A 57,671-nucleotide genomic window follows, 5' to 3' on the forward strand; every position below is an offset into this window, starting at 1 on the left:
TAAACCCGTTACTTGTAATGAGGCACCGCAGTTTTTCCGGGTTTGATGAAACGGCTGCTGCCTCCTGAAGGCATTCTTATACGGAGCATAGGAACGAGAGGATGAGCGGAAGCAAAAAACTGCAATAGACCTCTCCAAAAATGGCTATGAAACCTTTACCGCGCTTGCACTAAAAATCATTTTTGGAGAGGTCTAATCAACGTTTTGGAGATGGACTGGTTACAGGTTTCGCAGTATCAGATGATGGTTTGGAACCCGGTTGCTGATAATAGCCTGCAACTTTTTTTACATAGTCAGCAGTGAAGCCACTGTTGCAACCTGTGTAGTTACCAGTCATCCACCAACAAGCAACGCCACGCACAGCAGCCATTTCATTATTACCAGTAGCAGTCAACTGCTTACTTAACTCCCGGCGTGTAATACATGAGACAACTTGGCGTGCTAACCCAGCATCATTTTCAAACTGTGTTGGTGTGACTTCCTTCTTAAGACAATTTTTTGACCAGCCTTTAAGGGTGTCTGGTTTGACTTGCCATTCACTATAATATCCATCATCTGCACGACCAGTTTTCGGTGCTGCTAGCCGCAGTGCTTCTACCATTGCGTTTATTTGAGTTTCAGACGCCGATGACTGTGCTTGAGCTAAAGAAGATTCTGGCAAAACGAGTGAAGACAATCCAAGACTCAAAAGAACTCCACTTACTAGTAATCGCACTGGTTTTCTCCTCACGAACTTAAACTTCTCTGTTATAGCAAAATTTGTAAAACGGAAAGCTTCGAGAATTACATAAGTCTTTTTTAAACTTTGTTTCAACTTAGGAATCATTGCAGAAAATTTCGATATCTTGAAGAGAACCCTTTCTTGAAATTAAGAAGGTGGAGATAGCAAAGCGGAAATATACAGCAGTTTGTTCGTGCGTGAGGTACAGAACCTAGACTTAAAAGCTAGCTATGAAGGCTGTTTTACTCCTGACTTCTGACTCCTGACTCAGGAATTGCTGCTGTCATAACCTTTGCTCTTATTGAGCTTGCATTTAAACTTGTTTTTTTGCAAGAAGTCAAAGTCTTGATTGGAGGTGAGCACAATGACAGGAATGTTCTTGTTTATGGGTTGCTGCTTTCTTTGGCTTATTGGTATAAGTCTCATAGCAGAAATTTGGTTTTTTGAGGAAGAGCAGCAGTTTTGACGACAATTTGTGATGTTTTTTTACCGGGGTTCCGACTGGAGAAATGGGCGGTCCACTTGGGACAAGAAATTGGGAGCGCCTTTGTAATGTTTATCTGTGAGACAAGACGCGTACCCGAAGTAATAAGGCGCTCCCAATTTCCCAGATAGAACCCCGTTTCACCCTCTTTGGTTGATCTGAAAGCCCCTCGATTGATTGCTGAGTCGCTTTGCGACACGCGCAAGGGACGCATCCGCTCGCAACGGGGTTATTAGGGTTTCGCCCATTTCTTTGTCCCAATGCGTTACCAAAAAAAATCATAAGTTGTTCCACATCTAGTTTACACATTGAGACAGCAGTGGGCAGGGGCAAGCGATCGCCCTCCAAAACCCAATACAGTTCAGTTAAGCATTTCTTTCTTCTCTTTGTGTCCTTTGCGTTCTTTGCGGTACCCTGCGGGAAGCCGCTGCGCGTCTACGTTCAAAAAATTGACTTTGACAAAGAGTTTTAGGCTTAACTGAACCGTATTGCTCCAAAACCTGTCAAGAATGTAAGCAAGTATTGGTTTTTTGTGGTGCAAAACAAAAGCCCTTCACAATGTTAAAAAGCACTGGGAAGGGTTTAAGAATTCATGGGATAGCTGGGAGTCTTTTTTATGACTGCTGCCTGTCCAGACTACAAATCCACACTAACCCATTAGTCATTTGTCAAGTAGTGAAATTCATGAGTTCTGCTCCGTTAAATTCAACTGTGAGTGAGCTTGCTTCTCTGCGGCTGATGGTTGCTTCAACCCAGTATAGATTTTTTACGAAGTCAAGAGTACCGCAATTTTGACTCGTAGTACTACTTACAGTACTACTCCAACTACCAAATTGGTCAGATTCTACTCTGCAAGTTTCAGATAAGGTTCCATCAGATTTAGAAAAACTCATTAAGCGACCAATAACCTGAAAGTCATCACCTGGTCCGTCGGGATCTTGATAGTAAATAACTAACTCGGTAAAATCTAAAGGAGTACTAGCATTAACATTAGTAACGGGACAAGTAAAACGAAGTGTATTGGTATGGTTGCCTCTATATTTAACGCGACCAGCAGCCGTAACTGCTTGATACCAGTTTCCTTGAACCGCTTCATCATCTGGAATACAACCACCACCAACAGTTTGCCATTCAACACTACCCACTATGTGATCAGCATGAGCTATTGACGGATTCAGCAAAACGAGGCTAAGTAAACAAAACAACAGAACTATTCCTCTGAGAATTTTCATGGCTATCTTTTCCTTATTAAGACGAACACACTAATCTACAGAGTGAAATTCCAGGTTTACTAACAATTTTGCTTTGAAAACACTGATTCCAGTCTTTTTCTAACTTTTTCTCACTTTTTCTGACTGAAAGCGATTGGGAATAATCGCTTTCAATATAACGGTTCTTGGTTCAGGGTAAGCGCGTCTTAAATGCTTCTGAACTGCTATTGACAAGAAGGCTAGGAACTGTAACTTAATTCCTACCCACTTCTACATCTTGAATGAGATTGACTTAGTGAAATAAATAGTTGGACTTTCTTTGTGTTAGACTGTACTAATTTATTGGGAATATATCCCCAAATCATGGTATTACAAACAGAACAAAAATACAAAAGAGATTTTACTATTGACACTCTTCGGGGTATAGCTATCTTCACAATGGTGGCTGCTAATTTAGCAGCTTTAGCTTTGAAGGAACCTCACCCATTTTGGTTTCGCTTATATGGTACTTGGGCTGCACCAATGTTTATTCTGCTATCCGGTTTCATGGTTGCCTACACCTCTAAAAAGAAAAAGTACAACTTTAGGCATTTTTTAGTTAGAGGTTTAATGTTGCTACTAATTGCAGTTCTAATTGATACTTTTATATTTCGCATTTATCCTTTTACTGGTGTTGATATTCTTTACCTAATCGCTGTTTCTTCTCCACTAGCTTACTTTTTCCAGAATTTAAAAACCTTTCCCCAATGTGCAATACTAACTGGTATTTTTCTATTAACACCTCTTCTACAAAAAACTCTGGGTTACACAGACTATCCAACTCAGTTGTATCTGTTTACAGGAAGAAGCGAAACCATTTCTAATCAAACAAGTATCATAAATCATTGGCTGATCGATGGCTGGTTTCCTCTATTCCCGTGGGTTGGATTTTCTTTTCTAGGGGTCTTATTTGCTAAATTACGCAAGTTTTACCCTTCTTTTGCTCGGAGAAATATCTTGCTTGGAGGAGGTGCAATATTTTTCGTCGGAAGTATTGTGTGGTGGTTTTATCCAGGTAAGTTGCTGACACGCGGTGGTTACAGTGAACTATTCTATCCGCCAACTATTGGCTATATTATGGTCGCGATTGGTTTAATGACAATGCTATTTTACCTTGTTGATACCAATCCATCTCTCAATATTTATAAGCCACTACAAGTCTTGGGTCAGTCTAGTTTATTTATATACATACTGCACAATGCAATCATTGCTTATGTTATCCCTAACCTGGGACTAAAAAACGATATTTTTAAATTCTTTAGCATTTACATTGTACTGGCGAGTTTGTTAATACTAATTGCTTATGGCTTAAGGGCTGTAAAAAAAAGGTGGAGAAACAGCCCCTATGTCATTAGATTTATAATTGGTGGGTAATGTCCTTTGCTTAGCGAAGTATTTAAGTAAATGATTCTCCTACAGTTCGTACATCACCATTGCCGTTCGTCAAGTATGATTTGTATTTAGCAATCAATTTTTGTCATTCTAATGAGAGATTCCCTTATGTAAGTGCATTCAGATTTAATAAAATTAGCAATAGCCGTATAGGTATACGGGCAATACCTCAATGAAGCGTGACAGAACGGGAAAATTTATCCATAGTTGGGAAAAAGAACCGAAGCAGGCAGTCAACTTATCGGTAACTAAGACAGCTTGGCAGATTCTAAAGCAGCAGGCGCGGGAACGTGGTATTTCCCGTTCTGAGTTGGTGGAACGGTATGCTCGTAGCTTGCAATCTGATTTGTCTTTCAACAAGCTTAGCTCTAATAACGTCAAGCTTGACGCTTGTCATCAAGCAGAGGAAACACAACAAAGAGCTGATAACGACTTAGAAGTATTTGTGGCAGAACGAACCTCCCAACTGTGTCAAGCTAATGCACAACTGGAAGCGCAAATTGTTGAACTGCAACGAACGATTGAAGCTTTGCAGTCGCGCAAGTTTGATTTAACTCCACTTCAGCCAGCCCAAGCAGCACTACAAGGCGATCGCGAAGTCATTCACATTCTCGAAAGCATCAGTGATGCTTTCATTGCCTATGATCGCGACTGGCGCTACACTTACGTTAATGAGGCAGCCGTACGGCTACTCAGGAAGAGCAGAAACGAACTCATTGGTAAGCGCGTTTGGGATGTGTTTCCTCCTTTATGCGGCACCAACGTTGAACGCATGCTGCACAAAGCGGTAGATGAACAAACTACGCTCGTGTTTGAGGATTATTACGCTCCTTTGGACACCTGGGGGGAAGTTCATGCTTACCCGTCTGCTGAAGGACTTTCTCTGTTTGTTCGGGATATCACCGAACGCAAGCAATTGGAACAACTACTCCACGAGAACGCACAAGCCCAAGCCAATCAACGCCAATGGCTGGAGGCGGTACTCAATCTGCTGCCCATTCCACTGGTATTTATTGAACCCCAAACGGCTCGCTTTACCTTCTCGAATCAGGCGGCAAATGAGATGGCAGGAGGTCAAATTCCTGACGATCGCCCTGCTGGGACATATGACGCAGAGTTTTCTTGCACCGATGCCACAGGGCAACTCATCCCGCCAGATCAACTTCCAGCAGTCCGGGTAGCACGAGGCGAAAGGATTCATGGGGCGGAGTTGAACTGGCACACTCCAACTGGTGTTTACTCGCTGCTCGTTTATGCAGATACCTTACCGGCAATGCACGAGCAACCAGCAACTTGCGTGATGGTGTTTCAAGATATTCGCTCTCGTAAACAGGTAGAGTTGCAACTTCAGCAAAGCCAGCGATTCATCCAACAGGTTGCCGATGCCACGCCCGGTATATTGTACATCTATGATTTAATCGAGCAGCGCAATGTCTATGTCAATCGTCAGATTGGCGAACTCCTGGGTTATACCCCAGAAGAAATTCAGGCAATGGGAAGCCAACTGTTTGTGCAACTCATGCACCCGGACGATTTTGCCACTCTTCCTGACCACTTGGAACGCTTTGAGCATGCTCAAGATGGTGAAGTGATTGAACGAGAATATCAGATGCAACATGCCAATGGAGAATGGCGTTGGCTTTGGAGTCGGGATCTTATTTTCACCCGCACACACGATGGGTTACCCCAGCAAGTGATTGGCATCTCACATGATATTAGCGAACGGCAAGCCGCGCTGCGCGAACGCAAACAAGCAGAAGAAGCTTTACGGCAACAAGCCGAGGCATTAGAGAACCAGCAGAAATGGTTGGAAGCGGTGCTTGATTTAATGCCGACGCCTATGGTATTTATCGAACCAGGAACAGCAAAGGTAACTTTTGCCAATCGAATTGCCAATGAACTGGCAGGTGGTGACTTACCCAAAAACAAATCCCTTGAAGAATATGCCGAGGCATACTACTGCACAGATGCAGCAGGTCAGCGCATTCCAACTGAGCGAATGCCTGCGGTTCTCTTAGCAAGAGGAGAAAGATTAGAAAACTATCAGATGAACTGGCATACACCTGGTGGTATTCGCTCAACTCTGTGCTATGGAGAAACGTTACCACCCATGTACGGACATTCAGCCATTTGCATTATTAGTTTTGTGGATGTCACTAAGTTGAAGCAAATTGAGGAGAATCTGCGACAGACCGAGGAACGGCTACAGCTTGCCTTATCCGGAACAGGTACGGTTGCTTGGGATATGGATTTGAGGGCAAATCATGTCGTGTGTTCTCCTAATGCTCTTGAAGTTTGGGGAATTCAAGAAGGGACGAAAGAAGACTTTTTTGCTGTTGTCCACTCTGAAGATCGGCAAAGTGTCGTCTTTGCTTATGAGCGTGCGCTAACCCCAGAAGAAGAATACGCTCAAGAATACCGCGTTATTGGTCCGGACGGAACGGCAAGATGGCTTCGCAGCCAGGGACGAGTATATAAAGATGCTGATGGTCAAGCTGTACGCATCGTAGGAATATCGATTGATATTACCGAGCATAAACAAACAGAACAAGCGCTCGCAGCAAATGGTCAACGATTAAGTCTGGCGTTGGCAGCTGCGAAAATGGGAGATTGGAGTTGGGATGCGGTAACAGATGTTGTTACATTGTCTCAACGAGCATCCGAAATTTTTGGCATTCCGTCTGGTCCTTATATGACCTGGACACAGATGCGCGACCTGCTTCATCACGAAGACCGACAGCAGGCTCGTCTCGCGGTCGAGCAAGCAATCGACTACGAGCGTGATTATGATATTGAATACCGGGTACTCCATCCCGATGGAAGCGAACGATGGGTTGCAGCAAAAGGACGTGCTCAGTATAGTGTTTCAGGAGATGTCTTGGGGATGCTAGGAGTTGTGCTCGATGTGACCGAGCGCAAACAGATGGAAGCGGAACTTCGTCGTCGAGAGCAAAGGTTCAAAACTTTAGCTGAAAATTCCCCAGATATCATCAGTCGAATCGATTCAGAATTTCGCCATCTGTATGTTAGTCCTGCTATCGAACAGGTGACTGACATTCCAGCAGAAGAATTCATTGGCAAAACGAATACTGACTTAGGTATGCCACAAGAGAATTGTAGGCTCTGGCATGAGAACTGGCAACAGATATTCACAACTGGGCAAAGTCGTTCGATAGAGTTCAGCTTTAAGGCACCTGATGGTACTCATTGGTATCATTCGCGTTTTGTACCTGAGTTTGCAGCTGATGGGACGGTCGAATCAATCATTGGCTATGCCCGTGATGTCACTTGTTACAAGCGAATTGAGCAACAACAGCGTTTTCTCGCTCAAGCATCGCAAACGTTTGCAGCGGCGAGTTTGGATTTGCAAACGGTTTTGAATACTATCACCCAACTTGTCAGTGAATATACAGGTGATGTTTGTGTGCTCAGTCTGCTGTCTGTTGATAAGCAGTGGCTTGAGCCTGTCTCTGTTTACCATGTTGATCCAGAGGTAAGACAGTTTGTGAATGAATTGTTAAGCAGTTACCCTCGCCGTGCTGATGAGGGGATTGGGGGGCGAGTGATGCAGACTGGAGTGGCTCTTTTGATGCCAGTGACATCACAGGAGGAGTTTCGTGCGGTTATCAAACCAGAGTATCAGCGCTACTTGGAGCGCTTTACAGTTTACAGCACATTGCTTGTGCCACTTAAGGTACAAGGACAAGCGATTGGAGTGTTGAGCCTGACTCGCAATCATCCCGGAGAACCTCACAATATCGATGACCAGACTTTATTTCAAGATTTAGCAGATCGGGCGGCTATGGCGATCGCCAATGCTCAACTTTATCAACAAGCTGAACTCTCACGCCAGCAAGCAGAGCAAACTGCTGATCGTAATGCACGTCTTTTATCGGTCACAGCAGCACTCTCTGAGCCGGTTACTCCCGCCCAAGTTGCGAAAGTGATTGTTGAGCAAAGCACGGCTGTTTTGAATGCCTGCTCCGCTATGGTAGCAATTCTAGATAAAAATGGTACGGAACTTGAAATCGTGCATTGTGTTGGGTACTCACAAGATTTAGGGGAATGGCGTCGTTTTCCAATCACGACACAAGTACCACTGGCAGAGGCTGTAAGAACTGGAGAATCCATTTGGGAAGAATCGACCGAAGCACGAGTAAGTCGTTATCCTCACTTGGCAGAATACTACGCTCAGTGTAATTACGCTAGTTGGATTTCGTTACCTTTAATGGTAGAGGGTCGAGCAGTTGGAGGAATATCTCTCAATTTTACTCAATTCTCACCTTTAAGTGACGATGACCGGGCGTTCGTCCTTGCTTTGACTCAACAGTGTGCTCAGGCTATAGTCCGTGCTCAATTATATGAAGCCGAACAACAAGCACTAGCCGCAGCCGTTCGCGAAGCGGCGCGTAGCGCAGCAGCTAACCGGACAAAAGATGAGTTTCTTGCTGTCCTCTCACATGAGTTGAGAACACCTATGAACCCAATTTTAGGTTGGACGAAATTCCTGCGAGCAGGCAAACTCGATCCTAGCAAGACTGCACTCGCTTTAGAAACCATTGAGCGTAATGCCAAGCTACAAGTCCAACTGATTGAAGATTTACTCAATATTTCTCGGATTTTGCAAGGCAAACTCAGTTTAAATACTTGTCCTGTTAATTTAGAATCAACAATTGAAGCGGCGCTCAAAACCGTAGATTTGGCAGCCCAAGCTAAAGCGATTCAAATTCAAACTCATTTTGAACAGAATGCAGTCAACGTTTTAGGCGATGCAACTCGTTTGCAACAAGTCATTTGGAATTTGCTCTCCAACGCTATCAAGTTTACTCCTAATGATGGGCGTGTAGAAATCCATCTCAAGCGAGTTGGAAACCAAGCACAAATTACTGTTAGCGATACAGGCAAAGGTATCAAGCCTGATTTTTTGCCCTACGTCTTCGATTACTTTCGTCAAGCAGATAGCAGTATCACTCGAAATTTTGGCGGTTTGGGGTTGGGGCTTGCGATCGCACGGCACATTGTTGAGTTACATGGGGGAACCATCCAAGCTGACAGTCCAGGGGAAGGACAGGGTGCTACCTTCACAGTCAGACTTCCTCTTATACCGACACCAACTTTAGCAATTGGGGAGGAGACATTGATGCAAGACGCACTCACTTTGCAAGGAATTCAAATCCTGGCTGTGGATGATGATGCAGATAATTTGGAATTAGTCACTTTTGTTTTAGAGCAAGCTGGTGCTAGTGTGATCTCTGTGTCTTCTGCAACCGAAGCGCTGCAAAGACTCAAGCAAACCCAGTTCAATATTTTGCTGGCAGATATTGCAATGCCTCAAATGGACGGCTACACATTGTTGCACCAAGTGAGAGCTATGCCACCAGAACAAGGGGGGGCAACTCCAGCGATCGCTCTGACTGCTTATGCAGGAGAAATGAATCAGCAGGAGGCGATTGCCGCTGGATTTCAGTTACATATTCCCAAGCCAGTTGATCCAGAAGTTTTGATTGAGGCGATCGCCCAAATTGTGTCAACTCACCCTACAGTGCGCTTGTGGTTGCGAACTTCAGAGAGATACTAATGCAGCAATAAATATTCTGAATCTTGCAAAAGCGTGAGTGTTGGGCAATCCCGTCAGGTACGGCTACAGGAGTCGGAATCAATACGCTACTTGGTGAGACAGCGCTGCGGGAGGGCAACTCTGGTAGAGCAAATTCTGACATAGAATGTAGAATGCCCTGGCTTTTCGTTAAGATGAGCGGTTAAGATGAGCGGAGCGAAATCTTAACAGCCAGGGGAGTGTCAAAGTTCGATGAATATTCAACAACCAAAGATTTTAATTGTTGATGACCATCGCTTACTGCTGAATGGAACAATTAGCTTGGTAAGCGAACGCTATCCCGATGCACTTGTATTATCAGCCCAAACTGCACACTCAGCCCTTGCTGAGGTTGCCCAGCATTCTCCTGACTTGGTAATTGTGGATTTATCCATACCACAAACAGCAGAAACAACAGCGCAAATAGAAAATGGATTGGGGTTGCTGTCACAATTAATGAAGAATTATCCCCATCTTAACCTGATGGTGCAAAGTAGTAACATCAAAGCCTTAATTCGCTTGATGCCAGAAATTGATGCCCATCAAGGAGGATTTACAATTGTAGATAAAAGTTCGAGTGTAGAAACCTTTTTAACCCGGATGGATTGGTCAATCCAGGGACTGACCCATACTAAAGATATTCAAGGGGATTTGGAAGTCAAACCAGAGTGGTTGGAGGTACTGCGACTTGCGTTTGAAGAAGGATTGCAAGATAAAGCAATCGCGAGCACCATGTATAAATCCGAACGCATGATTCGCCATTACTGGTCAAAAATTCAAGATGCATTAGAAATTTATCCGGAAGAAGGAAAAAATATTCGGGCATTGACCCAAATTCGTGCGCGCGAAAAAGGGTTAATTGACTGATTAACTAATGATGAAGTTAAAGGTGCAACGTCTATGATTTTAGATTCTCATAGTACACTAAAGCGTCGAATTGCTTTGGGTATTTTGAGTTTGATGACTATCGGTGCAACTATTTCCACGATTATTCATCGACTGAACCCCCAACAAAAGCGAATTTACCTAATAGTACCTCCCCTGTTTGCAATTACATCCTTAATATTACTAATTCGTCTTTATACAAAACCGCAGGCTTTACAACAAGTAATATATCTAGGTTTATTTGAGGCTGTCATTTTTGTGGTGTTTCCCTCTTGGTTTGTAACTATAGAAGCGTTTACCTCAAAGACTACCCTTGTGGGAAGTTTGCCCCCCAGTACCTCAGGATTATTCTTGTTGACAACGTGTATGCTGATAACCCTGCGTCCCCAACAATTGCTGAGGGCAATTATACTCACCTGGATAGCGGTCGCATCTCCCATTTTAACTTACTTAATCCTCAACCCAGTAGAATTGCGTAGCCCACGAGGAATGGATTTACTCATCTCTCTGGGACCAGTTATGGGAGTACAAAGTATCATAATTCTATTACATACTCGTCTCCAGTCGATAGTAGAACGTTTGTATGCCGAGCGTCTCCAATATTATGCTCAAATCATCGAACGGCAAAGTATTCGCCAAAAAGCGATGGAACAAGCCTTTACCCAAATTCATAATGGTCCATTGCAAACCTTGGCACTCCTCCACAGAGATGTGCAACAACAGCAGATAGCTTCTCCAGAACTTTTACAGCGCTTACATGACCTCAACACAGAAATTCGGGCAGTAGGACGCAGCCTAATAGATGAAAATGATACTGATAACAAACCATTGGAGACGCCAACAGCCTTAGAATTAGTAATCTCTGAAAATACCCTCCGCTTAGGGGAAGGAACCAGTATCAACCTCAATCTTCCCCTGCATAATTTATTACACGAGGTCTATTCCCTGACTCTCAAGCGTAATCTACCTTACTTTCAAACGATTAAAGTTAAAGTACGGAATTTTGCACCCATTAATCAACCGGACCTCACCCTAGAAATAAAACGTGATTTGTGTTTGTGGTTAGAGGAAGCCCTGTGTAATGTGGGTAAACATGCCCAAGGTGTAACTCGGATTATAGCAACAGGAGAACAACAACAGAACAAATACATCCTTAAGGTACAGGATAATGGCTGTGGGTTAAAACCCGGACAGCAAGAGGGAACAAAGCACAGCTACTTATTAGCAAAAAGGTTGTCCGGGGAATTTCGTCGGGAGTCTTTACCCAAAGGAGGTGTATTGTGTGAACTTTCTTGGTTCGTGGGATGATTGCCGAAAAGTGTAATACCAAATGGTCAAAAATCACCATAAGTATTGTCTGCAACTATCAATAATTTTCCTTTCATATTCGACCATACTGAAATCATCGTTCCCCGAACAAATGATTTTACAAGGTGATTGAATTATGAATATTAAAGTTATCGCTTTAGCTGCTATTCTTGGTTTCTCCGCGCCTGCAATTACAGATATTGCTTTAAATACGCAAACTGCTGTAGCTATGCCTACAGATTTTGTTCGTCCGACAGGTGCTTTTGTAGATAACAATCAAGAATGGGTTGTAAAGCTTAATTTAGACCAGTTTGGTATTTATACTTATGAAGGTCAAAATATCAAAAAAGGAAGTGATCTAACTTTAAAAAACTCAGAAATGTCTGGCAATAGTCAAAGTTACACTTATACTTTCAAAAATGAAAATTACAAATATATTATTACTTATCAACCAGCAGACACAAAACATATTCGTCTTACAGTTGTTAATCCCCAGGGAAGTACAATCTTAAATAAACTGATGGCAAAGGTATGAACTGATAGAGATGTTTAGACTATTTCCTTGAGGGAAAACATCATATTTAAGTAGGTGCAGCCTATCTACATTGACTGCACCTGTTTCTCTTAGCAGTATAGGAATAAGGGATAGGGGTTATGGATAGAGCGTTGATGGTGCAATGGCTAATTGTATTAGTGATAGTGGGAATAATCCTGTACATTCTATATCTATGCTTGCATTTGTGGCACCAAAAATATCTTCTATCACAACAACTCCAGCTTCAAAAAGATTTAATGGAAAAGACATTTGCTTCAATTCACAATGGTCCATTGCAAACGTTGGGGTTTCTCATTAGAGAAGTGGAAATTCATCAAGTAAATAAACAAGAATTACTAGAGTATTTACGTAGTATTTACCAAGCTATTTCAGTGGATATTGAAAACCTAAATCTTTCGCATTCCACGAAAAACAGATAAATCTAAAATCCTTAGTAAATTTAATAGTACGCCATATTTCAGGTAAATTTGGTTAAAAATGACATGATACGGTACCCAGTCTCTAGTGAGCGAGTCTGGGTCTTTTATTTTACCAATAAGTAAGATAGGCAGGAAAGACTGTCCTATAGCTGCTCGGTATGCCAGTGTCCGACTATGCACGCTCTCTTATGCAGAGAGAGAAAAAAATTCAACCCAAATGCTTTGACAGCGACCTCCGTCTTCTTATGCCTGTCTTAAGGGAATCTAGCGTTTCCAAGCAGTATTGGGAGGGGGAGGGAAGAATTTGGAGCGATTTTTAACCCATTGCCGAAAAGTGTAATGGACTATGGACAAAAATCACAATTGCCTTTGTCTGCAATTATCAATGATTCCCCTGAGATATTCGACCATACTGAAAACATCAAACACAAACAAATTGATTTCAAAAGGAGAAAGTTATGCCAGTAGATAATCAAGACCGTACATTGAAACTTGGCGATCAAGGAGATGATGTCAAGCATTTGCAAGAAGATCTGAATCTTCTAAAATATGGACCATTGACAGTTGATGGTGACTTTGGCACAAAAACAGAAGCTGCGGTCAAACGTTTTCAAAGCAAGAACAACTTGGTTGTAGATGGAATTGTTGGACCACAAACTTGGCAAGTTTTACATGAACAAGCAGCAAGGGCAAGAAGAGCCAGTTAGTTGAAGAAGCGCAAAAATCACAGTCTAAAAAGCTTATTCAATAGTCAGGTGGCTGATGCCACCCAGCCCTGCAAATCGTTGGTGATTCCGGTCAGTAAATTAACAACAAACAAATAAGGAGAAAGTTATGCCAGTAGATAATCAAGACCGTACATTGAAACTTGGCGATCAAGGAGATGATGTCAAGCATTTGCAAGAAGATCTGAATCTTCTAAAATATGGACCATTGACAGTTGATGGTGACTTTGGCACAAAAACAGAAGCTGCGGTCAAACGTTTTCAAAGCAAGAACAACTTGGTTGTAGATGGAATTGTTGGACCACAAACTTGGCAAGTTTTACATGAACAAGCAGCAAGGGCAAGAAGAGCCAGTTAGTTGAAGAAGCGCAAAAATCACAGTCTAAAAAGCTTATTCAATAGTCAGGTGGCTGATGCCACCCTACCCTGCAAATCGTTGGTGTATTCCGGTCAGTAAATTAACATTTATCGAGTTTTACACAGGACTCTTCGGATTTCTTATGTTTCGTAAAATTAAATCAAGATGATGAAAAGACGGACATTTCTATCAGCAACTGGTTTGACAGGAGCTGCACTACTTGGGTCTCAACTTCTGATTCAATCCAACACTTCGGCAATTGCACAAACATCTGGATATAAAAAGCCCAATATCCTTGTGATTGTCGTAGACCAACTACGCACTCCACAATGGTTCCCAGCACAAGCTACTCTCGACAATTTTCTAAGCGCGATCGCTCAATTACGAAAGAGTTCTGTCAGCTTCACACGGTACTATACAGCAGCAACAGCCTGCACTGCGGCTCGCGGTACATTGGTAACAGGTTTATACTCCCACCAAACGTTTGTGATGGATACACATTTGAACGAGGGTGGTGATGGTGGTAGTGTACTCATTAAAGCGCCAGCGCCAAGCCTTAACCCTGGCTTTCCTACCTGGGGAAAACTGTTGCGAACTCACTTTGGTTACAGTACATGGTGGTTCGGTAAATGGCATTTATCCACCACAGATTCCCTGGAACCCTACGGATTTAGTGGAGGAACTTATCCTTCCCCCAATGGTAATCCCGGAGAAGGTTTAGCAGTAGACCCTTACATTGTCAACGGCGGTACACCTCCTCAAGGGATTCAAGCCACCCAACAGTTCGCCGAGTGGCTCAATTCCAACGGTGCCAAAAATACTCCTTGGTGTACAACCCTCAGCTTAATAAACCCCCATGACATTTCTTGGTATCCCCGTGGGACGGAGCAGATACCAGCAGAAAGCAACCCGCCAAGTGTCTTCAAAGGTAAGATTCCCAACTTTGAGACTCCCGTCGAGTTAGCGAAAAAGCCCCGGTTGCAAGAAGCATTTCGCCGAGCAACAAACATAGGGGCTGGCTTCGTACCACCAAAATTCGGAGAACCCTGGCTGAAACTGTTGGATTCATACCTACTATTCCAACAATTTGTGGACACTCAAATTGGGAAAGCACTTGATATCTTAGAAAACTCCCCCTATGCCCAAAATACCATCATCGTGTTTACCTCAGACCACGGCGAGTATGGCGGTTCTCACGGGTTGCGCGGTAAAAGTGGTGCTGTCTATGAAGAAGCAATTAATGTTCCTCTTTACATCAAAGACCCAACTAAACAGTGGGTCTCCACCCCAGGAACAGAACGGACACAACTGTGTTCTAGCGTAGATATTGTTCCCCTGTTGCTTACCTTCGCTAGTGGAGATAATAGATGGCGCACCCAACCAGCATTCGAGCATTTAAATACACGTTTGGATATCGCCCAAATCCTACGCAAACCAAATGCGTCAGGTCGCCCCTACGTTCTTCATACTACAGATGAACTGGTGTTAGAGTTGATAGGCAAACTGCTAGTTTTAGGCGATACCCCAAATCATGTTATTGGATATCGCACAGACAAAGCGAAACTAGGAGCTTATAACTTCTGGCGTTCTGGCACCATAGATATTGAAACCAAAGGTATGGAAGCAGAACTTTACAACTACAGTACAGCTTCTGGACAGCAGGAATTAGATAACGTCAGCACCAGTCAACCCAAATTGTACCAACAACTTGTTAGCAATCTGTTTAATGACGCTATTCCCAATGAGTTGCGTAAACCTCTACCGACACCAGAACTGCAAGCCATACAACAACAAGCATTAAAAGACTATTTGTCCTTCGCCGAGCAGACAACCAAGACAAAAAGCAGGCTGGATAAAACAGATGAACGTCTCGAGGCTTTAAGTGCTGCAATTGCTAATTTGTAGCTTCACACCTTGAGAGCGGAAAATTTTGGGGGCAAGTAACTGTAATCCAATTCTTGCTCACGCTAACGGTACTCGTTTTTCTAATTTCACCTCAAAACGTTCTCCCGGTTTCGGATCTATCACCCGTGCCAGCAAATTGTTCTTTACAAGTAATGAACGAAATTCCTCAATGCTTCCCTTCGTTTGAACAAAAGAGTTGAGTAATCCCTCAAAAACCACATCTCCTCCAGCTGCTGTAGATAGCATGACTTGGGGTTGCAACCACTGAGCAACTTCTAAGGCGCATTTATTCCCTTTGATAATTGAGCCAACCAAAGGTAAAGCCAAGTCAATCAAAGGAGTGATAACGACATCCACTGAAGCAATTTCTTTAAGTGTGGGGGAATGATTTCCATGAGGCTCGTAATAGAGAGTAAAATCGCTTTCCAATTCTTTAAGGAGATATCCATTTTCTACCAAAGTTACACCGACTTGTGAGCCAGGAGTTGCTTTAATTTCAACGCTTTGATTGAAAACGAAAGTTTCCCCATGAGCGAGTGCTGTGACTTGAGTGTAATTTAACTGCTGTACAACCTTGGCAGCATTGGGAGAAGCTACAACTGGAATATTGCGATCAAGCCGCTTGAGCGTTGGTGGATGAGCATGGTCTTCCAAACCTTGAGATAGTAAGATTAGATCAATATTCTCTGGTATTAGGCGATCATGCGATCGCGAGCCTTTAAAGAACCAATCCTGACCGCCAAAAGTTAACACATCAACTAGCCAAGGATCAAGAAGTATTCGTTGTCCTCCGATTTCAAGTAGCCAAGAATTGTTGTCTAACCAAGTTAAATACATAAAGTTTTGTAAAGATAACACCTAAATTTATTATGAACTAACCAATGTCCTGAAGCATTTGGACATGCTTGTGTAGTGGTGCGAGTGTATTTGCAGTCATCATCCCACTAGCGGCGACTGCGGGTAAACCAATACCAGGAAAAGTTGAGTCTCCACAACACAAAAGTCCTGGAATAGGTGTACTAGAACCAGGAAAAAAACCTTTTCCAGCCGGAATTGCTGGACCATATGAACCTCTGTGGCGTCGCAGAAAACGCTCGTGCGTCAGTGGTGTACCAACCAGTGTGACATCGCAACGCGAGCGAATATCTGGAATGATTCGTTCTAAAGCTTGCCACATAACTTCTGCACGCAACTGCTTTTGTTGCGCATACTCCTCACTTTTTCGGTTCATTCCTTTCCACAAGTCGTAAGGTTCGTTTCCAGGAGTGTAAACGTGAATGACGTGCTTTTCGGGTGGTGCTAATGAGGGATCTAAAACCGAGGGAATAGATACCAAGACGACATTTTGAGGAGCTGTTACACCGTTTTCCCAGTTATTAACAACTATATAATGACACGCAAGGTCGCAACACAATCCTTGTGCATCAATACCTAGATGGAGATGCATAAAACTATCGCACTCAGGTGTTGCTTGTCGCTGTTCCTGAAATTGTTTTGGTAAGACTCCTTGTGGAAGCAACTTGAGTGTATCCCATACCGATGCATTAGAAATGACTGCTTGACGCGCTTTTATTTGTTTCCCACCACGCAAACCCACACCTACCGCACGCTTTTCTTCTACAAAAATTTGCTCAACATGAGCGTTCAACATCAATTGACCCCCGTGGCGTTCCAGTCCCCGTACTAAAGCGTTAACTAAAGCACCACTCCCACCGATAGGATAGTCAAGCACAACGCCTGGTCGATACCAATCTGCAAACATAAATGCTACCTCTGCGGCGCTGGTTCCATCTGCTGGTAGTCCGGAGAGAAGAAAACACAGCAAGTCAAGCCAGTTACGTATGAAAGAGTCTTTGATGACACCGTTCATAATTCGGCTAAACGGTCCCGTAAGCTTGGGAATATCTGCAATATGTTGGAATAAAGACGGGGCAAATCTGCTTACAGTCATAATCGCGCCAATATCAAAACGCAAGGCTGCTGGTGGTAGTGCAGTTGCAGCACGCGCTAGTGGTTCCATCACACGCTGTAGTGTACGCCACTCAGCGACAGCTTCATCACCACGAAACCGTTTTAGCACTTCACAAAACTGGTCATCACCAACTGAGGTGTCAAAATCTCCTTCTGGTAAACAGCATCCCCATGTATTGTAAGTTTTGCAAGGTAACTCCTCACCTATTGCATCTAGCACTTGTCTGAGAGGATTGGCAGAAGGACTGTAAGATAATCCAGAATAGAGCGATGGACCTGAGTCGAATTGAAATCCATCACGCTCAAAAGCATGCGCCGCACCACCTGGGATTGAGTGACTTTCGCAAACTGTGACATCAAAACCATATCGCGCCAGAAGAGCTGCACAGCTTAAACCACCAATACCACTACCAATAACAATAATATCTGTATCTTTATTACCTAAGATAGATGCAGTTTCAGAAGAAGTCTGATTTTTCACTTATCCTATTCCGTGCTAGTCTTTACGCATAATTCAAGCGTATTGTAACCTACTGTAACAATTATTAAGAGGCGGCAACAGAATTGCACATTATGCCAAAAACCCGATTATGGTCACCGGGTTTTCAATACTAGAGTGGGGTTATATCCCCTTCAGCTCATATAGATGTTTAGTTATAAATAATTAGACTTTGGATAAAGAAGTAAACGTAGGATTTTTCTATGTTTTAAGTATTAATACTTGCTGGACTCGGAATAATAATTAATTTTGGCTTATTAACATAATATATTATCTGCTTGAAAGGAAACCCGCAGCTTACTATTGTAATTTTTTTTGAAAAAAGTATTATTTTATTCTTTTTGATTGAATGTAGTTCAATGATAACCGAGTGCTACACATTCGGGTGCGGAATGTGGGATCCAACATGACTTGTCACCTTTAGCATCCGATTGGAATGACTGTACCGTATAGGCTGTGCTTTCTCCTAAACCCTTTGTAATCAAGCTTTTTGAGACTTAACGGGAAAAGTCAGGTTGTGTTTTGTGTTGGCTTATATTAGGTGGAAAAATGTAACCTGGTAAAATTACTGCCTAAAATAATCGAAGGAAATTGTTGCAATTCAGAAAACAGTATAGTATATTTATCTTAGGTGATAATACGGAAAAAGCATTTCCTTGGACGATTGTCCGTCATTGGTGCAGTCTCTTGGAAGTAAGCTTATGGGTCTTGCTCTACCTTAGATTCTGTTGATTTTCAGTCAACTAGCTTGGTTTCTTGTGTTATTGATTTAATTACTGGGGTTGTTACCTTTACATTTATCTACCCAGGGTTTTTTACATTTACGTCTACCTACAGACTACTCTTAGTAGCCAGTGCAAACGAGCATTATAAATCATAAATAGATAATAGATACTGCCTGATCAATTCACTGGAAACAATTTTCTCAATACCTTTATATAAAAAGAAAAAATTAAGACATGACTCCTAGGCTTGTCAGGAGTCACTATCATTCAACAGCGCATTATTGATGCGCGGAGTTGGGCTTCGATGGTCTTTGTGATCTCAGTCCCTCCAACGTAACCTTTTTTGTCGTGCGTCCACTAATAAGAAGGTCGAATTGCGGAGATAGTGTAACTGAAATTAGAAATATTTAAGGGAGATCGAATTGCACAAAAGGTGTGACAGAAATCGCAAACGTTCAAAGCGACGAGCTATTTATTGTCCAACTCATCAATGCTATCTCAACAGCATGAGTCAAAAGTATCCATTGTTTGCTGATCGCGCCGAACAACTACACCAACGGGGAATCAGCAGACAAAAGGCCTTAATGTTAATGGCGAAAAAGACTGCAATTTCCTTAGACTGTGAATGGTTGGAAGCATTCTGGTGTGAGCAGTGTAATGAATCAAAGTGGTATCACGTCAAAAAGCAGGCTTGCATCTATCACGTATCAGTAGCATCACCAGAACTTTGGCGACAAGCAGTGGGCGTCATTCATCTCGAAGGAAATCCTTCGGTTGGTGAGTTTACTCGCCGACATGCACGGAAAGTTGGATATAACGGCAAGGATCTTTGATTCAGAGGTTGAGTCAGTTGCGATAAGCCGGAGGCTTGACGCTGCGCGTATCGCAATTGAATGTATCAGTAGGATTAATATCTGCTAGTATGGATGATCTATCAAAATTTGAAGAAATTGATTTTCAAAAATATTTGCAGGTTCTGCAACGACGCTGGGTATCTGGGGTAGGAGTTTTTGGAGCAGTTGTTACCCTTGCATCTTTATATGCACTCTCATTGAAACCTACATATAAGGCAGAGGCAAATCTCCTGATTAAGACGAATCAAACTTCCTCACTAACAGGGTTAGGGGAAGCTATAGGAGCTATAGGACGGCTTGAATCTTTGGCTTTGACAAACAATCCGTTAGATACTCAGGCAAAAATAGTTGCATCTGTTCCAGTTATTGAGGAAACAATTGATTCACTTGCTCTCAAAGATGACAAAGGCAAACGGCTTAAAATCCGAGATTTTACTAAAAGACTTAAAATAGAAAGTGTAAAAGGAACTGATATCCTGCAAATTTCCTATACAGATAAAAATCCTAAGCTAGCTGCAGAAGTCGTCAACAAAGTTATCGAGATTTATATCAGGAATAACATAGAGGCGAATCGGGCTGAGACTGCCTCAGCTGGCAAGTTTATTAGTCAGCAGCTTCCCGATACTGAAAACGCCGTAAGAAGAGCAGAGACAGCCTTGCGTAGATTCAAAGAGAAAAATAAAGTAATCGCTTTGCAAGAAGAAGCAACTGCATCAGTCAATCGGATTTCCAAGTTAGAAGAGGAAATTTCTCAAGCCCAAGCTAAACGAGCTGATGCTATTGCTCGCTCGCAAAAGTTACAGAATCAGGCGAAGGTTGATTCACAGCAAGCTGTAACCGTTGCACAGTTGAGTCAAATACCTGGAACTCAAAAACTACTGGAACAGCTTCAGGAAGCTCAAAGCCAGCTTGCGGTTCAGCAAACCCGTTTACAGCCAGAACACCCTACTATTATTAATTTGTCAGAAAAAATTGCTGCTCTTAAGAGCTTGCTACAACAGCGGACAGAGCAGGTTCTTGGCAGCAAACAGCAAGTTAGTATGGGTAATTTACAGATTGGAGAACTGCGACAACAGCTAATTCAGGATTTTGCTCGCTCTGAGGCAGAGCGTGTCGGTTTAGAAAGACAAATTACTACACTACATAATGAAAGATCTGCCTACAAAGAACGAGCAAACATTTTGCCTCAGCTAGAACAGACACAGCGACAGCTTGAGCGGAATCTGAAAGCAGCTCAAACGACTTACGAAACTCTTTTGACGAGACTGCAAGAGATCCGGGTAGCAGAGAACCAAAATATTGGAAATGCCCGTGTCATCTCCCCTGCCTTGGTACCCGATCTACCGTCTGGTTCTCGAAAGAAACTGATTATCGGCGGTGGGGCAGTTGCTGGTATCTTGCTTGGTGTAATTGCTGCCTTCAGTTTAGATTTGATCGACCGCTCGGTTAAGACGGTTAAAGAAGCCAGGGAATTATTCCAATACACCCTGCTGGGTGTCATTCCTTCAGTAAGTAGGAGTGGCAAAAAGAGTTATTCTCTTCCCAAAGTGATTGGTAGGGATATTCCCCACTTTCCTGTGGGTGATGCATACCAAATGTTGCAAGCGAACTTGAAGTTCTTGAGTTCGGATAAAAAGCCAAAAGCGATTGTGGTTACGAGTTCCGCCTTCAAAGAGGGAAAGTCTGAGGTGGCTGCAAATTTAGCTGTGGCAATGGCTCAAGTGGGGCGTCGGGTACTGTTGGTGGATGCGGATATGCGTCATCCAGTCCAGCATCATGTCTGGGACATGACGAATGCAGTGGGTCTGTCTAATATCATTGTTGATCAACTTCCCATAGATACAGCTGTGCAGGAAGTCATGCCCAACCTCTACGTTCTTCCCTCTGGAGTTTTGCCTCCTAACCCAGTAGCGCTGCTAGATTCCAAGCGGATGGCTGCATTAGTCGCTTCTTTTGCACAAGAATACGACTTCGTCATTTTTGATACCCCAACTTTAGCAGGAACAGCGGATGCTGCTGTTTTAAGCAAGCTATCTGACGGCATCTTATTAGTAGTTCGTCCTGGGGTAAGTGACTATAGCAGTGCCAATGCGGCTAAAGAGTTTCTGAATCAGTCCGGTCAAAATGTTTTGGGCATGGTGATTAACGGCGTGAACGTGAAACGTGAACCTGACAGCTATTTCTATTACACGAAAGATTCGACTGAGGCAGGTTTTGCACCTGGAAATTCTGTACTTACAGAAATAAATACATCAGGGTTTATACGAAAGGAGGATGTTTAATGCACAGGCTCACTGTGTATTTACGCTCAAAAAGCAACGATTTCGACAAACTACAACAAATTTGATGCTACGTAAGTTCAACATTCAGAAGTTATCAGTTCTCAAATCTAATTCTCGGCTACGTGCGATTATTGCAAATACAGGTTGGCTATTTACTGACCGCATTCTTCGCATGGGTGTGGGTCTTCTGATTGGAGTCTGGATTGCACGTTACTTAAGAGTGCAGCAGTATGGTCTTTTAAACTACGCAATTGCCTTTGTCTCCCTGTTCAGTCCATTTGCCACCTTAGGGTTAGACAACGTGGTAGTTCGCGATCTTGTGAGAGACTCATCGCACAGGAAGCAAATTTTAGGAACAACTTTCTGGCTGAAACTACTTGGTGGAGTTGGCTCTCTATTGTTATCAGTTAGTTTTATCTGTTTGATACGTCAGGATGAAAACTTGACTATCTGGTTAGTAGCAATTTTAGCAACCGCAGGAATTTTTCAGGCTTTGGACACAATTGATCTTTGGTTTCAGTCTCAAGTGCAATCAAAGTATACAGTAGTTGCTAAAAATACAGCATTTGTAATCATTACTCTAATCAAAGTCGCTTTGATTAAGATGCATGCATCATTGATTGCTTTCGCTTGGGCGAGTTTGGCAGAGATTGGATTGGGTGCTGTGGGTTTAGCGATCATTTACAAAGTCAAGGGTCACCCACTATTGGTGCGGGGTTGGAATTTTCCTCTTGCTAAGGCTCTCCTCAAGGAAAGCTGGCCTTACATTTTTTCCAGTTTAGCCATTCTCATTTACATGAAAATTGATTTAATTATGCTAGGGCAAATGGTTGGAGATAATGCTGTAGGTATTTACTCAGCTGCAACTCGTATTTCTGAGGTTTGGTATTTTATTCCAACAGCCATCACTTCTTCAGTCTCTCCCTCAATTTATGCAGCAAAGCAAATAAGTGAAGATTTGTATTATCGGCGCATAGGGCAATTACTTCGTTTGCTGGTATTGCTTTCTCTGGTAATTGCCTTACCAATGACATTCTTGTCAGGAACAATAACTTCTATGCTGTTTGGTAATGCTTATGCAGGAGCAGGACCTATTTTGGCAATTCATATCTGGGCTGCGTTGTTCGTCTTTATGGGACTTGCTATATCACCTTGGTTTAATGCTGAGAGTTTGGCTCACCTTTCTATGTACATAACTTTTATGGGAGCAATTATCAATGTGGTGTTAAATCTATTTCTTATTCCTTCTTACGCTGGACTTGGTGCAGCAATTGCTACCGTAATTTCTTACGGCTTTGCCTCATTTTTAAGCAATGTTATTCATCCCAAGACCCGTAAAATATTTAGGCTTCAGATTCAATCTCTTATTATGATGCGTTAATCCTGACTTTTCATGGCATGTAGAAAAGACTATTTTGAGGGTTTTCCAAGTGCTTATTTTTTCGTTATACATTCTCATTAATCTATAAAAGCTGTTTCAAATCAAGTGAAAGTAATGCATAATTTTCAGCTGAAAACGCCCGTTGCTTTTCTCATTTTCAAGCGGACTGAATCTACGGAGAGAGTATTTGAAGCAATTCGCCAAGCAAAACCTCCTAAGCTTTTGGTGATTGCAGACGGACCTCGCACAGATCGACCTGGTGAAGCAGACAAGTGCGCTGCCACCCGAGCAATTATTGATCGCGTTGATTGGGACTGTGAAGTTTTGAAAAACTATTCAGACGTAAATATGGGGATGAAGAAGCGCGAAGCCAGCGGATTTGATTGGATTTTTAAGACTGTTGAGGAAGCAATTATTCTCGAAGATGATACTTTGCCACATCCTACTTTTTTTAGATATTGTGAAGAGTTGCTAGATTATTATCGCGATGACGAACGGATAATGCTCATTTCTGGAAACAACTTCCAGTTTGGGCGTAAACGCACAGAGCATAGCTATTACTTTTCCCGCTATCCCCATACTTGGGGCTGGGCATCATGGAGACGAGCTTGGCAGCATTATGATATTGAAATGAAGCTTTGGCCAAAAATTCGGGATGGTGAATGGCTTAAATTTATATTAGGAGAACCTAAAACTGTGAAATTTTGGTTCAAACAGTTTCAAGAAACCTATCAAGAAAAAATTAGTACTTGGGACTACCAATGGATATTGGCTTGTTGGATTAATAATGGTTTGTCTATCGTTCCCAATGTTAATTTAATTACCAATCTTGGTTTTGGTTCAGAAGCTACTAACACAAAAGATAGCACCAGCCCTCTCTCTAATATTCCTACACAAGAAATGTGTTTTCCCTTACAGCATCCATCATTTATAATTCGCCATGCTCAAGCAGATGATTTTACCCAAAAGACTCATTATCAGTATCAGCCAAATATACTTTTGCGTGCTGTTAACAAAAGTATAAGAATTCTAAACAAGATGACGAAGTAATTCTTTAGTTTAGTAATTTGTTATTATTTGTTTATTGTGAGCAATTTATTATGAGTGGCATTATCCAACCGATAATCTTTGAACCATTAAAGCATATATACAAAATGCTAAACCAGCAGGAGTATTTTACCTATAACCTGCTCAAATCAAAACTAGGGAGATTACCGCGTTATAATGATTGTCAAGTGAATGTTCACGGCTGGAATTTGTTAATCCCTGATTCAGCATCTTTTATACATTCATATAAAGAAATTTTTTGGCAAAAAATCTATAATTTTAAGTCTGCTAATCTTGAACCTAAAATATTAGATATTGGAGCAAATATTGGTTTAAGTATTCTATTTTTTAAGTCTTTGTATCCGGAAGCTGAGATAACAGCATTTGAAGCCGATCCTAAGATATTTAATTATTTAGAAAAAAATGTATATGGCAATGGATACAAGGATGTTCAACTCGTTAATAAAGCTGTTTGGTATGAAAACACGACTCTGAATTTCGTTTCTGACGGAGCGGATGCAGGACATATTGATGCGAAAATTGAAAATAAGAACACTTTAAAAGTTAAGACTGTTGATATCGTACAGATTTTAACTGAAAAGAAGTTTGACTTTATCAAAATGGACATAGAAGGGGCAGAAGAATTTGTTTTGCCTAGATGTAAGGATTTCTTATCGGATATTAAATTTATATTTGTAGAATATCACTCAAAAGTGGGAACCAAGCAATGTCTTGATCAAATTATTAGCATACTATCAAATGCTGGATTCAGATTGCATATCCATAATGCCATGGAGAGTATTTCGCCATTTATTGACTTAAAAACATATGCAGGCTTTGATTTGCAACTGAACATTTTTGGTTGGAAAGAAACTTAATATCTATATGCAGTCATATCAAATCTGTTACATACTTACAATATAGTGTGGCTCCAATGAGTCTTTATACCTGGATGGATTGCTATTGCCCCGTATTTTTACATGGAAACACTGAAAACTTGTGCTCATCAATCCAAAAGACCTTGAAGAGCAGAGTGATGAAAACGGTATTTCTGATTTGTCAGACCTACGGCACGGGTGTGCTCGAGGGAAAAGTTCCCAAATCTGATTTCCAATTTATGGAAGTGATTAAACCATGAAGGCTCTGATACTCAGCAATTCTGATATTTCTGGTGGAGCTGCTCGTGCTACTTATCGACTGCATCAAGGTCTTCAGGACATTAATTTTAACTCTCAGATGCTAGTGCAAGTCAAAAACAGTGACAATCAAGCAGTCATTGGCTCACGAGCTGTATCTGGAATCGGACAAGTTGTCACTGGCTTGAGATTGGTTTTAGATCAAGTACCTTTAAAGTTTTACAACAATCGTGTCAGTACTACTTTTTCTCCTCAATGGCTTCCAGACACAATCCACTCTAAAATTGCTCAACTTGCTCCAGATATCATTAACTTACATTGGGTGAGTGCTGGTTACTTGCAGATTGAAACAATTGCCAAATTTAATAAACCCATAGTCTGGACATTTCACGATATGTGGGCATTTACTGGAGGATGCCACTACAATCAAGACTGCGATCGCTACACAGCTTCCTGTGGTGCTTGTCCTCAACTTGGTAGTAGTAAAAATTGGGATTTATCTCGTTGGGTATGGCAGCGCAAAGCCAAGGCATGGAAAAACTTAAATTTAACCATTGTCACTCCTAGCTCTTGGCTTGCTCAATGTGTCAAAGTAAGTTCTCTATTGAAAGAAAGGCGAGTTGAGGTGATTCCCTATGGTCTTGATACTCAAAAGTATAGACCAATAAACAAACAGGTTGCTCGATCGCTACTCAATTTGCCTCAAGATAAAGAGCTTCTTCTTTTTGGGGCACTGCAAGCAACCAGCGATAAAAGAAAGGGATTTCACCTATTGCAACCAGCACTTCACAAATTGAATGAATCTGGGTGGAAAGATAGACTGGAATTGGTTGTTTTTGGTTCTTCCAAGGCAGAAAGCTCCACTAACTTCGGTTTTAAGTCTCATTATTTGGGTGTGTTAAGCGATGATTTATCCTTAGCATTAGCCTATTCAGCCGCAGACGTTTTCATTGCACCGTCAGTTCAAGATAACTTGCCAAATACTGTGTTGGAGGCGATCGCTTGTGGCACACCCTGTGTTGCTTTTGACATTGGTGGTATGCCAGATATGATTGAACACCAGAAAAATGGCTACTTAGCTCAACCTTACAAAATAGAAGATTTGGCTGGTGGAATTGCTTGGGTGCTAGAGAACAAAGAGCGCCATCAGAAACTTTCGTACCGCGCCCGTGAGAAAGCAGAACAAGAATTTACCTTGGAAATTCAAGCGCGTCGCTACTTATCTCTTTTTAAATCTCTTGTGATGGAATTTGAGGTATCAAAACACTGAATATTAGTAATTTTTTCTTATTTTAATTACTAATAAATGCAAATGAACAATCAATTGATGAATCGCTGGGTGAGGAACTTAGAAGTTGGAGTCTCCGTAATCTGGCTTCTGTATTTCATGGGTGTTAAGCTACCATCACCTTTCACCACGTTGCTGAATGCTCTAAGCTATCCAATTATTGCTATTTTGGTTATTTTACGCTGGAAGCGTTTACCCTATGTTGCTACTAGAGACATACCTTTGTTGCTCTTTATTGGAACTGCTCTAGCTTCTATTTTGTGGTCTGGCGATCACACAATGACCTTAAAAGGTGTTGGCGGTTTGTTGCGTATGTTGATGTTTGGGGCATACTTTGCTACTCGCTATAGCCTTAAGGATCAGATGAAAATATTTGCTTGGGTGTTTGGCATAGCAGCAATTTTAAGTTTAGCAGTTGCCTTAGCTATACCAAGTTACGGAATAGATAAAGAAGGATGGACAGGTATCTTTACTTACAAAAACTTTTTAGGTTACACAATGAGTCTAGCAGCCATCCTTTTTTTGCTTACTGCTTTCAAACAACGAAGGCAGAACTGGTTGGTTTGGATCGGATTTGGTCTTGCGGTTAGCCTTATTATACTGGCTCACAGTTCTGGTAGTTTAGTCAACATATTACTGTTACTGTCACTAATGCCTCTTTATCAGCTTGTTAAACAGCATTATAAACTGCGGGTGATTTTTCTGGGCATAGTATGCGTTTTGGTGGGCGTTACAGCCATATTTATTTTAGGTAATTTGGAAACTATTTTAGTTGATATTCTTGGAAAAAATCTTGAATTTAACGGACGCACACCAATATGGACATTGGCTATTGAGAAGGGAATGGAAAAACCTTGGCTAGGCTACGGGTATAACGCCTTCTGGAATTCAGATGCTGGTATCTACATCATGATTAATACATGGTCTGGGTTGCGTGAAACAGGCTTTAACTCTCATAACAGTTATTTAGAATTATTCTTGAATTTAGGCTTCATAGGTTTGTTCCTATATGCAATTAGTTTAGTAATTGTATTCATCAAAGCACTTATTCTGTTACGTTATACTCAAAAAATAGAATTTGTTTGGTATCTGCAATTACTGATATTTATTAGTGTCGCCAGTATGGCGGATACTAACTTCATTATGTCAGGTGCTAGTTCATATTGTTGCATTTATATCTCAACATCTCTATCAACTGCTATTGAATTTGAGACAATTAAAAGAAAACGCAACTTCAAAAAAGTATATGTTCATTCAGGATAAGCTAATCGAGAATTAAGGAGAAAATACAAGATGTCAATACCTATAGCTTTTTTTATTTGCACAGAACCTGGTCGTTTAGAAGGACAATCTCTACTTTTAGCAGAAAGTATTCGTAAATTCTGCGGAAACTTAAAAGATACACCTATATACAGTTTTCATCCCAGAGTCGGTGAACCAATTTCTATCCAAACTAGGAAAGCATTTGAAGCCTTAGGAGTTATTCATCAACAACTTCCCATAAATACAGATTTCCATCACTTCTATTTGGCAAATAAGCCTCTAGTTTTTGCCTATGCAGAACAGACGATAGATGCAGACATTTTGGTCTTTCTAGATAGTGACAAATGCTTTTTCTCTGAGCCTAAAGAGTTTTTACTTCCACCAGGTTGTAATGTTGCTATACGTCCTGAGTATGGTAAAGGTATTGGCTCTACTGGTAGTCAAGACCCTCAAGATGAGTACTGGAAGAAACTGTATGAAGTGCTTGGTGTTAAACGTGAGATATTTGTCAACACACCAATTGGTAACAAAAGAATTAGAGGATACTGGAATTCTGGATTGCTAGCTGTGAGAAGAAATGCTGGTATCCTTACTGCTTGTAAGGAAAATTTTGAAAAAGTAATGTATCTGAAGATTAGCCCTCCTCAGGGAAATTATTTTGTTGAACAGTCAGTTTTTTCTGCTACATTATGTTCCTTAGAAGAGAACGTATTTAACTTTTCTTTTGGTTATAGTTACCCGTTGCCGTTGCATAATCGGTTATCCAAGCAAGCACAAATAAACAGTTTTGAGAAAATTGCGTCAATTCATTATTTTAATATGTTTTATTATCAGGATTGGAAAAAACAGCTATTAAATTTAAAAAACCTTGAAACAAAGTCAGAAAAATATCAATGGCTATGCGAAGGAGTTATGAGACACAATATGCCATATCAACCAGTTTTACACCGATATATATTGCAATTACGAAAAGTCGAAAACAAAATGCAAAATTGGAATTTTAATATTAACTTAAGTACTTGGATAGAACGCATGGCAAAACTATAAAAGAACGTCCTTAAATCAGATTAATGAAATATTAGTTTAATTTCAATCTGGAGTAGGTTGAGGTTTGATGTAATTGGAGAACTAATAACTTATGAAGCAGCCATTGGCAGTCATTATGACCTGTTATAACAGGCGCGATATAACTCTTGCCTGTCTGCGTGCATTGTATCAACAGACAAAGCCTTTTGATGTTTACTTAACTGATGATGGTAGTTCTGACGGCACTTCAGATGCAATTAAGGCTTCCTATCCACAAGTTCACATTCTTAAGGGTAATGGGAATTTGTTTTGGGTTGGAGGAATGAGGCTAGCATTCGCTGAAGCTATGCAAAGGGGGTATGAGTACTATCTTTGGTTAAATGATGACACAATTCTTGAATCAGGCATCCTTGAGCATCTCTTAGCTATCCATAGAGATTTATCCGAGCATAGTCATTCTAGCTCCATAGTGGTAGGTTCAACAAAAGACCCACTAACAGGAAAACCTACGTACGGCGGTGCAGTAAGGTCAAAGCGTTGGTACTCCAATAAGTTTGAATTTTTAGAACCCTCTGAGCTTCTCCAAGAATGCGACACTATGTACGGTAATTGTGTGTTGATTTCGCAGTTTGTAGCCAGAAAAGTAGGAAACTTAGACGCTGCATTTATTCATAGCTTTGGGGACCTTGATTATGGTCTAAGAGCGCGGAAACTAGGCTGTTCTATATGGGTTGCACCAGGTTATGTCGGTACCTGTACCAAGAACTCAGTCCGCAATAGCTGGGCAGATACCGATTCACCTCTGTTAGAACGTTTGAAAAAGGTAGTTCAAGTTAAAGGATTTCCATTCAAACCCTGGACTGTATTTTGTAGTCGGCACTCTGGTCCATTCTGGTTTGCTTATTGGTTCTTACCTTATATACGTGCAGTAATTGGTTACAAAAATTTAGCAGCCTCTCCCACATTTGCTGAGAAAACTTAAAAATTTAGCTCACCTTGATACTTTTTTAGCTTATTTGGATTTAGGTACAATAAAAACTGCGAAAAATAGCAAATGCTAAAACAAACAGAAAGATTAATAAAAGCTGTTGCTAAGGAAAAGTTTTATCGCGTATTGAATAGCGTCAAGCTAATCAATGAGCGACAGCTTGACCAGCTGATTTTAATGAATCAGTATCGACAACTGGCAGATGCAAAGGCTCTTCCAAAATTTCATGAAGTAGGCTTTCATACCTATTCACAAACTGATGAAGATGGTTTTTTGCTGTATATATTCTCTCTGATTGGCACGACAAATAAAAAAGTAGTAGAAATTTGTTGTGGAGATGGTGTCGAGTGTAATGCAGCAAATCTCATCATTAATCATGGTTGGAAAGGGCTATTATTTGATGGAGATGCTGCACAGCTAAAAATCGGTAAGAAAATATATAACTTCATAAAAACTACAAGTAACAATCCTCCTCAACTAGTACAAGCCTGGATAACGGCTGAAAATGTTAATGAACTTATAGTTAATCACGGGTTTGAAGGTGAAATAGATCTCTTATCACTGGATTTGGACGGAATAGACTACTGGTTATGGAAGTCACTTAATTGTATTAAACCCAGAGTTGTTGTCCTTGAATACAACACTTATTGGGGAGCAGAAAAATCTGTTACTGTCCCCTATGACTCAAACTTTAGAGCTAAAGTGATTAACGGTGCATACTACTGTGGAGCATCGTTGAGAGCATTTGTTAATTTAGGTAATAAATTAGGCTATAGATTGGTTGGTTCAAATACAAGACAGTTCAATGCTTTCTTCATCAGGAATGATGTGGGTATAGATATTCTGCCAGAAGTAAGTGTTGATAGCTGTCTCTCATTGTATGACGATTGTTCAAAATCGCTCAATCAATATAACTTTCCATATATAGGTGAACTACCGTGGGAAGAAGTTTAAAAATTTTCAGTTGCTCATGAGCTAGTTTTGCAAATCTATCCACAAATATGTTATGGGTAAACGCTTACTTATCGTCTCTACTCTTGATTCAAGTCAACCATTCGGTGCGTTTACTAGACCGTTTTATCTTGGAGAATATCTTGTCAAATATTTTGAGGTTTGTCAGCTAGGTTTGGATTGTTCAGCAGTTAACTATGCACCTTCTGTATCTCTTGGCTCAAGAAGTTTGCGTTCATATGTTCAGGCTATTCAAAAGTGTATAGAGGAGTTCTGTCCCGATATCGTATACGCTCAAGAAACGCTACCTGGATTAGCTGCTCTAATTGCACTCACACTCAGAAAACAGAAAAAATGCTCTCTTGTATTAGATTTTCATACTTTTTCTGCCTTTGAATACTGGAGCCGCTTGTCGTCTGTTGCAAATCCGTTCAAGGAATTTCTGCAATTTCTTAAGACATACATTGCTCAGGGAGTGCTGACATTCTCTGGTAATCCAATTATTGCTGCCGGTGAATTAACTCCCCAACTCATCTCGCAGTGGTACACCAAGAAGCCACACAATATTTACTGCATAGGTAATGGAGTTGCCGAAGACCTTCTGAATGCTCAGTTACCTCTAGCTATAGACCCTTACAAGGCACTACGACCTGCCAAGATAGCTATTGTTGTGGCTCCCAAAACATTTCAGTTTCCCACTAACGACATGTCTGTATCTATGGCTATTGAAGTAGCTAAGTACCTTGAATATCAGCAAAAGGTACACTTTGTCGTTATTGGTCGTGATGCTAACGACATCAAGGAGGCACTACCATCGAACATAACTTTTGTTGGTTTTGTGCCAGAAAGAAAAGATTTTGTTGCTTATCTGAGGTATGCAGACATAGGTCTTCTTCCATTCCCAAAACAGGCAGTTGCAGGTGGAGCTCGTAATAAAGCACTAGATTATTTCGCCAGTAGAAAGTTGGTAGTATCAACACCTGAAGGCTTGAGAGGTTTAGAGGAATTTCATCATCTACAACATCTCTTAATAGCAGGATTCTCTGTCGAAGAATTTGCAAATGTAGTGCTTGATGCCGCCTTAAACCAGGAGAAATATCAGCCACTTACAGAAACAGCGTATACACTGATTCGAGACAAATACTCTTGGAGTGCAAAAGCACAGATGGTTGCTGAGGTTTTTATGCAAACAGTAAAGCATTAGCTAGAGAATACTTGCCAACTCATTACATAGTCACGCTTGCTAGCCCTGAAAGCGAAGTTTTGATCGTAGCTTCTGTCTTTTAGGGTGAATTTATTTTGTGGTTACTAAATAAAAACTTAGGAGCAGCCTTTATGAAGCAAACACCATTAAAATTTCTTGGCGTTCAAGTAGATGCACTCTCCATCTCTGAACTCAACTCGTTAATTGCAGAATCCATTAAGCGAAATCAAAAGTGGATAATTGCCAATCACAACTTACATAGCCTTTATATCTACCATCATGACCCTAAAATGCGGTCCTTCTATGCCTTGGCAAACTATGTACATATTGACGGTATGCCTTTAATCCTTCTTGGAAGATTGCTTGGTTTTGCATTAAAGCGAGAGCAAAGAGTCACCTATGCTGATTGGGTATGGCCTTTGATGTCAGAGGCTGCTCAAAACGGTTGGCGGGTGTTTTACCTTGGTTCAAAGCCAGGAGTTGCGGAACGAGGAGCAAGGATTTTGCGGGAGAAGTTTGCTCCTTTGCAGATTGCCACGGCACACGGCTACATTGATATGCGAAAAGATAGCCAAGACAACCTTGCTACCTTAGCAGCAATTAAAGCTTATAAACCCCATGTATTGATGGTGGGAATGGGCATGCCACGCCAAGAGTACTGGATTTTAAACAACCTAGAGCATATCCATGCCAATGCCATTTTGACTAGTGGTGCTTGCATGGACTATGTAGCTGGAGTGGTTCCAACTCCACCTCGCTGGATGGGAAAATTAGGCTTGGAGTGGTCTTATCGTTTGTTAAGTGAGCCAAAAAGACTCTGGCGGCGGTACTTACTAGAGCCTTGGTTTGTAGCCAGACTATTCTTACGAGAAATGTGGGCTTTTTACGATCAAGCAAGATAGAACTTTCAAGGATATAGATAAAACAGCACAGGTTTAATTGGTGCTTTAAATGTCAAAGAATAGACGACTAGTGACGAGGCGACACGCCTTACAGTTAGGTTTAGCGAGTTTAGTAGGTGTTGGAGCATCTGTAACAGTTGAAGCTATGCGACAAAACTACCAAGCTCAACAAAACCAAGCACTTGACAATCCAAGAAGGAACTTTACAGTGGTTGGGCAGAATTCCTTAAAGAAGCGTGCTGCTGCTAAAGGATTGATTTATGGAGCAGCAACCGAGCAAGTTAAACTCTCCTCGGACATTGCTTTCGCTACCCACTATGTTCAAGAATGTGGAATTTTGGTGACGGAAAATCAATTAAAGTGGATAATCCTACGTCCTACTCCAGATCGGTTTGACTTTACTCCAGGTGATTGGTTAGCTGAATTTGCTCGCACTCACGGCATGTTATTCCGGGGACACACTCTAGTCTGGGAGCAAGTATTACCTAAGTGGTTTGGAGAAGTAGTGAACCGCCAGAATGCGGAAAAAATCTTGGTGGAACACATTACTGAAGTTGTCAAGCATTATTCTGGAAAAGTTCACTCCTGGGATGTGGTCAATGAAGCGATCGCTGTTTCATATAGTAACCGCCCAGATGGTTTAAGTCTCAATCCGTGGATGCTGTTTTTAGGTGAAAGCTACATTGACCTTGCTTTTAGAACGGCAGCAGCAGCAGATCCTCATACCATGCTTGTGTATAACGACCGCTGGTTAGATTATGACACGCCTAGAGATAATGCACAGAGAATAGCTGTATTAAAGTTGCTGGAGCGTTTGAAGACCAGTGGCACACCTTTACACGCCCTTGGTATACAGGCACATCTGAATGCCAGCGAAACTAGGTTCAATCCCAAAAAACTCCGGAAATTTCTTGCTGATGTTGCTAGTCTTGGTCTCAAAATTCTGGTGACGGAACTGGATGTTATCGATAAAGATTTACCAAAAGATATAAAAGTGCGCGATCGCATTGTTGCCAGTGTCTATGAAGACTATCTTAATGTTGTTCTCGATGAAAAAGCAGTCATTGCCGTCTTAACTTGGGGATTGAGCGATCGCTATACCTGGTTGGCAACCTATGAACCCCGGAAAGACCGTGCGCCAGTGCGTACCTTGCCACTGGACTCAAACCTCAAACCCAAATTGGCATGGAATGCGATGGCAAGAGCATTTGACAATGCTCCAAAACGTTGAATTTTTCACTGAAAATTATTCTATTTCTTTCTCTTAGTGCAAAAGGGAAATCCTCTTGGTTTTATTAGGCTTTCAAGCTATTTTGCAATGATTCTATCTTATGAATCTTTTTAGGAGCTACTTATCTTATAACAATTCCAATATCTTCGTGCAAGCTACCATATCTAACTAAATTCTTTTAATTTGTAGTCACCTGATACCACAGATACAAAGGAAATGAGAATTATGCCCCGTAGAAATCTATCAGTAAAAGTAAATTTCAAACGAGACTTAAGGTCAGGAGACGTAAGAATACAAAGAGGAATAACTATAAAATTACTACGAGTAGTAACACTTATCTTACTAGATATTATTTCTCTCACCTTAGCATGGAGGTTTGCAGTATTTTATGGAACTCCATTAGACTCTCCTTGGACAGAAAAAACATCTTTCCTACTGCTAATTTTAACAATTGAAGTAGGCATCATTGCAGCACAGGGTTTATATGACGCAGGTATTCATCGTCGTAACTATTTTGGTCTGCTCAAAGCCGTTTCACTGTCAGAAGTTTTCCTTTTGCTGATTGCTTTTCTTTACGAACCAGATAGCTATGTCTCGCGCTCAACGTTTCTACTGTTTTGGTTATCGTCTATAGCTTTTCTTTGTATTGAGCGCACTATTTTTGATGTCACCACTAAATTTCTTCGTAAGAAAGGAGCAATTCGTTATCCGGCTTTTTTAATTGCTGAAACGGAAGAGCAAGAGCGTTATAGTAGGTTAATAGAACAAGAGAATTGCTACATAGTACAGGGAATTGCTGACTCTAGCTGCCTTGATAAAGGTAACAGAGAAGTAACATTAGAATATCTTCGCAACCAAGGGGTAGTAGAGGTTTTTGTTTCTTGGAATGCAATTAAGAATCGTTTATATGTTTGCTGGCGTTTCCAGACAGCTGGCATTATCCTAAGAATACTCCCAACCGAGAGTGTACTTCGTCACCCTAAAACCATGTTATGGATGATTGGGATTACTGAAATCCCCTGTCTGACAATTCCAGCACCAATTATTGTAGGTAGTGGTTTTTGGGTAAAGCGATGTTTTGACCTATGTTGCTCTATTATTTTGTTAATCACAATTTCACCTGTCTATCTGGTGATTGCCTTGCTCATCAAGCTAGATTCTCCTGGTTCGGTCTTTTTCAGGCAAGAGCGTGTTGGTCTGCATTGTAAGAAGTTCAAGATTTGGAAGTACCGTACAATGGTTGCCAATGCGGAAAAAATGCAAAAAACCCTAGAAGCGAAGAATGAAATCAAAGATGGGGTTCTATTTAAAATGAAAGACGACCCTCGCGTCACACGAGTTGGTAAATTCCTACGCCGCTACAGTTTAGACGAATTACCGCAACTATTCAATGTTGTACTTGGGCAGATGAGTCTCGTAGGTCCCCGCCCTCTTCCCATTAGGGACGTAGAAAAGTTCCAGACATCTCACCTACTCCGACAAGAAGTTCTGCCTGGTATTACAGGATTGTGGCAGGTTTCTGGTCGCTCCAATATTGATAACTTTGAAGATGCAGTAAAATTAGATATAGCCTATATTGAAAATTGGTCTCTTTGGCTAGATTGGAAAATTTTATTGAAAACTATCAAAGTTGTGATTTCAAAGACAGGTGCATATTAACTATGAACAAATGGCACTAAAATATAGGACTTTGGACAAAAAAGATATTGTTCACGTTTAATTTGCGCTAACTTTCTTTATATTTGTCCAAAGTCCAAAAAATAAGTCAACTAACAATATTTATAACTATACTATTTACAACCACAGGTTTGTCTGTTCCGGAAAATTACAAAATTTTTTTCCAAGCACCTAGTCAGAAGACTCTGGGTTTACAATCGAACCCATAAACAAAACGCTTCCTGTCTGATGATCGCGAATCGCACAGAAAAAAGGACGGTCAACAATCATCTGGAATGGTTCTGGTTTCAACACCGCAAAAGTTGCGCGTACTCCCACTGAAGTCACGGCTGCAGCTTCCGTACCTTCTTCATTCACTTCGACGAAAGTTTTATGTTGAACACCGTCAATGAAGAGTTTTTCTTCACTCATCGCCGAAAAATCTGCTTTCTTGCTGAAAGCCTCCTCCATGCCTAAAGCTTTCAGCGCCTGATTGAGTTCAATGTTATAAGTCATTTTAAAGCGGGGTAAGCGAATAAAGCCTTCCCGTGTGCTGAACTTAGTCATCCACTGTTCCCAGTTTTCAGTATTCAAGTTTTGAGAGAAGGCTGTTAGGCTAGAGTTCTGTTTAGGCAAGAAAATATAAAAGCTGATTCTGCCATTGTCGCCATAAGGTAAACTAGCTGCTTGAAATTTTTCTGTTTCGTAATATTTATAGTCACCCGTTTGCGACATCATCGGGTGTTGTTTCTGCTCGCCAGATATCAAGTTAAAGGGATAATTAGCTGTTTGGTTTTTATCAAATTTCTCTGTCCAGCTACCTTTGAAGTAGATGGCGTTGATGAGAAATAGCACTTGATCGGGTGTAATCGTTTCAATAATCTTGTCTATCTTTCCGTTTGTCTTTTCTTTTACCCAGTTATTGATAATAGCAGGTGAACCTGAGTCGCTAAAGTCTAAATTGCTTACCTCGGCTTTGTAGAATTCCTGGTTTGTCTGCAAGAATTCTGATTTAAAAGAAAAATTTTGATTTGCCCAAAGTGAGTTAGCAATTGTTAGTTGCACTTTTGGATCGGGGTTTTCTAAGAATTCTTTTAAGACTGCGTTAGAGGAGTTGATTTGTTCCAAACTCAATCCCTGTAACTCAAGTGCTTTAGCCATTGCTTGTTGTGTGCTACCACTAGCGCCGTTGTAAGTCATCGCAAGGGCGATCGCTACACTTGAAGGAGAAACAAAAACATTCTTGTCAGCGTCTGTTTTCAGAATTTCTGAAAACAGTTTAAAGCCAAACTTAGTGTTAGCAGCAACGAGTTTTTGATCATCCATCTTGAGTGTGTTTTGCGATATCTTATATTCTAACTCAGACACAGGAGATTCAGCCACCACCTTCGTGCTACTACTCATGAATTGGCAGTACCCTAATACACCCATCAGCACAACGCTAGCAGCAGTCAAAAGGTAACGTCTCGCCAAACGCACACCGTCATTTTTTGGCATAATATTTTACTAAAAAAATAATAATATAGTTAATTTTACCACCTTTGTTTTGAAAGTTTTTATTTATTTTGACTACGGTATTTCAAGCAACGATATCATGCAGTTGTTACAATTTTGGCAACAGTAGCTAGACGCTTGGGATTTTAAATTTAAGATTGTGGCAATGGGTAAGCAGTACAATTCATCAAGAAGTACAGGAGTATATATTTATGCGTCGAATTTCAGTAACTACTCTCCTCATCCTGGTAGTTAGCGCATTTTTTGCCACTGCTGCAACACGTGCTTCAGAGGAGCAATCCTTGACAACTCTGGTGATGCGCGATCGCCTGATTACCATCAAGAACAGTCCAAACGGATTATCATATACAGTTAGCACTCAAGACGGTACTGTCTTAGATGCTCAATTGAATGATGCTCAACTACAAGCGAAGTATCCTGAGGTGTATGATACTGTTCGTCCAGCAATTGCAAATCGCAAAAAGACTGGTGGTTCAATGATTTGGGGTGGAACTCACCATGTTCCATCTGACGTTTTACCTAAATAGCCATAACACAAGTTGTTTATGGATAAGAAAGCTTTTTGTATCAGTTTGTAACTGAGAAGAAGTTGGTATGACCAAAAAAATTCACGCCGTAGCGTAGCGTTGCGGAAGCGTTGCGTCTCTTGCCCGTGTTCCCTTGGGACTCAGCGATCTCAAAATTCAAAATTGAAGATTAAGAAATAAACAATTTTGAATGAATAAATTTAGATTTCAAGCCCCCACTAAATTATTTGAATTTTGAATTTTGAATTTTGAATTTTGAATTGTTTTGACAGGTGCTCTATCGCCAAAAAATAGCTTTACTTCCATCAAGCAATGCATCAGAGATACAAAGTTTACATATGGCGATTGTTGCTGCTTACTGGGATAGGTTTATTGAGTGTACTATTATCACCACTCATATTCTATGGCTGGCAGTGTTTTCTGCGTCCTCCCCGCACAGATATAGAGCAAGTTTTATATCGTGGAATTACTTATAAGCGATATGCTATATCGACACCACGTCCAGCAATGATCCACATTGTCACCATTGACTTGAAAACACCAGGAGTAAAAGCACTTGTCACTCCTGGTTTTCCAAAGCCAAGCGATAGAGAAACGAGCGCACGCAAAACGTCTGATTTTCTGAAAGAATTTAAGCTACAATTGGCAATCAATGCCAGCTATTTCCATCATTTCCACGAAAAGTCTCCTTGGGAGTACTATCCTCACAGTGGTGATCCTTCTTATCCAATAGGCGAAGCTATCTCTAATGGTTATCGTTATTCATCACCCGAAGCAAATTTCCCTGTGTTGTGCTTTTCTGCCCAAAATCGTGTTCAAATCCACAAAAGTGAGAAGTGTCCTGAAGGGACAGTTCAAGGTGTTGCAGGGAGCCAGCTTTTGGTTTATGACGGTAAGGCAATTGATAATAATTTTAAAGATGATAAGCCTTATCCGCGTGTTGCTGCTGCTATTAATCAGGGAGGAACAAACCTGTGGCTGATTGCAGTAGACGGAAAGCAACCACTTTACAGCGAAGGAATCACAATTGCTGAATTGACAAAAATTATCACAGATTTGGGTGCTCATACAGCACTGAATTTAGATGGGGGTGGATCAACGACACTGGTGATGGAAAGCAATAATGGCTCAAAGGTGTTAAACGCTCCAATACATACTAGAATACCTATGCGTGAGCGTCCTGTTGGTAATCATTTGGGATTTTATGCGTTGGAGTGAGTGGTTTTATTGAGCGGATAAGGTTTGCTCACTATTGTTTGTAGAAGGAACTGGTATATTGTCGCAGAGGTGGCGATCGCTTTCATCGACATTGGGGTTATTTTTTAGATAGTCGCCTACCCATTCGCATCCTCGCACCAATAATTCATCCAGGTCTTCAATTTGCCACAGTGCTGCTTGCCACAATCCTGGGGAATCATCGGTTCCATAAGTAAATCCCACTGTTACCAATTGTTTGGTATCTGGGCTGAACGCCATGCTTTCAACCCAATCAAGCCCCTTAAATTCTGCTAACTGCTGACCAGACAAATCCCATAGGCGAGCAGTACCATCCAAGCCAGCAGTAGCAAGTAGACTGCCATCTGGACTGAAAATAACCTGACTGACTGTTCCTTGATGATCTTTAAACTCTGCTAATTTCTTGCCTGAGAGATTCCACAAACGGACTACACCAGTTGAGCCATCCAAACCAGCAGTAGCGAGTAGATTTCCTTCAGGACTGAAAACAAAACTTAGAGTTTGAGTTGTGTTAGCCTCAATTGGATTTGGCAAAATTTGTTGACGTTCTTTCCAATTCCATAGGCGGATACGTCCACCTATCCCACCAGTGGCAAGTAGATTACCACTAGGAGCAAAGGCTGTAGCTTGCACCCAATTTGGAACTATATCTCCTTCTTCTTTCGGAGAAAAGTCTTCAGGAAATGTTACTATTTCTTGTCCATAGCAACTGCGAACAGTAATATTATTATCACCACCGATAGCTACCCAGTGACCATCTCTGCTAAAACTAATTCCTTGTGAAAGACGACCGTAGTTTTGGTGAACGAAGGTACCAAATTGGTCTACATCAGCTCTTTCAACTATAAATCGAGTCAGTTCTTGCTTATTTTCCAAATCCAACAGATGGATAGTGCCATTACTTTCACTAACAGCCAGTAAATGGCTATCAGGAGCAAAATGAAGTTCTGATATATCGCTAAACTGTTGCGGAAATTCTAATTGTTGTCGCTTCCTCAAGTTCCACAAATGAAGAATTCCTTCACTCTGGCTAGCTGCAAGTAGTTCACTATCTGAACTAACGCTGATGTGAGTAACATAGCAATCTTGATCTTGATGTCCTTGCAGTTCTATTAATTGTTTTCCTTCCAAATCTTGCCAGATTCGCATAGTGTCATCAATTCCAACAGTTGCTAACTGCTTTCCATCAGGGCTAAAGCTGATATCTATAATTCCACCTTGGTAAGCTTTGAATTTAGCTAACTGATTACCCTTTAAATCCCATAAGTAAACAGTATCGTCTTGATATCCAGCCGCAGCGATAAATTTGCTATCTGGACTAAAACTTATCCTGACAGGAATATTTGAGTTGAAGAAGGGAAAATTGTTGATCTCAACTATTTTCTTTTTGGAATCGACGTTCCATATGCTAATAGTATCACCTGCAACACCAGTTGCTATGAGCTTACCATCGGGGCTAAACGTGTCATAACCTATTCCGTTGTCAGGAAATTCAGCTAACTGAGATCCACTTTCTAAATCTCTCAATTTATTATCACTGAATATTATCAGCCTCCCATTTGAACCAATCATCACCTGGTTTATTATTCCAGGTTGTTTTAACTCCTTTATCTTTTGTCCATTCAAATTCCACCATTTGGTCACTTCATCAGTGCTAACAGTGATAAGCTGTTGACTATCAGGACTAAAGGTGACACTCCAAACCTGACCCTCCACATTGAATGGTTTAAATCCAGGCATCTGTTTACCACTTCGATCCCATAAGCCAACAGTGCCATCAAGTTGAATTGTGGCTAATAGCTGACCATTTGGGCTAAAAACTACTTTATCTCCACCATTCGGAATTTTGAGACGATTTCGTTCTTTTACTCCATACATTGTCTTTTGTAGTGTTCGTCTCACTTGAGCGCATAGTTCAGCATCTTTCCAAAATAAATACTTAAGTTGTAACTTCTTGAGTTCTTTTCCCGCCTTGACAACTTCAACTAGTGCTTCCAACTGTTGATTTGCAGCCAGGAGAGCTTCAGCGGCTCTATAGAGTATTCTTATAATCTGTTTTTTCTCCTTAATATCTTCTTCGTCTCTTTTCACAATACTGCTTTTGACAAATTCCATCTCTAATTGATTTAGCCAGTTATCCTCTGAATTCTGAATCACTTCTTGTAGCAAATCTAGACGAGGATTAGTATTCCAGAGATAACTTTCAGGTCGTTCCTCCTTGTGCCAATCATTAGCCGCAGGTGTTAGCCGCTGTTGCAAAATTAAATTTTCCTCTTCATCTTTTTTCCACTTCAGCATCTTATCCCACCCCTGCACCAAAGCATCATGGGCTGGTTCCACATAAGGTTCACCTTGAGGATTGGAACCTTCAACGATTAAACGAGCTTCAGAAAAACGTTGGATGAGCGTATTCACCCGCTCGGTTTCATCCTTATCAGGATACACTAGTTCTGACTTAGGCACTTGTCGCCTTGCTAACTCCCCACCCTGCAATGAAATCATCCGCAGCATCACCCGACGTACTGTATCTTCATAAGCAGAGTCTTCTTCAACTAAATAAGCAGAGTCTTCTTCAACTAACCGATCATATTCTTGATTAGCACGCTTGGTCAAAGAACCAACGACTCTTCCCAAATCTTCGTAATCATTCTTTGTTAAAGCCCGGTTATCCTTCGTGCGATCGCCTAAATACTTCAGATACAATTCACTAAGAGTGAAAGAAAGCAAAGGTAAAGCACCTGGCATTTGTACAACTTCATTGATTAAGTCGTCCACCAAATTGGGAGGCTCAAAATACACAACTTTCTCTGAAGCAGGTTTCTCAATTGCTTCTCGCAATTCATCCTGACTCATCGGTGGTACAACAAACCGAGCATCATTCCAAAAGTCCTTGAGTACAGAGTTTTGAAACTGCGCTTCAAAGTCAAGTCGCAAGGTAACAACGACATCGATATGTTTGGAAAATCGGGCAATAGCATTCTTTATCAACTTCTGAAATTGCTCTCGTTCCTCATCACTCTTACATAAGGTTATCAACTCTTCAAATTGGTCAATTGGCAATAATAATTGAGTTTTGGGATAAGTCTTACACCTGTTTTCAATAATAGTTGCTAAGGCGTATTCATCTTTTGCGAATTCTTCAGCAGTGATTTCAGTTGCAATTGGTGAACACACTTGTGCTAAGGCTTGCAAAGGATTTTCCCCTGGTCGCATCGGTTGTAAAATCTGAAATTGATACTCCTGGGAATGACGCAAGCGCGGTAACAAACCAGCTTTCATTAAGCTAGATTTTCCTGTTCCAGAAGCACCCAATACGACTGTCAAAGCTTGCTGTTCAGAAACGACATGCTGATAAAGTTGTTTGATGAGATTTTCCCTACCAAAAAACAAGTTGCTATCTTTTTCGTCGTAAGATTTCAATCCTCGGTACGGATTATTTTCTGGAATCAGTGGTGGTGCATCTTCTAATTTGTCTCGGTCAAACTCAAGTAATAAGAAAATGAATTCTCCTTTATCATGTTTTCTCAAGGGACACAAACCTGGAGTTTGTCTTTTGTAATGATTGTTTGTCTGAATTTCTACTCTGTCCCTGAGATATGAGTAAAGTTCGGTTGCTGTGATGATACCATCTTTATTTAAGTCAGCACTTTCTTCTGTGTCTCCCCGTAGGGCATCAAAAAGAGCTTTGGCAAACGGAGAGTGAATCTCGTTTCCATCCTGTACTTTTCCGCGCTGTCCTAGGGAATCCAAAGCTTTTTGGTCATCAGCTGCTGAGGTAATGACTTGCCAAGCGCGATCGCAGATAAAGCGATCATATCGTTCTTTATAAACCTTGAGTCGAGGTACAACATCTCGCTTAAGACTCGCCCAACGAAACGCACCAGCAAAGCAGCAATCTAGAATTGCTAACATATGCCGACACGGAAGTGCATTAAGAGCATCATGTAAATCCTGCATCGGCAAATAGGTGCTGCTATCTTCTAATTTAGCATCTTGAGGAATCAGGTAACCGACTGGTCCTTCTTGATTTTCTAAAGCATCTAAGGCGATTCCATGTCCAGCAAAGTAGAAAAGAACGCGGTCATTTTCCATAATCTTCACTGTTTCTTTGTCAAAAGCTATTTGTCCTTTTTTGAAATTTTCAATTAACTGATTCAGCTTGTTAAGATTAGCTCTTTCATTCAAAATTAATTGAACTTCATACTGATTTTGTATTTGATATTTATCTTTCAGTTTTCTATGTTGTTCTTGAATAATATGAGCAAGTTTATGGGCATCTGGAACCGCTGTTGATAAGGCTGGAATGCCGTTTCTATAGTTATTGATACCAACAATAACTGCAAGATTTCGGTTAAACTTATATTGAGACATAAATAACTTTCCTTTACGTAAATGTAGGGTGCGTTATGGATATTTGTCCTAACGCACCAAAGTCTCTGGCTACTTTTGCTTTTTTGCGATTTATTTCTCTTGTCCCAAAACTGCAATCAAAGCCTTTAATCCTTCTGGGTGATTAAAATAGGTCAAATGGTCGCAAGCCACTTCTTGAATTTGAGGAGAAAGTACACGTCCATCTGTGATATTCTTAATACTATGTACAGTGACAGCAATATCATTTGCCTGTCCGAAGAAAGGCAAACCAACGACTTGACCAAACAAGCTTTGCATGAGTCGTTCTAGCAAACTGGATTTATCTCTTTGTTGCTGCATGGCTGCAGGAATAATTGATGTGTTACCAGCAATAATCGAGTAAGGAATACCAGGGTCATCACTCTGTGCTAAAGTCTTAAGAAAATCAGAGTTTGGCTTCATCTGGTCTAGTGTTACATCAACAGCTTCTATTGCACTGATTAAACTCCCCAACACTTTCACAGGCCAAGCGACTGTAGTGAGGCTATTAAGTCCAATACCTAAAGCCAGTGTCGCCCAATCTTGAACAGTAGACCAAGGAGAACCACCATTTGGTGTCCCTAACATCATCAGGTGTTGGACAACTTGGTTTCCTGCTTCTCGCTCAATGAACCAACGGGAAATCAGTCCTCCCATACTATGAGCTATAATGTGTAGAAATTTACCGTGGTTTGCTCCCAAACCCACTGCAGCCAGTCGTTTTTTCAAATTCCGAGCATTTTCTTCGATTGAAGTGTTAATGTTCTCGTAGTCAAATGTGAGAACTAAGTCGTAGAACTGGCTGATAGAACATGCTTGTCCATCCACTCCAATGATGGGCTGATGAATGCCGGAAACTAAATTTTTGGTATCGCCAATCATCCCGTGAGTGCAGAGGACTATCCGCTTTGCTTGCGCTACCAATTGTTTAATTTGTGTTTCATCAGTCTCGTATTTAACTGATTTGTCATCGCCAACAGAAGCCACTCTTAGTAACGGATATTGATCTTCCAACCCTAACTTCTCGCTGATGACTTTTTGAAATAGAATGCGAATAGATCCGTGCAAGCTACGACGACCTTGACTCACAGGTTTTGCTAATCTTTGTAACTCAATTTCAGTCTTACCCTCTTGAGTTGTTTTTCCTATACCTAAGGGGACGAAAAACTCACCGTTGTAAGCAACAGGCAAAAGGTGTTCATCTTTACCTAAGCTTGTGTCAAGCAACAATTTTAAAGGCGCATCTGGAGTCACAACAGTGTAGTTTTGCACATTGTCAAGTTCCAGTACACTTAATCCTGGATCTGTACCTCGACTGTTAGTAAATTGAAAGGTTTGGATAACTTCAGGATTTTCTCGGAAGATAGGTGGCAAAATCTTATTGCCCAAATCCCTACTTGTCTGTGGTACTGTTGTTAAACGAAAGTTAGCTTGTAAGCTGGGATGCGGCTGCAATTTGACACCAGCCCCTAACTCTTTGTATTTTGTGGGAGAAACTGAGGTAGCATCTAAGGTGCGAACAGTGGTAATTGCGACTTCTTGTGCGTACCAATCGTCAAATCTTCCCTTGGTTCTGGGTTTGATATCACGCTGTTGAACCCGATTCATTAAACGATCCAGCGTACCTTGATTCGGGGATGGTAAATCTCTTTTCGGAGGTCGAGGAACGTCAAGTGCTTCCTGAGTGATTAACTGGGCGTCAAATTCAGCGCTACTGACAATTAGCTTAATAATGTCTTTGTACTCGGTTATTCCCTGTTTCCATAACTCGTCTGACACTTCGAGTTGTAGATATTCCCCATCCAAAGCCCAAGCTTCTTCGCCTGGTTCTAACTTGATACTACCTGTTTCAAAAAAGGGAGCGCTAACAGCGTAAAGGTCTGTAAGATCGACCAAAGCACAGTAAAGTGGCTTCTTACTATTATTAATCAGTTTGAGCCGAAAAGCTGGAGGTTGCCACTCATTGTCCCTGTACTTGTACTCCAAACGCATCTGATTAGATTGAGAGATATCCTTATCTTCAAACAAAAGTTGCATCTGGATATGACCAGGTTGAATCTGACTAGTCGCAGGGCTTGAGAGTTCAGCAATCGTCGTCCAACGGGCTATATGTTCTAAGCGTTGAATTGCTTTTTTTGCATTCTGTGGTGTGTAACCATCAATTTGACTCACCAAAGGTCGATCATCTGCAGGTCGAGCAATCAAATACTGCTGATGATGACATAATAGGCGAAACTGTGCTTGAGTGAGTTCCTGTTCTTCTCGGACATAAGGCGAGGGTTTGTTGTGAAAACCTGCTGACTGCAAAGCTTGGCGTGCCAAATTCACACCCGCTTCATCTCCCTCAAAGTAAACTCCTAAAGGCGGCAATGGTAAACTGGTGACAACGGCTTTGAAGGTGCTTTCAAAAGTCAAGTTTTCAACAGCGCTGATTTTAACCTTACTCAGCGATGGTAATACCTGTGTGACTTCAGCTTCACCAACAGACTGAGATGGATCTTGCAAGTCTTCGGTATTGGTGTCTATCGGGAACAGTTCTAGTAAAGTCGTTTCGTCACCAGAAGCACTTTTGATTCCGTGAACAGCACCACCATCAATCACCCAGCCATAATTCTTGTCATAACTGACAGTGAAGTAGGGGGTATGTTCGGCGATCGCCCCATCAAGGAAAAATCGGTTTTCATCCTCTGCATGAGTCAATTCAAACTGAGGGGATTGAGTTGTCACCTTGCTGCGGACTAAAGCATTGGCTTGCTTAAATAAGTCTCGATAAGTTAACTTACCATTATTTCGCAATGTTTCCAACAAAAAATAGGAAAAAGCTCCCCGTTGTTGACCGTCTCCATTGTATTCCTTAGCTTCTTCACTATCTCGACAAGCCCCAAAAAGAATATGACGACCTTTGGGTATGTTCCAACCAGTGGGGGATTCTTCCAGACTACGGGACGCAGACAGTTGTTCTAAATCTTCGAGTGAAAAAATAAAGCTATCAAGTGGTCGCTTACGCTTGTCTGTGGGAACGCGGCGTATCCCTGTTTCTTGTAGCAGGTTTCTTGTGCCAGAACCAGAATGACAACAATCCAGGATAATAGTAATTTTAGGATCTTTCGTTGCAACTTCAGCAATCAATTTCGCCAATTCTTTATCTGCTAAATCCCAGCCTCCTGGAGAGCGACTGTCGTAACAAACCAAAGTTTCATCAAGTCGGTCTGATTCTAAGTGCCAAAATTCCTGTGGTGTTGGTTCTTGAGAACCATGACCGCTGTAATAGAAGAGAACGATATCATGACTCTGTGCCTGACATAAATGTTGTCGGAATCCATCAATAATTGCTTGACGAGTTGCATCTTGGTTTAAGAGTGTGCGTATATGAAGCTCATATCCATCAATAGCAACCCGTCCTTCCAGATACTCTTTGATAGCCATAATGTCATTGACACAACCATTTAACGAAGAGACTGGGCTCAGGTATTTATCAATGCCAATCAGCAGCGCATAGATGTTACGAGTCATGCCTATATTACCTTGGTTACTCCTTTTTGGTAGAGGAGAGCAATGGCTAAATCCTCCATATTTATATAGGCTGCATTGAAGTTAACTTATGCACTCTTCCACTTCTGATACAATTCGTCAGAATCATCCCCTGCGCCGGAGACGCTGTGCGGATGACTCCTGACGAGTGACTACTTATGCCGGTCAAAAAACAAAGATAAGTGTACGATATAAACTACTGCTGTTCATGCAAAACCTGTTGCAGTGCTTCTAAAAGTCGGTCAACACTTTCTTTGCGACTATTGAAACCCATGAGTCCGATGCGCCAAACTTGACCTGCAAGTTCGCCAAGACCACCTCCAATTTCGATATTATGTTCATTAAGCAACTTCCGTGCTACTGCTTTACCATCTATCCCTTGTGGAATGCGAACAGTGGTCAGAGTGGGTAAACGGAACTGTTTGTCAACGTGCAAACTCAGTCCAAAATTCTCTAACTTCTCCCAAAGATACTCTGCGTTCTTTTGATGGCGTTGCCAAGAGTTTTCTATTCCCTCTTCGGCAATCAAGCGCAGTGCTTCTCGCAGAGCATAGTATAAGTTAATCGGTGCTGTATGATGATAAGTGCGTTCTTCGCCCCAATACTTGCTTAACAACGTCATATCTAAATACCAGTTAGCCACCTTAGTTTGACGCCGATGCAATTTTTCAATGGCGCGAGGACCTAACGTCAATGGCGAAGCACCAGGAGGACAACCTAAGCCTTTTTGACTACAACTATAAGCTATATCAACTCCCCACTCATCTAAATGCAAAGGAACTCCACCTAAACTGGTGACAGTATCTATCAATAGCAAAGAGCCAAATTCACGACACAACTCACCAACTCCTTCTAGTGGTTGACGTGCTCCTGTGGAGGTTTCTGCATGAACGAGAGCTAAAATAGCTGGACGATGAGTTTGTAGGGCAGTTCGCACTTCATCAAGCGAGAAAACTTGTCCCCAAGGTTTTGTGATGTTTCGGACATCAGCACCATATCGAGAAGCCATCTCAACAAGACGATTGCCAAAATAGCCAGCGACACCAATCAAAACGACATCTCCTGGTTCTATTGTATTGGCGATCGCCGCTTCCATTGCTGCTGATCCTGTCCCGCTGATTGCAATTGTCCACTGGTTTTTCGTTTGCCACACGTAGCGCAGAAGTGACTGAATTTCATCCATCAAGACTAAAAAAGTTGGATCAAGATGCCCAACTGGAGGAGTATTCATCGCTTCCAAAACTGTAGGGTGCGCATTTGATGGTCCCGGTCCCAACAGTAGACGAGATGGTATTGTAAGGGGTGAAAGTTGTAACCGTTCGTTGTTGTCGATAGAGAGTGTTTGCATGATTATTTTTTTAAGGAAAATGATAATTGAAGAAGAACTCAGGAATCAGAACGGGCTACGCCTGTTCTTTTTTGTTAATGCATAGTATGATACGTCTTTGCGGAAGACTTTACATGACTTTACAGTCATCAAGCAAGAAAGCCACCCCAACCCAAGAGGCGAGTCCTAAACCCTCGACGGTGCAAACTGGTATTGCAAAAGTGCGAAGAATATGCATTTAGCTTTGGTCAAAAATTTTCATTCATCTTGCAAGTATGCAACGCCCCTTTTTTAAAGTTAACGTAAGGGATATTACATTAACTGACTTTATCAGCTTTTGAATCGATAATTACGAAGCACCCGGAATTTTATAACCCGCAATTTGGGTTAAAAGACTTTTGAGTCTTATTTGACCTGACTTGACTTAAAATTTCGCAGATGTCTATTGCATAATGTGTGAGGAGTGTGAGACAAAAACAATTTGCCTAGAAACTGAACGCGGTTCTAAGAACTCCAACAATCACATCAGGGTTACGTTCATCATGGTTAGGAGCCGTTAGCCACACAATACCTGGGGTAATGGTGATATTGTCATTCAGGCGATGGGTGTAAAAGGCTTCGATGTGGAATCCAGCATTGCGATCGCTCCTCTGTCCATCTGGTAAACCAATCGCTTGTGCGAGTGCCGCATTGCTTGTACCCGTTAGCCTAGGTTGCATCCCAAAAATCAAAGCAGCTAAGTTTCCCTTTTTGCCCACGTCAAAAAAAACTAAATTGAAGCGATAGTCCCACAAATCAGCATTTCCCTTAGTTCCTTCTCCCAAAGTACGTGCAGCGATATACGCTATAGAGCCACCGAAGCTCATTTGTGGCGTTATTCTGTAATTGAAAGAAAAATCATAACTGTTACCGACAACCGGACCTGCCCCTTTGAGTTTAGCAGCATTACTACCAGTGATCGTATCACTTCCAGACTCCGGAGAGTAGAAGTGGGCAAAAGGAAAAGACAGCTTGAGCTTTCCAAGAGTGATAACTGGTCGGGCAAAAACCCCATAGCCGCCGCCACCAAAAAGTCCCACAGACGGGTCGTTTGTGTTGGTTTCTGCTGCTGCAGCCAAGTCGAGGTTGAGCCAGTTACTGACTGTCCATTGCAAACCAATTCCTGTCTGCTGACCGATGGGGTAATCGAAGGGGTTGATTGAACCAAAGTATGTTACGGCACCTGTAGCCGCATTAGATAACGGCGTGATGGGTTCTGTGAGAAACCTATCGCTGGAAAATGCATTCACAAAAACCAAAAATTTGTCTCCTATCGGGAACCTGTATTGCAACCCGTTCAAGCCCAGGTCTCCATCGCCAGATATGCTCGATCCAAGAAAACGTGTTTCATCAGTGCTACCGCTCAAACGACCCCGTGGAAATTCGGTAGCAGTGTCAAGTCGTCTTAAGTTGATGGCTTCCAGCCCAATAAACAAGTTGTCTTTACCCGTGAAGCTGGTATTTAGGTTGAGGTTAGCTCGATAGGCTAATGCAGTGTTATTAGCCTTACCTGCATTTTCACCCCAAGCATTTCCCAGATAGGTTAACACCCGACCGCTCAGTTTAGTGGTAGTGGAAAACTGCTGTGTCTCTAATATTGCTGTATTCGCTTCCAAAGCATCTACGCGACCTCTGAGATTCTTCAGTTCTGCGGCGAAATCTTTTTGTAGCCGCTCCAGTGTGACTAAATCTTCTTTACTCACGCCTTGTGACTGTTGTATTGCAATCAGTTCGTTAATCTGCTCTAAACACTTGTTTAACCCAGCAGCAAACTCATAGCGGCTCATTGCTCGATTGCCTCGGTAGGTGCTATTTGGATAACCTTCAATACATCCATACCGCTCTACTAATGACTGCAATGCTCCAAATGCCCAATCTGTTGGCTGCACGTCTGTGAGTTCAGAGACTGAGTTCACTTGCGCTATTTGAGTTGTTTGTTGTGATGACTTGGAAGCGGGGGCAATACGGTTTGGATAACCAGGGGAGACAGAGGAGGAAAATAAATTTATGTCCATTAACTCTTGTGTCCCTGCTCCTCTTCTCTCCTCTTCCCTAGTGCAGGCCTCAACAGAGAATCTCTCTAACCAAACGTTATTGGGAGCGGGGGTGTTCCCTACAACAGAAGCAGCTTCAATATCCTGTTTAGGCACTTGCGTAACAATTTGGTCACGCATTTGTCCCCTAAAAAATGGGCAGGCTTTGTTTATTGATTTGTCTACCCCAACGATTAATCGTGGGGCTTGAAAGCCTGCCCATTTTTTTACGTGTAAGACCTCGTCAGAAGTCGTTGACACAGGTAAAGCAGGAGCAGTTTCTTGCTTGCTCATCTCAGAATCCAGTGCTAAAGCATCTGCTTCCAGCAGGTACCCACCACAATAGACACTTAGGGCTACTGCTAGACTTTGGTAAAAAAGTTTCACCATATGACAAAGAGTTGAATTTTGATAAATATTTGCTGATAAAGACAAAATACACTATTTTTCGGCAGAAATCATAATATTTTATTCCTTGACGACACATTAGGTTTGGTAAACTTGTTAAAGACATTGTGAGGTCTCTCTCTAGAAAGGATTATCCAGTTCTCAAGAGTCGTTCGTGATTTCAGTGCTGGTTAGTTGATGCGACAGATAATACAAGATTGAGCAGTATAGAATATATCAGTTTACACCTGTTGGGCACAGATTATCCAATCAGCCCAAGTTTTTAGTTATAAAGTCATGAAATTTGCAGATTGTCTTTGAAATCGCTTTTGTTACAAGTGGTTCATCCAATTGGGTGAATGCGAAATTGAGCTTGGGAATATAACCTGAAAGAAGAATGACTTTTAAAAAAACTTGTTTGGTTGGTATCCAATACAGGAAAAACTGCCAAACCCTCCATAATTGTCTTCCTTGATACATCTATTATTTCTTAATTAAAAGGTCAGAGTGTGAATGAAACTGTGAAAGCGCTGCATACATCAAATTCTCAACAAGAAGCATTGCCCTTGCTGGAAAAAATTGCTGCTAACTTACCAGGAATGATTTTCCAATTCCTCAAGCGGCAAGATGGTTCTCAGTTTGTGATATATGCCAGTTCTGGTTGTAGAGAACTGTTTGAATTGGAACCAGAAGTGATGCAGGAAGACTTTCAAGTATTACACAAACTGACTCATCCACAAGATATTAAAGCTTTTGAAGAATCTATTGCCATTTCTTGCGCGACAGGAAAACCTTGGCAATGGGAAGGTCGCATCATCACAAATAGTGGCAAACTTAAGTGGATTCAAGGGACTTCTCGCGCCGAACAACAACCATCAGGAGATACGATTTGGGATGGTTTCTTCATAGATATTACAGACAGGAAGTTAGCTGAGGAAAAATTACGAGAAAGTGAGGCACGGTATAAGGCAATTTTGGATGCAATTCCTGATTTGATGTTTCGTATGAGTCGTGATGGGAAGTATCTAGATTTTAAAGGTGAGGGAGCAAATATCACCATTCCTAAAAATGAAATCATCGGAAAAAATTTATATGATTTCTTACCTGCAGATGTTGCCCTACAAAGTCAAAAGGCAATTGCAAAGACTTTGGATTCAAAAACTTTGCAAACGTATGAATATCAACTACCAACACCTCTGGGAATGAGAGATTATGAGGCGCGGCTAGTCGTCAGTGGAAAAGATGAAGTTGTCGCAATTGTACGAGACATCACAGAACGCAAACAAACGGAAGTCACTTTGAAAAATTTGGCACAAAAGTTTGCTAAAGTTTTTCGTTCAAGCCCTAATCCGATTTCGATTAGCACCCTTGCAGAAGGACGTTACATAGAAGTTAATGACAGTTTTGTGAAACACTTGGGTTATGAAAGCGAGGAAGTCATTGGTCGTACTGCTTTTGATTTAAATATTTGGGTTCACAAGAGCGATCGCGCCACCGTATTGCAAGAATTACACAAACACGGGGTCGTGCGCAACATGGAATTTGAATTCCGCCGCAAGTCTGGTGAGATACAAACTGGACTATTTTGCGCCGAAGTCATTCATTTAGATGGTATTCCCTGCTTATTATCAGTAACTCATGATATCACCGAACGCAAACAAGCAGAACTTGCTCTGCGCGAGTCAGAGGAAAAGTTTTCTAAAGCCTTTTGTTCTAGTCCGAATCCAATTACTATTGTGACTCTTAAGGATGGGCGCTACGTTGAAGTTAACGACACCTTCCTGCAAATCACTGGCTTTGATCGAGAAGAAGTGATTGGTCATACCCGCAGTGAGTTAAATGTTTGGGTCAATTCCTCTGACATTGCCAAAATAGAACAGATGTTGCAAGAACAGGGGTTTATTCGCAATTTTGAAACAGAATTTTACACAAAATCTGGTGAGACGAGAGTCATGCTGTTCTCAGCTGAGGTGATTACTTTAGGTGGAGAACTTTGTATGCTTTGTGTGAGTAATGATATTACAGAACGCAAGCAGACAGAAGAACTACTGCGCCTCTCTTCAAAACGCGATCGCCTACTTGCTCAAACATTATCACGAATTCGTCAGTCGCTCAATCTCGACGAAATTCTGCAAACCACCGTCAACGAAGTTCGGCAATTTTTAGAAGCGGATCGAGTTTTTATTGCTTTAAATGATAATGATGCTCAGTCGAGAATCTTTGCCGAATCAGTAGCGGCTGAATATCCATCAGTCCTGAATTGGAAAAATGAGGATAAAACTCTTCTAGAAGAATTAAAAACAATCCTAAAAAGCAATCAGGTACGTATAGTTGAAGATACCACAAAAATATCAGCATCTACAAAATTAAAAGCGCTCTATAAACAATTCCAAACGAGAGCGAACTTAGCTGTACCAATCATGCAAGATGAAGAAGTGTTTGGTGCGTTGATTGCTAACCAATGCAGTAAACCACGTCATTGGAGTGCGATAGAAATTGACTTGCTCCAGCAAATGTCAGAACAAGTGGCGATCGCCATTCAGCAAGGACAACTTTATCAAAAACTAGAGCAACTAAACACGAATTTGGAACGTCAAGTAGAAGAACGCACTGCACAACTACAGCAGAAAATGCTGGAACTTCAAGAATTGAACAGTGTAAAAGATGTCGTTCTGCACACCGTTTCCCATGAACTGCGAACTTCAGTGATGGGTAATTTGATGGTATTGAATAATTTGCTGCATAAAGGACAAGGGGAAGACAATCCCATGCGGACATCTTCTCCATTAAGGGGAGGAAATTCCTGTGCAAAAGTTTCCTCTGATAAAAACTATGCCCTGCAGACACGCTACACGAATCCAGGATTCTCTCGGTTGAGAGGAATGTCACCAGACAAAGAGAACTTATCTGTTCCATCCCCTCTGCTTGTATCTCGCTCAATCATTGAGCGCATGATTCAAGGAAATGATCGCCAACTAGAAATGATTGAATCATTAGTTGAACTTCATTCCACCGAAGCACAAGGAATTGTTCTTCATCGTGAGGTCGTTTCTTTTAACTTATTGGTTGGTATAATTATCAGAGATCTAGAGCCAATCCTGACACAGCATCAATCAACGGTGAAAAGTCTGGTTCCAAATGATTTACCACCAGTCATTGCTGACCCAGCTCAGCTGCACAAAGTTTTTGTCAACTTGTTCAATCATAGCTGGCAACACAATCCACCAGGAGTAAAATTTACCCTAAAAGCCACAGTTGAGGCAGGAAGGATTCGCTTACAGATTCAAGATGACGGTGTAGGGATGAGTAAATTGGAATGCGATCGCCTCTTCGATTTGTATGTGCGCGAACCACAAGCCCGTTGTTCAACAAGGATTGGCGTTAAAATGTATCTTTGTCGGCAAATTATTAAAGCACACGGTGGTGAAATAGGCGTCAGTTGCAACCGTAAACGTGGTTTAACTTTCTACTTCACATTACCTCTGGCGATTCCATCTTAAGAAGTCTTTTCTAGAAGCTTTTAAAGTTGAGGAGATAGCGAGTTGCACGGCTCTCCATAGTTTTAAAAACCTTTTCATAAACATAGAGTAAACTTTTTATAACCTAACTTTTACTTTATGCTTCAGTGTATACCGGTATTATATAAAATTGGGTATATACTCTGAGAAAAATATTTATCATGGGCACAAATCTAACCGAAATCTCGTCTATCACACGGCTCTCCGTCGCCGATGATGGCACCGAGGGGAATAACAGCTCCTCCACCCCCGCCATTTCCGCTGATGGGCGCTTTGTGGCGTTTTCGTCAAATGCCGACAACTTGGTACCGGGAGACACCAACACCAACAACAGTAGCGATATCTTCGTTCGCGACCTCCTAACGGGCACTATCACTCTGGTCTCCGTTGCCGAGGATGGCACCCAAGGGGGTACCTCCAGCTTCTCCTCTACCCCCTCCATTTCTGCTGATGGGCGCTTTGTGGCGTTTTATTCATTTGCCAACAACTTGGTACCGGGAGACACCAACAACAATAGCGATATCTTCGTTCGCGACCTCCAGACGGGCACTACTACCCGAGTCTCCGTCGCCGACGATGGCACCCAAGGGAATAACTTCTCCTCTAGCCCCTCCATTTCCGCTGATGGGCGCTTTGTGGCGTTTTCGTCAAATGCCAACAACTTGGTACCGGGAGACACCAACAACAATAGTGACATCTTCGTTCGCGACCTCCAGACGGGCACCACTACTCTAGTCTCCGTCGCCGACGATAGCATCCAAGGGGGTACCTCCAGCTTCTCCTCTAACCCCTCCATTTCCGCTGATGGGCGCTTTGTAGCGTTTACGTCAAGTGCCAACAACCTGGTAGCGGGAGACACCAACAACAATAGCGATATCTTCGTTCGCGACCTCCAGACGGGCACCACTACCCGAGTTTCCGTTGCTGAAGATGGCACCCAGGGGAATCGCAGCTCGTCTAGCCCCTCCATTTCCGCTGATGGGCGCTTTGTGGCGTTTGAGTCTTCTGCTTACAACCTGGTACCGCGAGACACCAACAACAGTAGCGATATCTTCGTTCGCGACCTCCTGACGGGCAGCCTCACCCGAGTCTCCGTCGCCGAGGATGGCACCCAGGGGAATAACTTCTCCTCTGGTCCCTCGATTTCCGCTGATGGGCGTTTTGTGGCGTTTTCGTCAAATGCCAGTAACCTGGTAGCAGGAGACACCAACAACAGTAGCGATATCTTCGTTCGCGATCTCCAGACGGGTACCACTACTCTAGTCTCCGTGGCCGATGATAACATCCAAGGGGGTATCTTCACCAGCTCCTCTACCCCCTCCATTTCCGCCAATGGGAACTTTGTGGCGTTTTCGTCAACTGCTTTCAACTTGGTAGCGGGAGACACCAACAACAGTAGCGATATCTTCCTAGCAACCTTAACTGGTGTTGATAGCACTACCTCCATAATTTAAGTTATTTTCAAACCGCCCTTTTTATGAAAAGCCAAGTATTTAGTGATTGATTATACTTTTTTTGCTCTACGATCGCAGATGGTCGTCTTGTTCTTAAATGTCCAAAGGGCAGTCAAAATGTATTTTGCACAGACAACGAAGCGACATGATTCGGACATTTTAGAATCAAGCCTGTAAAGTTTCATACCATAAAATGCTTGGCTAGCTAGAGCACCGGTACATTAATCAGAATCGAGGATAAAAAACCCGGTTTCTTCGCCTGAAAAAATTGATATCTCGTTGGTTCGATTTAAAGAAACCGGATTTTTGGCATTACTGTACCGACGCTTTAAGTTTTTTCTGCACCCAGGCGATCGCCCTGGTGTATCTTCACACTGTTGCTCTGTGCGACAGTGTGATTCTTTTGGTCTATATGGCGCAGTGATGGGTAAAATTTAATGTGATATGCAAAAGCTAAAGCCTCCGGAGAATCGCCAGTAAACCTGATAGAAGTATTAGTTACGCCTTAAGGGAGTGTTCGTTGTAGATCGCAGGCGTTCAGCATCTTATATATATTAAGAAATATCTGATTGAATTGTTTGGAACCCATGAGATGATGAACACAGATCATCCTCCGTCCAAATTAAATATGAGGGTGCGATGGCAAAGATGAAGAAGGCAAAAGCTTTCCTTGCTGTGAGAAGGTTTGCTCAGAGGCTAACAGCGAGTATATTGAGAACAGTGCAAAAGTGTTTGGAAAAAGCTTTTTTGCTTACCAGTTCTCGACCTAATCATGCCATTTCTTCTGATTACGAAGCTTGGCGCGATCGCTTTTTATGGCAGAGATTACATCTAGCATTGTGGCTTGCATTAATCTTAATCTTGAGTTTTACCTTCCGCGACATTTATGATGCCCTATTTCACCTCAAGGAGTTAGCAGAAATTCCCAAGGAACTCAAACGCCTTTTTTTTGTTCTTTATAGTGCGATCGTACTCAGTTTATTAAGCTGCTTAGCCGTTCATAGAACTCAATTTGGTCGTCGTCATCCGGGATTTGTGTTTCTTGGCTTATCTTGGTCGATCACTATTGTCGAGCAAATTTGGGCAACACTCAACAACTTCGCCCTACCTGATATTTTCGCTTGGTTCGTGATGTTTCTGAGTCAAGCGACACTCATACCAGTACGCTTTTCCTTGCATCTTGTGTCTCAACTGGGTGTACTAGTTTACTATTTTGGCATAAATACAGCACTCGGACTAAAGCTACCGCCACCGGATGGTGACAAGCCCATTTACAATGTGACGATGAGCTTAGCTCTGTTTTGGTTCTGCTTCATTTGTGATCTTGGCGTCTATTTGTATGATCGTCTGCAACGTTCTGAATTTTTTGCCCGTAAAGAACTAGAAGCCGCGTATCAAAAACTAGGGGCTACAGAAGAAAAATACCGCAGTATTTTTGAAAATGCAGTCGAAGGAATTTTCCAAAGTACACCAGATGGACGTTACATTACAGCAAATCCTGCATTAGCACGTATTTATGGATATTCTTTTCCAGAAGAAGTCACGGCAAATTTCACTGATATTGAACATCAACTGTATGTTGATCCCACTCGTCGCACAGAGTTCATGCGCTTAATTGAAGAGTATGGTAGTGTGTCTGAATTTGAATCTCAGATATATCGCAAGGACGGTAGCATTGTCTGGATTTCCGAGAAAGCATACGCTGTGCGTGA

General features: G+C 41.6%; 37 protein-coding genes (1 of these 37 running past the window's edge). 28 read left to right on the top strand and 9 right to left on the bottom strand.

The genetic code is table 11. The features are described 5' to 3' along the window. Positions 1–196: 196 nt before the first annotated feature. Together DP117_RS05175 and DP117_RS05180 are read right to left on the bottom strand one after the other, a co-directional pair. Complete coding sequence (locus DP117_RS05175) at positions 197–715, bottom strand: hypothetical protein (protein WP_169217267.1); 519 nt, start codon at positions 713–715, stop codon at positions 197–199. Positions 716–1,873: 1,158 nt separating this feature from the next. Next, positions 1,874–2,437, bottom strand: coding sequence for a hypothetical protein (locus DP117_RS05180; protein ID WP_169217268.1), 564 nt, complete (start codon positions 2,435–2,437; stop codon positions 1,874–1,876). Between the two features lie 342 nt (positions 2,438–2,779). Here DP117_RS05180 and DP117_RS05185 point away from each other — a divergent pair, with 342 nt between their 5' ends. From DP117_RS05185 to DP117_RS05225, 9 genes are all read left to right on the top strand, one after another. Continuing rightward, the gene (locus tag DP117_RS05185) at positions 2,780–3,829 is read left to right on the top strand and encodes a heparan-alpha-glucosaminide N-acetyltransferase domain-containing protein (protein WP_169217269.1); all 1,050 of its coding nucleotides are present in this window, start codon (positions 2,780–2,782) and stop codon (positions 3,827–3,829) included. Between the two features lie 190 nt (positions 3,830–4,019). After that, positions 4,020–9,425 (top strand): PAS domain S-box protein, encoded by a 5,406-nt coding sequence (locus DP117_RS05190; protein WP_169217270.1) that lies wholly within the window; start codon positions 4,020–4,022, stop codon positions 9,423–9,425. 231 nt (positions 9,426–9,656) lie between these two features. Further along, the gene (locus DP117_RS05195) at positions 9,657–10,310 is read left to right on the top strand and encodes a response regulator transcription factor (RefSeq protein WP_169217271.1); all 654 of its coding nucleotides are present in this window, start codon (positions 9,657–9,659) and stop codon (positions 10,308–10,310) included. A gap of 33 nt (positions 10,311–10,343) precedes the next feature. After that, positions 10,344–11,636 carry a hypothetical protein gene (locus DP117_RS05200; protein WP_169217272.1) on the top strand — a complete coding sequence of 431 codons (1,293 nt, stop codon included), beginning with the start codon at positions 10,344–10,346 and terminating at the stop codon, positions 11,634–11,636. 136 nt (positions 11,637–11,772) lie between these two features. Further along, positions 11,773–12,171, top strand: a complete 399-nt coding sequence (locus DP117_RS05205) for a hypothetical protein (RefSeq protein WP_169217273.1) — start codon at positions 11,773–11,775, stop codon at positions 12,169–12,171. Positions 12,172–12,290: 119 nt separating this feature from the next. Next, positions 12,291–12,611 carry a hypothetical protein gene (locus DP117_RS05210; RefSeq protein ID WP_169217274.1) on the top strand — a complete coding sequence of 107 codons (321 nt, stop codon included), beginning with the start codon at positions 12,291–12,293 and terminating at the stop codon, positions 12,609–12,611. Between the two features lie 458 nt (positions 12,612–13,069). Beyond that, positions 13,070–13,318 carry a peptidoglycan-binding domain-containing protein gene (locus DP117_RS05215; protein ID WP_169217275.1) on the top strand — a complete coding sequence of 83 codons (249 nt, stop codon included), beginning with the start codon at positions 13,070–13,072 and terminating at the stop codon, positions 13,316–13,318. Positions 13,319–13,445: 127 nt separating this feature from the next. After that, positions 13,446–13,694: a peptidoglycan-binding domain-containing protein gene (locus DP117_RS05220; RefSeq protein ID WP_169217275.1), complete on the top strand. Its 249-nt coding sequence runs from the start codon at positions 13,446–13,448 to the stop codon at positions 13,692–13,694. 165 nt (positions 13,695–13,859) lie between these two features. Continuing rightward, positions 13,860–15,599, top strand: a complete 1,740-nt coding sequence (locus tag DP117_RS05225) for a sulfatase-like hydrolase/transferase (RefSeq protein WP_211175928.1) — start codon at positions 13,860–13,862, stop codon at positions 15,597–15,599. 57 nt (positions 15,600–15,656) lie between these two features. On the opposite strand, the gene DP117_RS05230 is transcribed toward DP117_RS05225, so the two are convergent. Beyond that, positions 15,657–16,436: an MBL fold metallo-hydrolase gene (locus DP117_RS05230; protein ID WP_169217276.1), complete on the bottom strand. Its 780-nt coding sequence runs from the start codon at positions 16,434–16,436 to the stop codon at positions 15,657–15,659. A 37-nt stretch (positions 16,437–16,473) separates the two neighbouring features. After that, on the bottom strand, positions 16,474–18,051 hold the full coding sequence (locus DP117_RS05235; protein ID WP_339380982.1) for an NAD(P)/FAD-dependent oxidoreductase: 1,578 nt from the start codon (positions 18,049–18,051) through the stop codon (positions 16,474–16,476). Between the two features lie 1,165 nt (positions 18,052–19,216). Here DP117_RS05235 and DP117_RS05240 point away from each other — a divergent pair. From DP117_RS05240 to DP117_RS05305, 14 genes are all read left to right on the top strand, one after another. Next, positions 19,217–19,627: a hypothetical protein gene (locus DP117_RS05240; protein ID WP_169217277.1), complete on the top strand. Its 411-nt coding sequence runs from the start codon at positions 19,217–19,219 to the stop codon at positions 19,625–19,627. A gap of 89 nt (positions 19,628–19,716) precedes the next feature. Continuing rightward, positions 19,717–21,930, top strand: coding sequence for a polysaccharide biosynthesis tyrosine autokinase (locus DP117_RS05245; RefSeq protein ID WP_169217278.1), 2,214 nt, complete (start codon positions 19,717–19,719; stop codon positions 21,928–21,930). Between the two features lie 64 nt (positions 21,931–21,994). Continuing rightward, complete coding sequence (locus DP117_RS05250; protein ID WP_169217319.1) at positions 21,995–23,311, top strand: flippase; 1,317 nt, start codon at positions 21,995–21,997, stop codon at positions 23,309–23,311. Between the two features lie 114 nt (positions 23,312–23,425). Continuing rightward, positions 23,426–24,361, top strand: coding sequence for a glycosyltransferase family 2 protein (locus DP117_RS05255; RefSeq protein WP_169217279.1), 936 nt, complete (start codon positions 23,426–23,428; stop codon positions 24,359–24,361). A gap of 50 nt (positions 24,362–24,411) precedes the next feature. After that, positions 24,412–25,236, top strand: a complete 825-nt coding sequence (locus DP117_RS05260; protein ID WP_169217280.1) for an FkbM family methyltransferase — start codon at positions 24,412–24,414, stop codon at positions 25,234–25,236. Between the two features lie 256 nt (positions 25,237–25,492). Further along, entirely contained in the window at positions 25,493–26,764 is a 1,272-nt protein-coding gene (locus tag DP117_RS05265) for a glycosyltransferase family 4 protein (RefSeq protein WP_169217281.1), read from the top strand. Between the two features lie 42 nt (positions 26,765–26,806). Then, positions 26,807–28,045: an O-antigen ligase family protein gene (locus tag DP117_RS05270; RefSeq protein WP_169217282.1), complete on the top strand. Its 1,239-nt coding sequence runs from the start codon at positions 26,807–26,809 to the stop codon at positions 28,043–28,045. 30 nt (positions 28,046–28,075) lie between these two features. Beyond that, positions 28,076–29,092, top strand: a complete 1,017-nt coding sequence (locus DP117_RS05275; protein ID WP_169217283.1) for a hypothetical protein — start codon at positions 28,076–28,078, stop codon at positions 29,090–29,092. Between the two features lie 91 nt (positions 29,093–29,183). Beyond that, positions 29,184–30,053: a glycosyltransferase family 2 protein gene (locus DP117_RS05280; protein WP_169217284.1), complete on the top strand. Its 870-nt coding sequence runs from the start codon at positions 29,184–29,186 to the stop codon at positions 30,051–30,053. Positions 30,054–30,125: 72 nt separating this feature from the next. Then, a complete protein-coding gene (locus DP117_RS05285) occupies positions 30,126–31,013 on the top strand; it encodes a hypothetical protein (protein ID WP_169217285.1) in 888 nt (295 codons plus the stop codon). A gap of 52 nt (positions 31,014–31,065) precedes the next feature. Beyond that, positions 31,066–32,214, top strand: a complete 1,149-nt coding sequence (locus DP117_RS05290; protein WP_169217286.1) for a glycosyltransferase family 4 protein — start codon at positions 31,066–31,068, stop codon at positions 32,212–32,214. A gap of 131 nt (positions 32,215–32,345) precedes the next feature. Beyond that, positions 32,346–33,116, top strand: a complete 771-nt coding sequence (locus DP117_RS05295; RefSeq protein ID WP_169217287.1) for a WecB/TagA/CpsF family glycosyltransferase — start codon at positions 32,346–32,348, stop codon at positions 33,114–33,116. 49 nt (positions 33,117–33,165) lie between these two features. Then, positions 33,166–34,347 (top strand): endo-1,4-beta-xylanase, encoded by a 1,182-nt coding sequence (locus DP117_RS05300; RefSeq protein WP_169217288.1) that lies wholly within the window; start codon positions 33,166–33,168, stop codon positions 34,345–34,347. A gap of 225 nt (positions 34,348–34,572) precedes the next feature. Continuing rightward, on the top strand, positions 34,573–36,006 hold the full coding sequence (locus DP117_RS05305; protein ID WP_169217289.1) for a sugar transferase: 1,434 nt from the start codon (positions 34,573–34,575) through the stop codon (positions 36,004–36,006). A 189-nt stretch (positions 36,007–36,195) separates the two neighbouring features. On the opposite strand, the gene DP117_RS05310 is transcribed toward DP117_RS05305, so the two are convergent. After that, a complete protein-coding gene (locus tag DP117_RS05310) occupies positions 36,196–37,500 on the bottom strand; it encodes a serpin family protein (protein WP_169217290.1) in 1,305 nt (434 codons plus the stop codon). 209 nt (positions 37,501–37,709) lie between these two features. Between DP117_RS05310 and DP117_RS05315 the strand changes: the two genes are divergently transcribed. Continuing rightward, a complete protein-coding gene (locus tag DP117_RS05315; RefSeq protein WP_169217291.1) occupies positions 37,710–38,045 on the top strand; it encodes a hypothetical protein in 336 nt (111 codons plus the stop codon). Positions 38,046–38,357: 312 nt separating this feature from the next. Beyond that, positions 38,358–39,263: a phosphodiester glycosidase family protein gene (locus tag DP117_RS05320; RefSeq protein ID WP_169217292.1), complete on the top strand. Its 906-nt coding sequence runs from the start codon at positions 38,358–38,360 to the stop codon at positions 39,261–39,263. 6 nt (positions 39,264–39,269) lie between these two features. Here the strand turns inward: DP117_RS05320 and DP117_RS05325 are convergent, their stop codons facing one another. The 4 genes from DP117_RS05325 to DP117_RS05340 all read right to left on the bottom strand — a co-directional run bounded on the left by DP117_RS05325 (position 39,270) and on the right by DP117_RS05340 (position 50,990). Beyond that, the gene (locus tag DP117_RS05325; protein WP_169217293.1) at positions 39,270–43,652 is read right to left on the bottom strand and encodes a caspase family protein; all 4,383 of its coding nucleotides are present in this window, start codon (positions 43,650–43,652) and stop codon (positions 39,270–39,272) included. 90 nt (positions 43,653–43,742) lie between these two features. Beyond that, positions 43,743–47,183, bottom strand: a complete 3,441-nt coding sequence (locus DP117_RS05330) for a caspase family protein (protein WP_169217294.1) — start codon at positions 47,181–47,183, stop codon at positions 43,743–43,745. Positions 47,184–47,397: 214 nt separating this feature from the next. Next, positions 47,398–48,552: an alanine--glyoxylate aminotransferase family protein gene (locus tag DP117_RS05335; protein ID WP_169217320.1), complete on the bottom strand. Its 1,155-nt coding sequence runs from the start codon at positions 48,550–48,552 to the stop codon at positions 47,398–47,400. Between the two features lie 461 nt (positions 48,553–49,013). Continuing rightward, positions 49,014–50,990 carry an iron uptake porin gene (locus DP117_RS05340; protein ID WP_211175930.1) on the bottom strand — a complete coding sequence of 659 codons (1,977 nt, stop codon included), beginning with the start codon at positions 50,988–50,990 and terminating at the stop codon, positions 49,014–49,016. A 506-nt stretch (positions 50,991–51,496) separates the two neighbouring features. On the opposite strand from DP117_RS05340, the gene DP117_RS05345 reads away from it, so the two are divergent. The 3 genes from DP117_RS05345 to DP117_RS05355 form a co-directional block, all read left to right on the top strand. Continuing rightward, positions 51,497–54,487 carry a PAS domain S-box protein gene (locus DP117_RS05345; RefSeq protein WP_169217296.1) on the top strand — a complete coding sequence of 997 codons (2,991 nt, stop codon included), beginning with the start codon at positions 51,497–51,499 and terminating at the stop codon, positions 54,485–54,487. Positions 54,488–54,666: 179 nt separating this feature from the next. After that, positions 54,667–55,959 (top strand): PD40 domain-containing protein, encoded by a 1,293-nt coding sequence (locus DP117_RS05350; RefSeq protein WP_169217297.1) that lies wholly within the window; start codon positions 54,667–54,669, stop codon positions 55,957–55,959. Between the two features lie 648 nt (positions 55,960–56,607). Further along, on the top strand, positions 56,608–57,671 hold the 5' end (the start) of the coding sequence (locus DP117_RS05355) for a PAS domain-containing sensor histidine kinase (protein WP_169217321.1). Its footprint extends 1,150 nt past the window's final position; 1,064 of the gene's 2,214 nt are visible here — the first part of the coding sequence; its start codon is at positions 56,608–56,610; its stop codon lies beyond the right edge, outside the window.

This window comes from Brasilonema sp. UFV-L1, from assembly GCF_012912105.1.
In the GTDB taxonomy this organism is placed as follows: domain Bacteria; phylum Cyanobacteriota; class Cyanobacteriia; order Cyanobacteriales; family Nostocaceae; genus Brasilonema.

Bases quoted from the DNA above. Each gene is read 5' to 3' on its own strand.
- DP117_RS05180 (WP_169217268.1), bottom strand. From the start codon at position 2,437: ATGAAAATTCTCAGAGGAATAGTTCTGTTGTTTTGTTTACTTAGCCTC.
- DP117_RS05185 (WP_169217269.1), top strand. From the start codon at position 2,780: ATGGTATTACAAACAGAACAAAAATACAAAAGAGATTTTACTATTGAC.
- DP117_RS05190 (WP_169217270.1), top strand. From the start codon at position 4,020: ATGAAGCGTGACAGAACGGGAAAATTTATCCATAGTTGGGAAAAAGAA.
- DP117_RS05195 (WP_169217271.1), top strand. From the start codon at position 9,657: ATGAATATTCAACAACCAAAGATTTTAATTGTTGATGACCATCGCTTA.
- DP117_RS05200 (WP_169217272.1), top strand. From the start codon at position 10,344: ATGATTTTAGATTCTCATAGTACACTAAAGCGTCGAATTGCTTTGGGT.
- DP117_RS05205 (WP_169217273.1), top strand. From the start codon at position 11,773: ATGAATATTAAAGTTATCGCTTTAGCTGCTATTCTTGGTTTCTCCGCG.
- DP117_RS05210 (WP_169217274.1), top strand. From the start codon at position 12,291: ATGGATAGAGCGTTGATGGTGCAATGGCTAATTGTATTAGTGATAGTG.
- DP117_RS05215 (WP_169217275.1), top strand. From the start codon at position 13,070: ATGCCAGTAGATAATCAAGACCGTACATTGAAACTTGGCGATCAAGGA.
- DP117_RS05220 (WP_169217275.1), top strand. From the start codon at position 13,446: ATGCCAGTAGATAATCAAGACCGTACATTGAAACTTGGCGATCAAGGA.
- DP117_RS05225 (WP_211175928.1), top strand. From the start codon at position 13,860: ATGATGAAAAGACGGACATTTCTATCAGCAACTGGTTTGACAGGAGCT.
- DP117_RS05230 (WP_169217276.1), bottom strand. From the start codon at position 16,436: ATGTATTTAACTTGGTTAGACAACAATTCTTGGCTACTTGAAATCGGA.
- DP117_RS05245 (WP_169217278.1), top strand. From the start codon at position 19,717: ATGGATGATCTATCAAAATTTGAAGAAATTGATTTTCAAAAATATTTG.
- DP117_RS05250 (WP_169217319.1), top strand. From the start codon at position 21,995: ATGCTACGTAAGTTCAACATTCAGAAGTTATCAGTTCTCAAATCTAAT.
- DP117_RS05255 (WP_169217279.1), top strand. From the start codon at position 23,426: ATGCATAATTTTCAGCTGAAAACGCCCGTTGCTTTTCTCATTTTCAAG.
- DP117_RS05260 (WP_169217280.1), top strand. From the start codon at position 24,412: ATGAGTGGCATTATCCAACCGATAATCTTTGAACCATTAAAGCATATA.
- DP117_RS05265 (WP_169217281.1), top strand. From the start codon at position 25,493: ATGAAGGCTCTGATACTCAGCAATTCTGATATTTCTGGTGGAGCTGCT.
- DP117_RS05270 (WP_169217282.1), top strand. From the start codon at position 26,807: ATGAACAATCAATTGATGAATCGCTGGGTGAGGAACTTAGAAGTTGGA.
- DP117_RS05275 (WP_169217283.1), top strand. From the start codon at position 28,076: ATGTCAATACCTATAGCTTTTTTTATTTGCACAGAACCTGGTCGTTTA.
- DP117_RS05280 (WP_169217284.1), top strand. From the start codon at position 29,184: ATGAAGCAGCCATTGGCAGTCATTATGACCTGTTATAACAGGCGCGAT.
- DP117_RS05285 (WP_169217285.1), top strand. From the start codon at position 30,126: ATGCTAAAACAAACAGAAAGATTAATAAAAGCTGTTGCTAAGGAAAAG.
- DP117_RS05290 (WP_169217286.1), top strand. From the start codon at position 31,066: ATGGGTAAACGCTTACTTATCGTCTCTACTCTTGATTCAAGTCAACCA.
- DP117_RS05295 (WP_169217287.1), top strand. From the start codon at position 32,346: ATGAAGCAAACACCATTAAAATTTCTTGGCGTTCAAGTAGATGCACTC.
- DP117_RS05300 (WP_169217288.1), top strand. From the start codon at position 33,166: ATGTCAAAGAATAGACGACTAGTGACGAGGCGACACGCCTTACAGTTA.
- DP117_RS05305 (WP_169217289.1), top strand. From the start codon at position 34,573: ATGCCCCGTAGAAATCTATCAGTAAAAGTAAATTTCAAACGAGACTTA.
- DP117_RS05310 (WP_169217290.1), bottom strand. From the start codon at position 37,500: ATGCCAAAAAATGACGGTGTGCGTTTGGCGAGACGTTACCTTTTGACT.
- DP117_RS05315 (WP_169217291.1), top strand. From the start codon at position 37,710: ATGCGTCGAATTTCAGTAACTACTCTCCTCATCCTGGTAGTTAGCGCA.
- DP117_RS05320 (WP_169217292.1), top strand. From the start codon at position 38,358: ATGCATCAGAGATACAAAGTTTACATATGGCGATTGTTGCTGCTTACT.
- DP117_RS05325 (WP_169217293.1), bottom strand. From the start codon at position 43,652: ATGTCTCAATATAAGTTTAACCGAAATCTTGCAGTTATTGTTGGTATC.
- DP117_RS05330 (WP_169217294.1), bottom strand. From the start codon at position 47,183: ATGACTCGTAACATCTATGCGCTGCTGATTGGCATTGATAAATACCTG.
- DP117_RS05340 (WP_211175930.1), bottom strand. From the start codon at position 50,990: ATGGTGAAACTTTTTTACCAAAGTCTAGCAGTAGCCCTAAGTGTCTAT.
- DP117_RS05350 (WP_169217297.1), top strand. From the start codon at position 54,667: ATGGGCACAAATCTAACCGAAATCTCGTCTATCACACGGCTCTCCGTC.